General features: G+C 60.4%; 53 protein-coding genes and 1 pseudogene (1 of these 54 cut by a window edge). 27 read left to right on the top strand and 27 right to left on the bottom strand.

Annotated elements, in window-relative coordinates:
• Positions 1–108 precede the first annotated feature (108 nt).
• A pseudogene (locus tag V7773_RS21795) lies at positions 109–316 on the top strand (tetratricopeptide repeat protein); the annotation flags it as partial.
• A gap of 17 nt (positions 317–333) precedes the next feature.
• Here V7773_RS21795 and V7773_RS21800 read toward each other — a convergent pair.
• Complete coding sequence (locus V7773_RS21800) at positions 334–600, bottom strand: DUF2790 domain-containing protein (protein ID WP_336075085.1); 267 nt, start codon at positions 598–600, stop codon at positions 334–336.
• A gap of 286 nt (positions 601–886) precedes the next feature.
• On the opposite strand from V7773_RS21800, the gene V7773_RS21805 reads away from it, so the two are divergent.
• The 6 genes from V7773_RS21805 to V7773_RS21830 all read left to right on the top strand — a co-directional run bounded on the left by V7773_RS21805 (position 887) and on the right by V7773_RS21830 (position 6,974).
• Positions 887–1,627, top strand: coding sequence for a response regulator (locus V7773_RS21805; RefSeq protein WP_336075087.1), 741 nt, complete (start codon positions 887–889; stop codon positions 1,625–1,627).
• Positions 1,624–2,937 carry an ATP-binding protein gene (locus tag V7773_RS21810; protein WP_336075089.1) on the top strand — a complete coding sequence of 438 codons (1,314 nt, stop codon included), beginning with the start codon at positions 1,624–1,626 and terminating at the stop codon, positions 2,935–2,937. Before V7773_RS21805 ends, V7773_RS21810 begins: the two co-directional genes overlap by 4 nt.
• A gap of 212 nt (positions 2,938–3,149) precedes the next feature.
• Complete coding sequence (locus V7773_RS21815; RefSeq protein WP_336075090.1) at positions 3,150–3,797, top strand: ferric reductase-like transmembrane domain-containing protein; 648 nt, start codon at positions 3,150–3,152, stop codon at positions 3,795–3,797.
• Positions 3,798–3,905: 108 nt separating this feature from the next.
• Entirely contained in the window at positions 3,906–4,763 is an 858-nt protein-coding gene (locus V7773_RS21820; RefSeq protein WP_336075091.1) for an alpha/beta fold hydrolase, read from the top strand.
• A 68-nt stretch (positions 4,764–4,831) separates the two neighbouring features.
• Positions 4,832–5,644: an alpha/beta fold hydrolase gene (locus V7773_RS21825; RefSeq protein ID WP_336075093.1), complete on the top strand. Its 813-nt coding sequence runs from the start codon at positions 4,832–4,834 to the stop codon at positions 5,642–5,644.
• Positions 5,645–6,032: 388 nt separating this feature from the next.
• Positions 6,033–6,974 carry a lipid II-degrading bacteriocin gene (locus V7773_RS21830; protein ID WP_336075095.1) on the top strand — a complete coding sequence of 314 codons (942 nt, stop codon included), beginning with the start codon at positions 6,033–6,035 and terminating at the stop codon, positions 6,972–6,974.
• A 972-nt stretch (positions 6,975–7,946) separates the two neighbouring features.
• Here the strand turns inward: V7773_RS21830 and V7773_RS21835 are convergent.
• Both V7773_RS21835 and V7773_RS21840 read right to left on the bottom strand, forming a co-directional pair.
• Positions 7,947–9,137: a helix-turn-helix domain-containing protein gene (locus tag V7773_RS21835; protein WP_336075097.1), complete on the bottom strand. Its 1,191-nt coding sequence runs from the start codon at positions 9,135–9,137 to the stop codon at positions 7,947–7,949.
• A gap of 358 nt (positions 9,138–9,495) precedes the next feature.
• Complete coding sequence (locus tag V7773_RS21840) at positions 9,496–9,906, bottom strand: winged helix-turn-helix transcriptional regulator (protein WP_336075098.1); 411 nt, start codon at positions 9,904–9,906, stop codon at positions 9,496–9,498.
• A gap of 86 nt (positions 9,907–9,992) precedes the next feature.
• Between V7773_RS21840 and V7773_RS21845 the strand changes: the two genes are divergently transcribed.
• The 3 genes from V7773_RS21845 to V7773_RS21855 all read left to right on the top strand — a co-directional run bounded on the left by V7773_RS21845 (position 9,993) and on the right by V7773_RS21855 (position 12,650).
• Positions 9,993–10,832, top strand: coding sequence for an SDR family oxidoreductase (locus V7773_RS21845; RefSeq protein ID WP_336075099.1), 840 nt, complete (start codon positions 9,993–9,995; stop codon positions 10,830–10,832).
• 442 nt (positions 10,833–11,274) lie between these two features.
• Positions 11,275–11,847, top strand: a complete 573-nt coding sequence (locus tag V7773_RS21850; protein ID WP_336075100.1) for a hypothetical protein — start codon at positions 11,275–11,277, stop codon at positions 11,845–11,847.
• A 152-nt stretch (positions 11,848–11,999) separates the two neighbouring features.
• A complete protein-coding gene (locus tag V7773_RS21855; RefSeq protein ID WP_336075101.1) occupies positions 12,000–12,650 on the top strand; it encodes a DUF2459 domain-containing protein in 651 nt (216 codons plus the stop codon).
• Positions 12,651–12,791: 141 nt separating this feature from the next.
• On the opposite strand, the gene V7773_RS21860 is transcribed toward V7773_RS21855, so the two are convergent.
• The 8 genes from V7773_RS21860 to V7773_RS21895 form a co-directional block, all read right to left on the bottom strand.
• A complete protein-coding gene (locus V7773_RS21860) occupies positions 12,792–13,307 on the bottom strand; it encodes a GNAT family N-acetyltransferase (RefSeq protein ID WP_336075103.1) in 516 nt (171 codons plus the stop codon).
• A 212-nt stretch (positions 13,308–13,519) separates the two neighbouring features.
• A complete protein-coding gene (locus V7773_RS21865; protein ID WP_336075104.1) occupies positions 13,520–13,882 on the bottom strand; it encodes a DUF6124 family protein in 363 nt (120 codons plus the stop codon).
• A gap of 942 nt (positions 13,883–14,824) precedes the next feature.
• Positions 14,825–15,211, bottom strand: a complete 387-nt coding sequence (locus V7773_RS21870) for a hypothetical protein (RefSeq protein WP_336075107.1) — start codon at positions 15,209–15,211, stop codon at positions 14,825–14,827.
• A 369-nt stretch (positions 15,212–15,580) separates the two neighbouring features.
• A complete protein-coding gene (locus tag V7773_RS21875) occupies positions 15,581–16,216 on the bottom strand; it encodes an SCO family protein (protein WP_063323573.1) in 636 nt (211 codons plus the stop codon).
• Positions 16,213–17,112, bottom strand: a complete 900-nt coding sequence (gene cyoE, locus V7773_RS21880) for a heme o synthase (RefSeq protein ID WP_336075108.1) — start codon at positions 17,110–17,112, stop codon at positions 16,213–16,215. The genes V7773_RS21875 and cyoE overlap by 4 nt, the downstream gene beginning before the upstream one ends.
• On the bottom strand, positions 17,100–18,179 hold the full coding sequence (locus V7773_RS21885) for a COX15/CtaA family protein (RefSeq protein WP_092148780.1): 1,080 nt from the start codon (positions 18,177–18,179) through the stop codon (positions 17,100–17,102). Before V7773_RS21885 ends, cyoE begins: the two co-directional genes overlap by 13 nt.
• A 10-nt stretch (positions 18,180–18,189) precedes the next feature.
• On the bottom strand, positions 18,190–18,783 hold the full coding sequence (locus tag V7773_RS21890; protein WP_336075109.1) for a hypothetical protein: 594 nt from the start codon (positions 18,781–18,783) through the stop codon (positions 18,190–18,192).
• The gene (locus tag V7773_RS21895; protein WP_063323570.1) at positions 18,749–19,486 is read right to left on the bottom strand and encodes an SURF1 family protein; all 738 of its coding nucleotides are present in this window, start codon (positions 19,484–19,486) and stop codon (positions 18,749–18,751) included. Before V7773_RS21895 ends, V7773_RS21890 begins: the two co-directional genes overlap by 35 nt.
• A gap of 70 nt (positions 19,487–19,556) precedes the next feature.
• On the opposite strand from V7773_RS21895, the gene V7773_RS21900 reads away from it, so the two are divergent.
• Positions 19,557–19,760, top strand: a complete 204-nt coding sequence (locus tag V7773_RS21900; protein ID WP_014335867.1) for a twin transmembrane helix small protein — start codon at positions 19,557–19,559, stop codon at positions 19,758–19,760.
• 8 nt (positions 19,761–19,768) lie between these two features.
• On the opposite strand, the gene V7773_RS21905 is transcribed toward V7773_RS21900, so the two are convergent.
• The 4 genes from V7773_RS21905 to coxB form a co-directional block, all read right to left on the bottom strand.
• On the bottom strand, positions 19,769–20,656 hold the full coding sequence (locus V7773_RS21905; RefSeq protein ID WP_063323569.1) for a cytochrome c oxidase subunit 3: 888 nt from the start codon (positions 20,654–20,656) through the stop codon (positions 19,769–19,771).
• Positions 20,657–20,680: 24 nt separating this feature from the next.
• Positions 20,681–21,232, bottom strand: coding sequence for a cytochrome c oxidase assembly protein (locus V7773_RS21910; protein WP_063323568.1), 552 nt, complete (start codon positions 21,230–21,232; stop codon positions 20,681–20,683).
• A 122-nt stretch (positions 21,233–21,354) separates the two neighbouring features.
• On the bottom strand, positions 21,355–22,947 hold the full coding sequence (ctaD, locus tag V7773_RS21915) for a cytochrome c oxidase subunit I (RefSeq protein WP_092220961.1): 1,593 nt from the start codon (positions 22,945–22,947) through the stop codon (positions 21,355–21,357).
• Positions 22,948–23,029: 82 nt separating this feature from the next.
• Positions 23,030–24,157, bottom strand: a complete 1,128-nt coding sequence (coxB, locus tag V7773_RS21920; protein WP_336075114.1) for a cytochrome c oxidase subunit II — start codon at positions 24,155–24,157, stop codon at positions 23,030–23,032.
• Between the two features lie 373 nt (positions 24,158–24,530).
• On the opposite strand from coxB, the gene V7773_RS21925 reads away from it, so the two are divergent.
• A complete protein-coding gene (locus V7773_RS21925) occupies positions 24,531–25,181 on the top strand; it encodes a hypothetical protein (RefSeq protein WP_063323566.1) in 651 nt (216 codons plus the stop codon).
• 162 nt (positions 25,182–25,343) lie between these two features.
• Here V7773_RS21925 and V7773_RS21930 read toward each other — a convergent pair whose 3' ends face one another.
• From V7773_RS21930 to V7773_RS21940, 3 genes are all read right to left on the bottom strand, one after another.
• Positions 25,344–26,870, bottom strand: coding sequence for a SulP family inorganic anion transporter (locus tag V7773_RS21930; protein WP_063323565.1), 1,527 nt, complete (start codon positions 26,868–26,870; stop codon positions 25,344–25,346).
• An 88-nt stretch (positions 26,871–26,958) separates the two neighbouring features.
• The gene (locus tag V7773_RS21935; protein WP_063323564.1) at positions 26,959–27,690 is read right to left on the bottom strand and encodes a carbonic anhydrase; all 732 of its coding nucleotides are present in this window, start codon (positions 27,688–27,690) and stop codon (positions 26,959–26,961) included.
• 193 nt (positions 27,691–27,883) lie between these two features.
• Positions 27,884–28,942 carry a PA0069 family radical SAM protein gene (locus V7773_RS21940; protein ID WP_063323563.1) on the bottom strand — a complete coding sequence of 353 codons (1,059 nt, stop codon included), beginning with the start codon at positions 28,940–28,942 and terminating at the stop codon, positions 27,884–27,886.
• A gap of 186 nt (positions 28,943–29,128) precedes the next feature.
• Here V7773_RS21940 and V7773_RS21945 point away from each other — a divergent pair, with 186 nt between their 5' ends.
• Positions 29,129–29,809 carry a phosphatase domain-containing protein gene (locus V7773_RS21945; protein ID WP_336075117.1) on the top strand — a complete coding sequence of 227 codons (681 nt, stop codon included), beginning with the start codon at positions 29,129–29,131 and terminating at the stop codon, positions 29,807–29,809.
• Here the strand turns inward: V7773_RS21945 and V7773_RS21950 are convergent.
• The 3 genes from V7773_RS21950 to prlC all read right to left on the bottom strand — a co-directional run bounded on the left by V7773_RS21950 (position 29,751) and on the right by prlC (position 34,244).
• Complete coding sequence (locus tag V7773_RS21950) at positions 29,751–31,802, bottom strand: M3 family metallopeptidase (RefSeq protein ID WP_336075118.1); 2,052 nt, start codon at positions 31,800–31,802, stop codon at positions 29,751–29,753. The two genes, V7773_RS21945 and V7773_RS21950, sit on opposite strands and share 59 nt — an antisense overlap.
• Before the next feature lie 115 nt (positions 31,803–31,917).
• Positions 31,918–32,196: a YheV family putative zinc ribbon protein gene (locus V7773_RS21955; protein ID WP_018600854.1), complete on the bottom strand. Its 279-nt coding sequence runs from the start codon at positions 32,194–32,196 to the stop codon at positions 31,918–31,920.
• The gene (gene prlC, locus V7773_RS21960) at positions 32,193–34,244 is read right to left on the bottom strand and encodes an oligopeptidase A (RefSeq protein ID WP_063325191.1); all 2,052 of its coding nucleotides are present in this window, start codon (positions 34,242–34,244) and stop codon (positions 32,193–32,195) included. The genes V7773_RS21955 and prlC overlap by 4 nt, the downstream gene beginning before the upstream one ends.
• A gap of 99 nt (positions 34,245–34,343) precedes the next feature.
• Here prlC and V7773_RS21965 point away from each other — a divergent pair, with 99 nt between their 5' ends.
• Both V7773_RS21965 and V7773_RS21970 read left to right on the top strand, forming a co-directional pair.
• Positions 34,344–34,895, top strand: a complete 552-nt coding sequence (locus V7773_RS21965) for a gamma carbonic anhydrase family protein (RefSeq protein ID WP_063323560.1) — start codon at positions 34,344–34,346, stop codon at positions 34,893–34,895.
• A 177-nt stretch (positions 34,896–35,072) separates the two neighbouring features.
• The gene (locus V7773_RS21970; protein ID WP_336075122.1) at positions 35,073–35,723 is read left to right on the top strand and encodes an HAD family hydrolase; all 651 of its coding nucleotides are present in this window, start codon (positions 35,073–35,075) and stop codon (positions 35,721–35,723) included.
• Between the two features lie 202 nt (positions 35,724–35,925).
• Here the strand turns inward: V7773_RS21970 and V7773_RS21975 are convergent, their stop codons facing one another.
• The 4 genes from V7773_RS21975 to aspA all read right to left on the bottom strand — a co-directional run bounded on the left by V7773_RS21975 (position 35,926) and on the right by aspA (position 41,610).
• The gene (locus V7773_RS21975) at positions 35,926–36,918 is read right to left on the bottom strand and encodes an AraC family transcriptional regulator (RefSeq protein ID WP_336075123.1); all 993 of its coding nucleotides are present in this window, start codon (positions 36,916–36,918) and stop codon (positions 35,926–35,928) included.
• Positions 36,919–37,105: 187 nt separating this feature from the next.
• Positions 37,106–38,110 (bottom strand): asparaginase, encoded by a 1,005-nt coding sequence (locus V7773_RS21980; RefSeq protein WP_092148750.1) that lies wholly within the window; start codon positions 38,108–38,110, stop codon positions 37,106–37,108.
• 135 nt (positions 38,111–38,245) lie between these two features.
• Positions 38,246–39,697, bottom strand: a complete 1,452-nt coding sequence (locus tag V7773_RS21985) for an alanine/glycine:cation symporter family protein (protein WP_063323556.1) — start codon at positions 39,695–39,697, stop codon at positions 38,246–38,248.
• A 488-nt stretch (positions 39,698–40,185) separates the two neighbouring features.
• On the bottom strand, positions 40,186–41,610 hold the full coding sequence (gene aspA / locus V7773_RS21990) for an aspartate ammonia-lyase (protein ID WP_003196363.1): 1,425 nt from the start codon (positions 41,608–41,610) through the stop codon (positions 40,186–40,188).
• 179 nt (positions 41,611–41,789) lie between these two features.
• On the opposite strand from aspA, the gene V7773_RS21995 reads away from it, so the two are divergent.
• The 5 genes from V7773_RS21995 to V7773_RS22015 all read left to right on the top strand — a co-directional run bounded on the left by V7773_RS21995 (position 41,790) and on the right by V7773_RS22015 (position 45,668).
• The gene (locus V7773_RS21995) at positions 41,790–42,707 is read left to right on the top strand and encodes a LysR substrate-binding domain-containing protein (protein ID WP_072347566.1); all 918 of its coding nucleotides are present in this window, start codon (positions 41,790–41,792) and stop codon (positions 42,705–42,707) included.
• Between the two features lie 397 nt (positions 42,708–43,104).
• Positions 43,105–43,596: a 5-(carboxyamino)imidazole ribonucleotide mutase gene (purE, locus tag V7773_RS22000; protein ID WP_003196369.1), complete on the top strand. Its 492-nt coding sequence runs from the start codon at positions 43,105–43,107 to the stop codon at positions 43,594–43,596.
• Between the two features lie 12 nt (positions 43,597–43,608).
• A complete protein-coding gene (locus V7773_RS22005; RefSeq protein ID WP_063323554.1) occupies positions 43,609–44,694 on the top strand; it encodes a 5-(carboxyamino)imidazole ribonucleotide synthase in 1,086 nt (361 codons plus the stop codon).
• Positions 44,695–44,796: 102 nt separating this feature from the next.
• Positions 44,797–45,042: a GlsB/YeaQ/YmgE family stress response membrane protein gene (locus V7773_RS22010; protein ID WP_003196372.1), complete on the top strand. Its 246-nt coding sequence runs from the start codon at positions 44,797–44,799 to the stop codon at positions 45,040–45,042.
• A gap of 89 nt (positions 45,043–45,131) precedes the next feature.
• Positions 45,132–45,668, top strand: coding sequence for a DUF3299 domain-containing protein (locus V7773_RS22015; protein ID WP_063323553.1), 537 nt, complete (start codon positions 45,132–45,134; stop codon positions 45,666–45,668).
• 72 nt (positions 45,669–45,740) lie between these two features.
• On the opposite strand, the gene V7773_RS22020 is transcribed toward V7773_RS22015, so the two are convergent.
• On the bottom strand, positions 45,741–46,640 hold the full coding sequence (locus V7773_RS22020) for a D-hexose-6-phosphate mutarotase (RefSeq protein WP_092150649.1): 900 nt from the start codon (positions 46,638–46,640) through the stop codon (positions 45,741–45,743).
• Positions 46,641–46,698: 58 nt separating this feature from the next.
• On the bottom strand, positions 46,699–47,103 hold the full coding sequence (locus V7773_RS22025) for an acyl-CoA thioesterase (RefSeq protein ID WP_003177184.1): 405 nt from the start codon (positions 47,101–47,103) through the stop codon (positions 46,699–46,701).
• Between the two features lie 378 nt (positions 47,104–47,481).
• On the opposite strand from V7773_RS22025, the gene V7773_RS22030 reads away from it, so the two are divergent.
• The 7 genes from V7773_RS22030 to V7773_RS22060 form a co-directional block, all read left to right on the top strand.
• Positions 47,482–48,780, top strand: coding sequence for an MFS transporter (locus V7773_RS22030; RefSeq protein WP_092150652.1), 1,299 nt, complete (start codon positions 47,482–47,484; stop codon positions 48,778–48,780).
• 284 nt (positions 48,781–49,064) lie between these two features.
• Positions 49,065–50,063 (top strand): phosphate ABC transporter substrate-binding protein PstS family protein, encoded by a 999-nt coding sequence (locus V7773_RS22035; RefSeq protein WP_063323550.1) that lies wholly within the window; start codon positions 49,065–49,067, stop codon positions 50,061–50,063.
• Positions 50,064–50,216: 153 nt separating this feature from the next.
• A complete protein-coding gene (locus V7773_RS22040; RefSeq protein WP_336075125.1) occupies positions 50,217–52,502 on the top strand; it encodes an ABC transporter permease subunit in 2,286 nt (761 codons plus the stop codon).
• A 15-nt stretch (positions 52,503–52,517) separates the two neighbouring features.
• The gene (gene pstA, locus V7773_RS22045; protein ID WP_063323548.1) at positions 52,518–54,188 is read left to right on the top strand and encodes a phosphate ABC transporter permease PstA; all 1,671 of its coding nucleotides are present in this window, start codon (positions 52,518–52,520) and stop codon (positions 54,186–54,188) included.
• Between the two features lie 93 nt (positions 54,189–54,281).
• On the top strand, positions 54,282–55,115 hold the full coding sequence (gene pstB / locus V7773_RS22050; RefSeq protein ID WP_063323547.1) for a phosphate ABC transporter ATP-binding protein PstB: 834 nt from the start codon (positions 54,282–54,284) through the stop codon (positions 55,113–55,115).
• A 112-nt stretch (positions 55,116–55,227) separates the two neighbouring features.
• On the top strand, positions 55,228–55,989 hold the full coding sequence (gene phoU, locus V7773_RS22055; protein ID WP_063323546.1) for a phosphate signaling complex protein PhoU: 762 nt from the start codon (positions 55,228–55,230) through the stop codon (positions 55,987–55,989).
• A 167-nt stretch (positions 55,990–56,156) separates the two neighbouring features.
• Positions 56,157–56,962, top strand: the 5' portion of a protein-coding gene (locus tag V7773_RS22060; protein ID WP_092150661.1) for a response regulator. The gene runs 121 nt beyond the window's last position; the window shows 806 of its 927 coding nt (coding positions 1–806); its start codon is at positions 56,157–56,159; its stop codon lies off the right edge, out of view.

The following is a 56,962-nucleotide window of genomic DNA, read 5'->3' on the forward strand; positions in this document are numbered from 1 at the left end:
TAACGGCTCTACGGACGCTCCGCGTTCGGCTCTTGGGGACGCGGAGCGTCCCGGGCTGCATTCCCACGCAGAGAGTGGGAATGATCTTAGTCATGAGGAGTTTTTAAAATGCTCGATTCCCTGGGAAAATGCTCGCCAAGGCATGGATAACACCCTGCTATGCTTCGGCCTGGGCAAGGGCTACCTGGACCCCGGCGAATTCCCCCGCGCTGTCGAACACTTCCAACGCTGCGTCGACTTCGACCCCAAGTATTCAGCCGCCTGGAAACTGCTGGGCAAGGCCTACCAAGGCCAAGGCGACCTACCGGCAACCCGCCACCCCTGAGCCCCACCTCAACCCCCTTCATTGTTGCAACTAGCCGCATGCTTGAGATACGTCAGGGCCCGCTGTTCACCCATCGAATCGAGGTAAGTGATCTGCGCATTCACCAAGCCGCAGGCCTGGCCACTGTCTTCAGTCAGCGAAATCACTTTATCGATGTCCAGGTGGGTGCCGTAGGCGTAGGTTTCGCTGGCGGCTTTGTCCTGAGCCATGGCAGGTAATGCGCCGGCGCCTAGAGCAGTGATCAGGCAAGCAGTAGCGATGCTTTTCAGGTTCATGGTCGTTTCCCTTCAATGAGTTCGATGGCGTCATCGAGGCGATTCGCGTTGTCTCGATGGCGCTCATTAAAGGCCCGTGAGGTATCTCGGCTGTGTCGCGAAACGCCTCGGTTGGATGGGTTACGTATCTGAGGTGAATTGCGATACAGAGCGATACAATCGCCACTATTTTTTGCTTGGCTCTGGCTTGGTCCCAGGCTGGATAAGCGGAACGGCGGTGCCCTGCCAAGCGGCCACAGAGCATCGCCACACTGCGCAGAGATGCGCGCATTTCGGAGAGCAGGGCATGGAACATGTCGATCACGTATTGATCGTGGATGATGATCGGGAGATCAGGGAGCTGGTTGGCAACTACCTGAAGAAGAATGGCTTGCGCACCACCGTGGTCGCGGATGGCCGCCAGATGCGGGCCTTTCTCGAAACCAGCCAGGTGGACCTGATCGTGCTCGACATCATGATGCCGGGGGATGACGGCCTGCTGCTGTGTCGCGAACTGCGTGCCGGGAAGCATAAGGCGACACCCGTGCTGATGTTGACGGCTCGCACCGACGAAACCGATCGCATCATTGGCCTGGAAATGGGCGCCGACGACTACCTGGCCAAACCCTTCGCCGCCCGGGAGCTGCTCGCGCGCATCAACGCCGTGCTGCGGCGTACCCGCATGCTGCCGCCCAACTTTGTTGTCAGCGAAAGTGGCCGCATGCTCAAGTTTGGTCGGTGGCGCCTCGACACTACCGCCCGCCATCTGCTCGATGAAGACGACACGCTCGTCTCGCTGAGCGGCGCCGAGTACCGGCTGCTGCGGGTATTTCTCGATCATCCTCAGCGGGTATTGAGTCGCGACCAGTTGCTCAACCTGACCCAGGGCCGTGACGCGGACATCTTCGACCGTTCCATTGACCTGCTGGTCAGCCGCGTGCGTCAGCGCTTGCTGGATGACGCGCGCGAACCGGTCTACTTGAAGACGGTACGCAATGAAGGCTACGTCTTTACCTTCGCGGTCGAAATGCTCGGGGAGCAAGCATGAAACTCGCCCTGCAATGGCCTCGCACGTTGGCCTCGCGGCTGTGGCTGGTGTTCCTTGTCGGTCTGATCCTCGCCCAGTCTCTGACGTTCGCAGCCCAATACTACGAACGCTACCAAAGTACCAAGATCGCCATGTTGGGCAACTTCGAGCACGACACGGCGACCTCCATCGCCATTCTCGACCGTCTGCCGGCCGCTGAGCGCCCGGCGTGGACCAAACGCCTGCAGCGTCGCAACTATGACTATTTGCTGCGCGAACACGATCCTGGCATTCCACTCGCCTCGAACGATCTCGCGGCGACGGCGGCGCAATCACTTCAAGTCGCGCTGGGGCGCAACTATGACCTGACCTTTGTCGAGATCCCGGGTCCTCACCAGCATTTCCAGGCCCAGGTACGACTGGCAGACGGCAGTCCGGTCACCATCGATGTGCGCCCCTCGGTCAGGCCGTTGTCGCCCTGGCTGCCCTTTGCCTTGCTCGGTCAGTTGGTGTTGATGATCGGCTGCACCTGGCTGGCCGTGCGCATCGCCATACGCCCCCTTAGCCGCCTGGCTGAGGCGGTCGAGAACCTCGACCCGAACGCACACCCCGTGCAGTTGGATGAAAGCGGCCCGCGTGAAGTGGCGTACGCCGCCCGGGCCTTCAACAGCATGCAGGCGCGCATCGCCGCGTACCTGAAAGAACGCATGCAATTGCTGGCGGCCATTTCCCATGACTTGCAGACGCCCATCACACGCATGAAGCTGCGTGCCGAGTTCATGGACGACTCGCTGGAGAAAGACAAACTGGGCAACGACCTGAACGAAATCGAGCACCTGGTGCGCGAAGGCGTGGCTTATGCGCGCAGCGTCCATGGGGCGACCGAGGCCAGTTGTCGCATCAGCCTGGACTCCTTTCTCGACAGCCTGGTGTGCGACTACCAGGACACCGGCCGGGAGGTCAGCCTGCGCGGCACGAACGGCGCGGTCATCGAGACACGGCCCCATGCCCTGCGCCGAATCCTGGTGAATCTGGTGGATAACGCCCTGAAGTACGCCGGCACCGCCGAAGTGGAGATCAGCGGCGACGCGAGCACGGGCGTTTCGATCAGTGTGCTCGACCGAGGCCCGGGCATTCCCGAGGAGGTCCTGGCCGAGGTGGTCAAGCCGTTCTATCGGGTGGAAAGCTCACGCAACCGCAGCACCGGCGGCACCGGCCTGGGCCTTGCCATCGCTCAGCAGCTGGCCGTTGCGATCGGTGGGTCACTGGGCCTGCGCAACCGCGACGGCGGCGGTCTTAGCGTGACCCTCACCTTCGGCCTCGACCAATAGGCTGTGCTGGCTGCACGTCAAGTGCAGCCGCTACCGTTCGGATTCATGGCCTGCATTTGTAAGCCACTGTATCCAGCGCCTTCGCAGACTCAAAAAAACGCATAAACGCCGGTTCTCGAACATAGCCGGTATACATCCCCTTGCAAGAATTCTCCCCATCGAATCGCCATCGGATCCCCGAATGGCGAGCGCTGACTACAGGAGATCTTGCCATGCATACCCCATCCTACCGCCCCCAGGGCTGGCAGCTGTTCGGCCTGATCGCCGTCCTGGTGTTGGCGATGAGCGTCGCAGCTGTCGCGGCACAACCCGAGCTTGTCGAGGGCCTGCGCAGCGCCATCCGAGCCACCGCCCGATCCTCCTTCGCCCTGTTTCTGATCGCGTTCACCGCGTCGGCCTTCGCCGTACTGGTGCCTTCACTGCTCGCCAAGGCACTGGTCCGCGAGAGGCGCTTCATCGGCCTCGCCTTTGCCTTTTCCCACCTGGTGCATGCCGTGCTGATCTACGCCTATGGGCAGCTCAACACCGAGTTCTGGCCGGCCCGCACCGTGGCCAACAACATCCCAGGCGGGACCGCCTACGCCTTCATCCTGCTGATGGCCCTGACCTCATTCAAAGGGACCGCCCGACTGCTGGGCCCCAAGGCCTGGAAGGCATTGCATGTCACCGGCATGTGGGTCATCGCCGCTGTATTCGCCTTCTCCAACTTCAAACGCATCCCGATGAGTGACTGGTACGTGCTGCCTTTCGGCCTCACCTGCGCCGCCGTGGCGATCCGACTGGTGGGCAAGCTGGCCATGGCCAACAAACGCAGCCAAGCCAGGCAAGCGTCGATGCGCCGGGCGGCCGTCGCCTCCTGACAGAGCGCGATCCGCAGCGAACGAAGCAGCCTTCTCGGCACGACTTATCTCGTCAATACATCTCTCAGAAGCGGTCATCCTGACTGCCTAAAACAAGGAAGCAAAAGAATGAGCACCAGCATCCCCACCCAAACTGGCAGCTATATCACCACCCAGGACGGCGTACAGCTCTACTACAAGGACTGGGGCCCGAAAGACGGGCAAGTCGTCACCTTCAGCCATGGCTGGCCGCTGAATTCGGATAGCTGGGAATCTCAGATGTTGTTCCTGGCCGACAAGGGCTATCGGGTCATCGCCCACGACCGCCGCGGCCACGGTCGCTCCAGCCAGCCGTGGGAGGGTAACGACATGGACCACTATGCCGATGACCTGGCCGCGGTGATCAACACCCTGGACTTGAACGACGTCACCCTGGTGGGTTTCTCAACCGGTGGTGGAGAAATCACCCGCTACATCGGCCGCCATGGCACCGGTCGGGTGAAGAAGGCCGCCCTGATCAGCGCCGTGCCACCGATGATGCTCAAGACCGAAGACTACCCAGGCGGCCTGCCGATCGAGGTGTTCGACGGCCTGCGCCAAGCCTCACTGGACAACCGCTCGCAGCTGTATCGCGACATCGCCTCTGGCCCGTTCTTCGGCTTCAACCGCGACGGGGCGAAAGTCTCCCAAGGGCTGGTCGATTCGTTCTGGGTGCAGGGCATGCAAGCGGGCCACAAAAACACCTATGACTGCATTGCAGCGTTCTCGGCGACGGACTTGCGCGCCGACCTGGCCACGTTCGACGTGCCGACACTGATCGTGCACGGCGACGACGACCAGATCGTCCCGATTGATGCCTCCGCCCATGCTGCCGCCAAGCTAGTGCAGAACGCCAAGTTGATCGTCTATCCAGGCGCGCCGCACGGCCTGACCGACACCCACAAGGATCGCCTCAACCAGGATCTGTTGGACTTCCTGGGCCAGTAAACACATCGCTCCGCTCATGTGCCGCCCAGGGCCGCACATGAGCGCCCCCTACCTCTAAATGAAAAGGAATGATCATGCTCAATATCAAATCGCTCTTGGCCGCCACCATCACTGCTGCATTGGCGCTGACCGCCCTTCCTGGCACCGCCGCCGCGCAACCCGACGCCGCCAAGCCCACCGTCGTGCTGGTGCATGGCGCCTTCGCCGAATCGTCCAGTTGGAATGGCGTTGCCACCCGGTTGCTGAACCAGGGCTACCCGGTGGTGGCAGCGGCTAACCCGCTGCGCGGCGTGAAGCAGGACGCGGACTATGTCGCCGACATCGTCGAACACACCGCCGGCCCGGTGATCCTGGTGGGGCACTCCTACGGCGGAGCCGTGATCACCAACGCGGTGCACGACAACCCCCGGGTCAAGGCGCTGGTCTACGTGGCGGCGTTCGCGCCGGACAAAGGCGAAACCGCCATCGAACTGTCCGGGCGCTACCCTGGCGGCACCCTTGGGCCGACCCTGGCCGCGCCGGTGCAGTTGGACGACGGCAATAAGGACCTTTACATCCAGCAGGACAAGTTCGGCCAACAGTTTGCCGCCGACGTGCCGGCGACCGAGTCCGCATTGATGGCTGCCACACAACGGCCCATCAGCGAGGCGGCCTTGAAGGAAGCGTCTGGCGAACCGGCCTGGAAAAAAACGCCGTCCTGGTTCATCTACGGTTCGGCGGACAAAAACATCCCCGAGGCCGCCCTGAAGTTCATGGCCGAACGCGCGGGCTCGAAAAAGACCGTCACTGTCCAAGGCGCCTCCCATGTGGTGATGACGTCCAACCCGGATAAAGTGGCAGAGCTGATCGTTGAAGCGGCGAAGGCCAGTTCCAAAGGCTGATCGTGCTAACCGGGTGAAAAGCACATTCGCGCCGTCGAGAAGCTGTTGCATGTGGGGTTGAGCTTCTTCTGACGACAACCTGTCTGGACCGGGGGACATGATTAACCCCGTGGCGAGGGAGCTTGCTCCCGCTTGAGTGCGAAGCACTCATAAAAAGCCCACCATGTTCCCAATGCCAGCCAACATACAACCCCCCTGTGGCGAGGGGATTTAGCGAAACGTCGCTCTCGACACATAATTTGTCCCTCTATTCCGAAAGCCCTGTAGTCCATCTCCCAAGCTGTCATTGAGGTATTGAGCCTCCTACATCTGCGTGCTTAATTAGAAATCCAGACAAGCAGTTCTGGCCACAGCACATTTAGCGTTACGATCAAAAGGACTTGAATTTATGAAGCAGAACGGAATTGATTTACCCCCGACGCTGGTGAATGGCACGTGGCGTGGCTCTATAGGAGGATATTGGTCCTCGGACGGTATCATCATTGATGGTACTTATATATTCCCACCGCCTCAGCCGGACGTACTCACAGAAGATGATGATTTTTACATAGCTGATCTTATACGAACTCAAACCGGGCTGGATGACTTCACTTTCAATCTTAAAATTCTCGACAAAGCTATAAATCATAGAAATGCTTATGGCGCAATAAAAGATATATGGCAAATTGTCGAGCGGGAACGCGGTTGGGTAGCTCCCTACTGGCGTATAAATGATGTATTTTTCAAAAATAAAGCTATTTGCTTTAGTTTGGCTGATGCGCTTGAGAGAAGTGGCTTTACGTCGAGGGAAGCTATTATCGCCATCGCCCACTCAAAATACGCCCGCAGTACAACATTCAAATTGGAAACACCCAAATTATCTGGAGGTACATTCAGCCCGGTTAAAGCACTTGCGCACTATTTATGGGGGAAGGGAGAGAAGCTTGAGGTCGATATAAATACTATTGGTTTACAAATAAGAGAGCACAAACTCTCATTGTTGAAGCAGACTATCGAGAGCACTAAATCACCGGGTACGTATCATTTGGTGGACCCAAAGGTGGCTTACGACACCGGCAGGGACAGTCTTATCAGCGGTGCTTACCTTGGGCGAATCACGCTCCATGTTGAGGGTGATTTCACTCGCCACCAAGATACATCTTGGCAGTTTCTGGGAACAGTCAAAGCCTACCATGACTTTTATGACTTCGATAAAAGCGATAGACCGCTCGCGCTTGAGCAACTAACTACGGCTGGCAGAGCCCTACCAGGGACCGGGTACGAAATAAATATTTCTGGCGAGCATAAAATTCACTTGATAGGAAAAGGTTTTCAGACGCCTAACTTCTAAACTGAGTTGCCCCGGCATTGATAACAATGCTGCCATGACGCAAGGACAAAAATATGAAGATACGGCATTCGTTGTTATTGTATTTGGCAAGTCTCTCAGCTATCCCAATAATCGGTGGCTACAATCTATATTCAAACTTTGAGAGTAGTTTTTATGCAGTCGAGCATGACATTATTGCCATCCCATTCGCAGCAATAATTGGCACGCTATTCATATCACTGGTAGCTCTAGGGCTGCAGCGACGCTATCGATCAAGAAAATTAAATAATATGCCCTGTACACTTCTTGCGAAATCTATAAGTGTTCTAGCTACTATCGTAACGGCAGTCCTATTAGTTAAAAATTTAATTTACTGGATGCACCCAAACCATTTGCCAACTTTCTTTACATTTTTAACGGTTTCCTGTTTTTATACTTATTATCAGCTGCAGCTTTATGGCATCAAAAGTGCTGACCCTAATTACTAGAGGGAGTCTGGAAGCGAGCAATACGAAAAGCATGAGAAAGGCGACGGATTTTTTTTTGAAGAAAATATCCGTCCCCTCTTCCACAGTTTTCAAGGCTTATAGAGATCAGTCTCAAGCTCAACCCGGTAGGTATCGTCAAGTTTTAGCTCATAAGTCTTCTGAGTGACGATGTAGGTGAACTCGGGGAAAACTTCAAATTTCAGCAGATCGCCTCGGTTGATGGAGCTATCCAAAGGCCTTCGCTGCCGCCACCACAGCCGTGGCCTCCTCTTACGTGGGTGTACCTGTAGGGGCCGGTGCGCGCATGTATGCCAATGAAATCCTGCCCACCTACCATGCGGGCGACGTACTGGTTAGCATCGTCCCAGGTCAACGGCGGTATCGGCTCGCAACGTACCCCCTCGACATTGATCATCAAGACCTGACCGGAGGCGCACATGTCCGTAATTACTCAGTTGGTCATTGCCTTGGTGCTGTTCTTTCTGCTCGACCGGTTTCTCAAGCCTTACCTGCTGCGCAAGTGGCTAGGGCTGGCGCTGGTGGGTGCGGTCGGTTGCGTCGCGGCCAGTTCCAGCTTGTGCAGGTCCGAGATCTTAAGGTTGTCGAGATAACTGCTTGCCTTGGCGAGAGTGATACGACGAGCGTTCATGGCATCCAGCACTGTGCGCACGTAACCATCGCCAAAAATGTGCCGGGGTTCGCGATTGCGGTGCTCTCGGCTGCCACCCTCTTTTTCAGGCATAACTCGTTGCTTGTTCCACCGTCGGTATGCGACATAGGCTTCGCTTGGCAAACGTCCGGCATCCATCAGACGCCGTAGGATCATCTCGCCGCTCACACCCCACGCCCTGCGTTGTGGTTCCAGCCAGCCATCAAATTCGGCCGCCTCAACAGGGCGCTCATTGTCATGAATGCTTAATAGAAACTGATCGGGGACCAACAGATGGCCGGCAAAGGCATTCGCCTCTTGCTCTTCATCGTCCGCCGAATACAAATCCTCTTCATCGTCAATTGAGCTTGCCCGATGAATAAGTAGGTGCCCTAACTCATGCATCAACGTGAAGCTTTGGCGGGTATCTGCATCCTGCTTCTTGATGACGATTACCGGGCATTCGGGGTCGTAGAGTGAAAAACCGAGGATCGGGCTTTCCTTCGCAATCTGCCATTTACCGTTGTAGCCATTGCTGCGGAAGACCAACAGGCCGCGCGCTTCGATGGCCTTACGATAACTGTCGAAATTGTTACGGTTCGCCAGCCCCAGCCATTCACGCACACGGCTGGCCGCATCGGGGATGCTCAGGCCTGCAAGGTCGGGCGGCGAGAAGCGCACGACCTCCGTCGGTTCAAGCTCCTCACGCAGTGCAAGGAACACTGCGCGCTGACGCTCCACTCGCTCAACCAGCAGCTTCAGGCGGTGCGAAAGTTCCGGTTTCTGATTGCTCAAGGTGCGGAACTGCGGCGAGTGCACCTTTGCCTCGTTGACCGGCCCTGGCTCCATGAAAAACAAGGTACCTCGCCCGAAAACGGCCGCCAGCTTACGCAGCTGGTTGAAGGTAAGCCCCGTCTCGCCGGCCATCACTTTTTCAAAGCTGGCAGGTGCTATACCGATCTCACGGGCGAGCTCGTCCCGCGTCATACCGTGATCGGTACAACACCAGTCTATCCGCGCGAGATTGATTGATTGGATACGTTCCATGATTTGAGTATATAGACGGTGTGTACCGGTGAACATGAGCCACCAAAGCTAGCTGCCGAAAGTTTGATGCGGCCGGGCCTATGACTTTCCCGAGGGGAGCTAGCATGCCTGAGTGTCATCGATGCCGGCTCGGCCAGTGTTAAGGAAACGATAGAGCCCGAGGGCAAGGCTGAAAAGCCGGCGGATTCTGGTGCGGTTGTAGGCAAAGGCGCAAGGATATGTGGCTTGGAGGTGCGGTGGTCAGGCCCTGGCTTGACTCTCAGAAGGTGGAGAAGCAGGAGCAAGCATCCACGCGAATGTTATTGAAGGGGGACACCCCTTGAATATAGACCTGTCTCTTGTCGCGGAGCAGCCCCAATCACTCCTGCGCCTCACCCCCCAACCGACCCCGCCGCACCGCCATAATCTGCGGAATCTTCTCCTCGATCCAATTCACCATCACCTCAAGATGCTCCGCCGCCTCCCGACCCAACGGCGTCAAGCGGTACTCCACATGCGGTGGCACCACCGGCAGCGACTTGCGGTCGACCAACCCATCCGCCTCAAGCTCCTGCAACGTCTGCGAAAGCATCTTCTCGCTGACCCCGCCTATCTTGCGGCGCAGCTCGCTGAAGCGGTGCATCCCGCCCAGCAGCATGACCAGCACCAGCACGCCCCAACGGCTGGTCATGTGCTTGAGGACTTCACGAGAAGGGCAGTCGGCGCTCTGCACATCGCCACGTCGGACAGCGGCGCTAAACGGTTCGGAAATTTCGGTGGTGGTGTCCACGGTACTTACCTTTATGTACGTACTTACAAAAAGTTACTTAGGTCTCTAGGATGGCTTTTCGTCCTTTTCCCATCAAGGTATTTGTCATGATCGCCATCACCGGAGCCTCCGGCCAACTGGGCCGTCTCGTTATCCAGTCCCTGCTTGAACGCGTGCCCGCCGAGCAAATCGTCGCCCTGGTCAGAGACCCCGGCAAAGTCCAGGACCTGGCCGCACAGGGTGTGGTGGTACGCACCGCCGACTACAACCAACCGGCCACATTGACTGCCGCGCTGCAAGGCGTCGATAAACTGCTGTTGATCTCCTCCAATGAACTGGGCAGCCGCGCCGCCCAACACCGCGCCGTGATCGATGCCGCCAAGGCCGCGGGTATCACGCTCCTGGCCTACACCAGCGTCCTGCACGCCGACACCTCCACCTTGGGCTTGGCCGCTGAACATCGCGATACCGAAGCCGCCTTGAAAGCCTCGGGCGTGCCCCACGTCTTGCTGCGCAACGGCTGGTACAGCGAAAACTACCTGGCGAACGTACCAAGCGCCGTGGAACATGGCGTCCTGCTCGGCAGCGCCGGCGAGGGCCGAATCAGCTCCGCGCCCCGTGCCGACTACGCCCAAGCTGCGGCGGTGGTGCTAACTACTGAAGGGCAGGCGGGCAAAGTCTATGAACTGGCGGGGGATAGCAGCTACACCTTGACTGAGCTGGCTGCGTTGATCAGCCAGAAAACCGGTAAGCCGGTGGTTTATCAGAACCTGCCGCAGGCTGAGTTCGAGGCGGTGCTGATCAGTGTGGGGCTGCCGGCGGGATTGGCGGCGTTGCTGGCGGATTCTGATGTGGCGGCGGCGAAAGGGGCGTTGTTTGATGAGAGTGGGGTGTTGGGGCGGTTGATTGGGCGGGGGACTACGTCGGTTGGGGAGTCTTTGGGTTAAGTAGCCAAACCAAGGCTGGGACAATGGACTCGCGTGCCGGTCGAGATAAGCCGGCACGCAGCGGGTGATGAGACCCAAGGACAAAAGCTACCTGAGCCCCCGACAGCGGCTCGAAACTCCCGTGGCGAGGGAGCTTGCTCCCGCTTGAGTGCGAAGCACTCATAAAAAGCCCGCAGCCCCAAATGCCAAGCAGCCAACACACAAAACTCTGTGGCGAGGGGATTTATCCCCGCTGGGGTGCGAAGCCGCCCTAAAACAGTCAATACGATCATCCTGGAGCATCGAGATAATCAGGATTCAGGGATGTCCTTAGGCCAGCGATGCGATGCCTCATGGCCCCTAATCTCCCAACCAGGACGGCGGCGCTCGAAGCAGGTGTTCTGTCCCGAGGTGAAACCTGAGGCATACTCTGATCGCAAACGGGTCAGAAAACAGCAATCCGATGGACATCCAAACCCCATATGGGCTCATCACGATCATTGACGAGCCGACGTACTCGTTTAAATCCACGGACAACACGCACGCCTATGTGCACCAGTTGCTCCTTACGGACGGGTCGATTACGTCAGTCCATGGGGTGAAACAGAATGGTGAAAATATCCTAGTGATAGGTGCCGGAGGCGGCTGCACCGCAATCCATGAGCATTCGGCGACAGCGGTCGATGACAAGCTCTATATAGCAGTCGGCGACCGAGTAGCCTGCTTGTCGCTAGAGCATCCCGATCAGATTCTGTGGACCGCTAAGGTCGATACTGCGACTTGCTTTGGTATCTACTGGGAAAATCAGCATCGAGTTCTCCTCTCACACGGTGAGCTGGAGATTACTCGCCTCTCCATTGATGGTGACATAATCTGGCAAGTGTCTGGCGCGGAGATATTTCCCGAGGGTTTTAGATTATTGTCCGACTATATCGAAGCAGTCGATTTCGATAGATCCGTCTATTGGTTTGATTACATGACGGGGGAGTTGCTCTACTGCCTGCCATCCTCTGACTGTCGTCCGGTTGGTGGATAAGGGAGCAGACTGTGTGATTTTAAAATAAATCCGTCCCCTTATCTGTCTGCTGCTTTGAATGTCTAAGCGCCATAGTTGCTTCTGGCCGAGATACAGCGCCAACCCCGCTGGGTTTTCCTACGTTTCGTTAGCGAGCCTCCAAGCCCTTGTGTATGCGCATTGTAGTGCTGACCCTGGTCCTCACGCTGTTCGGCTGCGCTGCCGCGTCGGACCCGCCGAGGGGCGAGGGTGGCCATTGGCGGTCCTTCTATGTAGTGAATCATGGCCTGCATACCGGGTTAGTCATTGCGCGCCCCGATCTACTTCAGGTGCTTCCCGCACTGGCCGAAGCGTTCAGCGACGGCGACTTCGTTGAGTTCGGTTGGGGGGACGAGGATTTTTACCGAGCCCCACAGGCCACCTCGAGCCTCGCCCTGCGAGCCTTGTTCGGGTCGACGGCAACCGTGCTGCATGCGGTCAAAATTGACGGGGACCCCAGGCGGCGTTTCGCCGCAAGCGAGGTCATCGAAGTGCGGGTGATGGAGGACGGCTACCAACGACTGCTCGCGTTCGTGGCCGGGACCTTCACCCACTCAGCGACGGGCACCTTGGTGGTGCTCGGGCCTGGGCTGTATGGAGAGAGCCGGTTTTACCAGGCCGAGGGTAGCTATTCGCTGTTTTATACCTGCAATACCTGGGTCGCAGAGGCGCTGGCCGCGAGCAGTTGCCCAATGTTGCCTACGGCGGTGATTACGGCGGGGAACGTCATGTCGCAGTTACGCCGAGCGACAGTGGTCGGTGCATCCTGCCTGGCTATCCGCTAACCTGTGCCTGACGGCGGGTGTGTATTCCAGTGATGCTGACATCCAGTTTCCAGTGAATGTGACTCACCCAAAGTGCTGTTTGCGAAATTGCATCCCACGTGTATCAGAAATAAAGCGGCCACTTGCCCCTCTACCGAATATTCATATGCCGCATTTCAGGCTTTTCTGCATCAACGCATTCTGAAGCGTTACGCCCCGACGGATCGGAAATCCTCGTTCTACGACATAAAAACCGTGCAATACAAAGAATGGTTCAGCCGTTTTGCTGACATGAGAAGTAAGCTCGCTGATTCCAAGCAACTTGGCTTCTTCATGAATGCGATTCATTAATAAAGAACCTATTCCCCGCCGGGGATGATTACCCGACACAAAAAAATGGTCGATGTAACCGTTCGGTTGAATGTCGGCGTAGCCTACTATTTCGCCGGCGATCTCAGCCACGAACGGACGGAGATCTCGAAGATGATTCGCCCAGAGCTTCGGATCAAGATCAGCAGGAGCCCAGGCTTCGATTTGATCGTGGGTGTAATCTCTTGACGCAATATCGTGAATGGCAGAGTAAAAGACGTGGAACAACGCAATCTCATCTCCGATTCTGAACCGTCGAATCGCCACATTGTTTCTCGAAAGGTGTCCAAAAAAATCGGTGTCTGTCATACCCGCTGCAAAATCAGAAATAAACTGCCCCAAGTTCCATAGACACGAATCCTTCTGGCCGTTTTCAGCCTTTCGCTAAAAGGGCTGTGTGGGAGGTGAGGCGCGGTTGTTGTTGGAAGAGTTCTTGTTTACAGATAACTCGTCCACGTCTATGGATGAACGCACCAAAACCCGACGCAGAACGCCGGGTTTTTCCGTTGGGAACAGCCTACCTACCGCCCCGGCTCCACATTATCCAATACCTGATTCGCCAACAACGAGCTCAGCTCAATCAACTGCTGAATCCCCAGCGCCAAATGACGCCGCGAGCCTTTCAGGTCGAACGCCAGATCAGCAGCCATGGCATCGGCTGAAGCCAGCGTTTCGCTGAGGTTGGCGAGTAGGCATTCGTTATCGAGGCCTTTCACGACGGTGAATAGCTGGCCCGGTTTGGGGTCGTCTTGAGATTTTTTCGATTTCGGTAGCAGGTAGTGATCGAGCACGCGTTTGGTGGTTTCGTCTTGCTGCTTGGCTTTGGATTTTGCGGATTGCGGGGTGGGGTCTGCATCTGGGGGATTTGGAGTTGCTTTGAACATTTTCACGTTTCCTTTGTTAGTAGGCCGCTACCGTCTCGCTACTAAACGAAAGGGAGGCAGCTGTGCGCAAGTTAGTAGACCGGTAGGACAACGGAAAACCCGGCGCGCCCGAAGGCGCCATGCGCACAGCCACCATCGAGTTCGGGCAATGCCCGACTGATGAGACTCATGCGACCGTATCCTTAACCGGGCTACTAAACCCGACCACTGATGGGCAGTGGCAAGGAAACGATAGAGCCCCGGAACAAGGCGCACAAGCGGGCGGATTCTGGCGTAGTTGTAGGCAAAGGCGCAAGGATGCGTGGCTTGGAGGAAGCGCGTAGCAAGGTCTGTAGGACTAGTGCTTGCCAGCGATACAGGCGGCTCGTTTTCTCTGAAACCGCGTCATTTTCATCACGAGCAGGTTCACTCCCACAGAGAGTGGCAGCAGGATCAAACTCCCCTGCCAGACCACACATCCCTGCGACTTTACCTACAACTAAACCGGAACCAGCCTGATTGTGCGCCTCGCCCCTCGAGCCCTATCTTTTTGTCGTCACCCCCCATCGTATTCGCCACATGAAACGACCGCGTATTAGCGACTTTAAACATCAGATATTTCGTTCGACCGCGATGCAACTCGCCAAAGAGTATTTGTTGGATGATCCGTGGGTACTGGCGGAGAGGGGAATTGATGCTGGACGGATAAGGTACGAGCCGATAACGCAAGTGGCGTTGGATCAATGCTATTTGTGGGGCTCAGAGGCCCAACTTTATCCATGGGAGGATATACCTGGCTGGAAGAATCGCGACGGGAAAGCGTTTGACCTTTCTCTGTGGTATGACCATGAGCTATGTGGACTTTGCTTTGCGACTCCAAAATCAAGCACCTTGTCCATCAAGGTAGTCCTTCTAGAGGGCAAGCCTGACGTTACTCACCCTTTGAGGGGTGAGGTTGCCGGTTTAGTCTTGATCGCGATCAGCCGATACGCACGGATGCTGAAGCTTCGCGAGATTGAGATTTTTAAGCCTGACCTTGGGGCCGTCCAGTGGTACCGGCATCTGGGCTTCGATTTCGACGATCAGCGGCGCCTTGTCATAGCGGTAGACGAGGCATAACATCAACCCCAATTCTATTGCCGAGTTTTCCATGAAAACTTCAACGCGTACTCCAAAGCCGTTGCTTGCTGCCCGGTACCAGGCAGAGGCCCGCCGTCTGGCTGGTTGCCCGTCCAGCATCGAGCGCCAGTTCTTGTCGGTCAGCCTCGCCAAAGGTAAGGAGCTTGAACCCGTTGGCCTAATGGCTGGTGTCAGAACCTGAGTTCTGTCGATATAAAAAAACCGCCACATGGGCGGTTTTTTGTTTTCACTCTAGGCAAAGCTGCATCCAATGATCGGCAGTCTCCTGAGTACGGCCCAACGCCTTTGCCCGATGAAGCGCTCTCTGCGCATAGACCAATGAAAGCCCAACCTTACGCATGGTGGATGGTCGGGCCGTTCAAAAATTTGGGGGAGGGAAGATCTTCGCCTTGACCCCCGGCCATCGCGTTGTGCCATGTTGATCGAGTTTGGCCTTTTGGGGCTGCTGCGCAGCCCAGCGGGAGCAAGCTCCCTCGCCACAATGGATCTCCTTGGCACAATGGATTTCATTGCCACAAGGAATTTCCCTCACCACAAGGAATAGGCACGGCTTAGTTGAGCGGCATGCTCCTGGAGGCGCTATTTGCGCTTGAGCATCTCCGGCAACTGCGCCACCAGTTTCTGGTTGTTTAACGGCGCGCGGATGAAGCCGCGTTGGGTGCCGTCCGGCCCGATCACCGCCAGGTTGCCGCTGTGATCAACCGTATAGTTAGGCTTACTGGTATCCGCCGGAATGAACGGAATGCTCACCGCATTCGCCAGTTTCTGCAGGTCTTCAACCGACGAAGCCGTCAACCCTATGAACTGCGGATCAAAGTACCCCAGATACTGCTTCAACTGCTTGGGCGTGTCGCGGTTCGGGTCGACGCTGACCAGTACGATCTGCAACTTATCCACAGCCTCTTTCGGCAACTCGCTTTTGATCTGGCGCAGTTGGGCGAGGGTGGTCGGGCAGATGTCCGGGCAGAAGGTGTAGCCGAAGAACAGCAGGCTCCATTTGTCTTTCAACCCGTCCATCGCCACGGGCTGGCCGTCCTGGTCGGTCATTTTCACGTCCGGCAGGTTGCGGCTCTGGGGCAGCAGGATGATGCCAGCGTCGATCAGCGCGGTCGGGTCGCCCTGGCCTTTGCCCGACAGCACCTTGTTGATGGTCAGGCCGAGGATCAGTGCGATCACGGCCACGAGGATGAAGACGGTTTTCTGGGTTCGAGTCATAGGCTCAACAGTAAGTAATGATCTACAAGCAGGGCGATGAACAGCAGGAACAAGTAATAAATAGAGTACTTGAACGTATTGATCGCCGCCTGCGGCCGACTGCCACGGTACAACACCACGGCCCATTGCAGGAACCTGGCGCCCAGTACGAGAGCGCAAACAAGATAGAGCATGCCGCTCATCTGGATCACGAACGGCATCAGGCTCACCGCCAACAGTATCAGGGTGTACAGCAGGATATGGACCTTGGTGTAGTGCTCGCCGTGGGTCACTGGCAGCATGGGGATGTCGGCCTTGGCGTATTCCTCTTTGCGGTGGATCGCCAGGGCCCAGAAGTGCGGTGGGGTCCAGGCGAAGATGATCAGCACCAGCAGCAGCGGTTCGGCGCTGACATGCCCGGTGGCCGCCACCCAACCCAGCAGCGGTGGCGCTGCGCCGGCGAGGCCGCCGATGACGATGTTCTGTGGCGTGGCGCGCTTGAGGAAGCCGGTGTAGACCACCGCATAACCGAGCAGTGAGGCGAGGGTCAGCCAGGCTGTCAGCGGGTTGGTGAAGGCCAGCAGCAAGGCCTGGCCGATCACGGCCAGGGCCAGGGCGAAGGTCAGGGCGGCGGCGGGGGAAATCCGCCCTTCGGCCAAGGGGCGTTTATGGGTGCGGGCCATCACCGCGTCGATGCGCCGGTCCACTACATGGTTGACCGCCGCCGCGCCGCCGGCACACAGGGCGATGCCCAGGTTGCCGAATACCAGCACCGTCCACGGTACGCCGGCGCGGGTGGCGAGGAACATGCCCACCAGTGAGGTGATCAGCATCAGCACCACCACTTTGGGCTTGGTCAGCTCCAGGTAATCGCGCCAGATCGCTTGGCTGTGGCGTTCACCGGTCAAGGTTGCCATGGCATCTCTCCTTTTATAGTTATGGGGCTGGCGCTGTGTTTATGCGGGTTGAACCGCCAGCGCAGCGGGACTTGATGCTTGACCCGGACCAGGCTGGTGCGGGCGTGATAATTGACCAGCACCAGGGTCAGCAGCAGCGCGGCGCCCCCGGCGTTGTGGGCGACGGCCACCGGCAGCGGCAGATGAAACAGTACGTTGCTGATGCCCAGGGTGATTTGTGCGGCCAGGGCAGTTAACACCAGGCCGGCCAGGCGGGTCATGCCGACGGTTTTCAATTGCCAGGCCAGCCCCAGCAGCACCACGGTCACCAGCAAGGCGCCGATGCGGTGGGTCAGGTGGATGGCGGTGCGGGCGTCGCTGTCCAGTTGCCCGCCCAGGTAGTTCGGGCCGATGTGCTGGGTCAGGTGAAAGCCGTTGGCAAAATCGGCCGGTGGCAGCCATTGGCCGTGGCAGGTGGGGAAATCGATGCAGGCCACGGCGGCGTAGTTGGAACTGACCCAGCCGCCGAGGGCGATCTGGCCGATCACCAGCAGCAGCCCGGCGGTGGCCCAGTGTTGCAGGCGTTTGGGCACGGTCAGCGCCGGCAGTACGCCGGACAATCGCAAGGTCAGCAGAAACAGCAGGCTCAACGTCGCGAAGCCGCCCAGCAAATGCCCGGTCACCACTTGGGGCCAGAGCTTGAGGGTCACGGTCCACATGCCGAACGCCGCTTGGGCGAAAACCACCGCCAGTAGAAACAGCGGCAATTTCAATGGCTGGCCCGGACGGTGGCGGTTCATCCAGGACCGTGCCGCCAACGCTACGATCATCAAGCCCAGGCCCCCGGCGAAGTAGCGATGGACCATCTCGTTCCAGCCCTTGTGGGCTTCCACCGGGGTGTCGGGAAAGTGTAACTCGGCATGGGCCAGTTGGGCTTCGCTCTTGGGCACGCTGATGAACCCGTAGCAACCGGGCCAGTCGGGGCAACCGAGGCCGGCGTGGGTCAGCCGGGTGTAGGCGCCCAGCAGGACGACGATCAATGCCAGCAGCGTGGCAAACAGCGCGAGGCGAAATCCTGGTTTGGCCATGTCGATGCCCTCATCCGATGTTCGACAGTTTCAGCAAGTGGCGCAGGTCGTTGAGCAGGTCCTTGCCCTTGACCCGAGCGTCGTAGCGCAGCACCAGGTTGCTGTGGGGGTCGATGATCCATAGTTGGGCGCCGCCGGAGCCCTGGGCGCCTTTCTGATAGGCCGGCAGGTCCAGTGGGTAGCGTTGCAATTGCGGGTATTCGCGCTGCAGTTGGGCGTCGTACTCGGCGTCCAACGGTTGCGCCACCGCCAGGGCATGGCTGGCGCGAGAGGCTTCGCGACCCAGGCCGATCTGGACTTGTCGGGCCAGGTACACCAGTTGCCGGCAATCCACCGAGCATTCCTGTGGCGCCGTGACCAAAATCTGCCAGCGTTGCTCATCGGCCTGTACCCCGATCTCGGCGCGGGTCTGGCCGGTGCCGATCAGTTCGCCGTGGTAGCTGCGGCTGTCGGGCACCCAGAACTGGAACTTGTACATGCCGGTGGCCAGGATCATCGGGCCGATCACCCCGAGCACGATCAGCAGCAATTGCACGCGGCCCTTGCGACGGTTGTGTGCCGCGGGCGACTCAGACGTGTTGGTTGGATTCATGGTGCTTCCCATGGTGTCTCCCTGCGTTGTGCCATCCGAGATAAAGAAAAAGGCCGAACAGCGCCGCCGCCATGGCGAACCACTGCACGGCATAACCGAGGTGTTTTTCCGGGCCCATGGCCACCACCGGCCAATCGGTCCGGTAGGCGCCGGGGCCGTTTTGTTGGCGCATTTCATAGGCGAAGCCGTTGCGGCCCAGGTCGGCCCAGAGCTTGTCCGGCTCGATGGCGGTGACCAGGCGCGGCCAGGGGGCGCCCGTCGGGTCGGGGTGAAGCTGGAACGTCGCGCCCGGTGCGACATAGACCCAGGCCTGGAGGCTGACGGATTGTTCTGGCGTGTCGAAGACCGGCGGGGTACGCCGGTCCGGCCAGGGCAGCCAACCGCGATTGACCAGCAGCCAGAGCCCGGTCCGGTGGTCGAGGAACGGTTGCAGCAACTCCACGCCGACCTTGCCGTCGTGTTGGCGGTTATCCAGCAGGATGCTGTGCTCGGCGTCGAACTGGCCCTGCAGTATGACCGCTCGAAAGGCCGGATCGCTGGTGTGTGCCAGCTCGGTGCTGTCCATCGGTGGCGCCACGCGGCGCTCGGCGTAAGTGTCCATGAGCACACGCTTCTGTTCGCCCCGGCTCAATTGCCAGAACCCCAGGCACACCATCACCGGCACCAGCACGGCCACCACCAAAGACGGCACGATGCCCGGCCGGAAGCCTTTCATGGTGCCGTCCGAAAGCCGTCGAACGGGATAGCTATACTCACGTACATCGCGTCCCCCCGGAGTGTCCCTAATGCTAAAAGCAGCCATCGTCCTGATGCTGATTGCCACGATTGCCAGCCTGTTCAGTGGTCTGTTTTTTCTGGTCAAGGACGACAGCAGTTCCAATCGCCTGGTCATCGCCCTGGCGATTCGGGTCAGCCTGGCCGCCGCCACCGTCGGCTTGATCGCCTGGGGCTTTTTCAGCGGCCAGTTGGTCTCCCACGCACCCTGGTAACGTTGGTTTCAGAGCACGTAGACGAAGACGAACAAGCCGATCCACACCACATCGACGAAGTGCCAATACCAGCTCGCCGCCTCGAAGCCGAACTGGTGCTCGTTGTCGAAGTGCCCGCGCATGATGCGCATCAGCATGACGAACAGGATGATCGTGCCGATGGTGACGTGGGCGCCGTGGAAACCGGTGAGCATGAAGAAGGTCGCGCCGTAGACGCCGGAACCCAGGGTCAGGCCCAGCTCTTTATAAGCGTGGATGTATTCCTCGGCCTGGAAGCCCAGGAAGGCGCAACCCAGCAGCACGGTGATCGCCAGCCAGAGTTTCAACGCGCCACGATGGCCTTTTTTCAAGGCATGGTGGGCGATGGTGACGGTGACGCTGGAGCTGACCAGCAGCACCGTGTTGAGCAGCGGCAAGCCCCAGGGGCTGATGACGTCCTTGGGCGCCGGGAAGAGTTTCGGATCGGGGTTGTTGAGCAGCGGCCAGGCGAACTCGAAGCTCGGCCAGAGCATGTGTGACAGGCCCTTGGTGCCTTCCCCCGCCAGGCCGGGCGCGGAGATCATGCGCACATAGAACAGCGCACCGAAGAACGCGATGAAGAACATCACTTCGGAAAAGATGAACCAACTCATGCCCCAGCGGAACGAGCGGTCGAGCTGCGCGCTGTACAGCCCGGCGCGGCTTTCCTTGATCACCGCGCCGAACCAGCCGAACAGCATGTAGGCCAGCAGCAGGCCACCGACGAAAAAGATCAGCGGCCCGTGGGAATCCGGCCGGGCGGCCTTCAGGTCGTTGAACCAGGTGGCCAGGCCATACACCGTGACGAACATCCCGACCGTGGCGATGATCGGCCATTTGCTCTGGGCCGGAACGTAATAGTGTTCGTGAGTTGCCATTTATTGTTCTCCTTATCGGGCACGCTATCGGTCAGTGTTTAGAGCCACCGGTGGATGACGAGCGGTGATATCGAACAGCGTGTAGGACAGCGTCAGGTGCTTCACTTCCTTGGGCATGTCCCGGTCAACGATGAAGCGCATGGGCATTTCGATGCGTTCGCCGGGTTGCAGCACTTGCTGGGTAAAACAAAAACATTCGGTCTTGTGGAAATACGCCGCCGCGTTGCTCGGCGCGATGCTCGGCACCGCCTGGGCGCTCATCGGCCGGTCGGTGGGGTTGTGGGCGACGAACACCATTTCGTTCACCGCCCCCGGCTGGACCACCAACTGATCGCCCTTGGGGTAGAAGTCCCAGGGCATGTCCACCGAATTGGTCGACAGGAACTGCACGCGAACCTGGCGTGATTCATCGACGGTCTGCTCGCCTTCGTATTGCCCGGCGGTCTTGCCGTTGATGCCGAACGCCTTGCACATCACGTCGTAGATCGGCACCAGGGCAAACCCGAAGACGAACATGGCCACCACCACCAGCAACAGGCGGGTGACCAGTTTCTTCATCGAAATCGAATCAGCCATGATCCTCAACCCTCACCCGTATTCCTGTGGGAGCGAGCTTGCTCGCGATGCAGGCGACGCGGTGTGCCAGGCAGACCGCCATCGCGAGCAAGCTCGCTCCCACAGGGCTTCCATGAGTCATCTCATTTCACTTCCGGCGGCGTGGTAAAGGTGTGATACGGCGCCGGCGACGGCACGCTCCACTCCAGCCCTTCGGCCCCATCCCACGGCTTGGCCGGTGCCGGCTCGCCGCCACGGATGGTCTTGATCACAATGAACAGGAAGAAGATCTGCGTGGTGCCGAACATGAAGGCGCCGATGGACGAGACCATGTTGAAGTCGGCGAACTGCAGGTTGTAGTCGGGAATCCGCCGGGGCATGCCCGCCAGGCCGACGAAGTGCATCGGGAAGAACGCGAGGTTCATGCCCACGAAGGACAGCCAGAAGTGCAGCTTGCCGAGGGTTTCGTCGTACATATGGCCGGTCCATTTCGGCAGCCAATAGTAGGCCGAGGCGAAAATCCCGAAGATGGCGCCGGGCACCAGCACGTAGTGGAAGTGCGCGACCACGAAGTAGGTGTCCTGGTACTGGAAGTCTGCCGGGGCGATGGCCAGCATCAGCCCGGAGAAACCACCGATGGAGAACAGGATCACGAACGCGACGGCAAACAGCATCGGCGTCTCGAAGGTCAGAGAGCCTTGCCACATGGTGCTGGCCCAATTGAACACCTTCACCCCGGTGGGCACGGCGATCAGCAGGGTCGCGTACATGAAGAACAGCTCGCCCACCAGCGGAATGCCGACCACGAACATGTGGTGCGCCCAGACGATGAACGACAGGAACGCGATGGCGGCCGTGGCATAGACCATCGAGGTGTAGCCGAACAACGGTTTGCGCGAGAAGGCCGGAATGATCGAGCTGACGGCGCCGAAGGCCGGCAGGATCATGATGTATACCTCGGGGTGGCCGAAGAACCAGAACACATGCTGGAACAGCACCGGGTCACCGCCACCGGCGGCACTGAAGAAGCTGGTGCCGAAGTGGATGTCCATCAGCATCATCGTCACGCAGCCGGCCAGCACCGGCATCACCGCGATCAGCAGGAACGCGGTGATCAGCCAGGTCCAGACGAACAGCGGCATCTTCATCAGGGTCATGCCGGGGGCACGCAGGTTGAGGATGGTGGCGATCACGTTGATCGCGCCCATGATCGAGCTGATGCCCATCAGGTGGATGGCAAAGATGAAGAACGTTACGCTTTCCGGCGCATAGGTAGTGGACAGCGGTGCATAGAAGGTCCAGCCGAAGTTCGGCCCGCCCCCCGGGGTGAACAGCGTCGACACCAGCATCAGGAACGCCGCCGGCAACAGCCAGAAGCTGAAGTTGTTCATCCGTGGCAGCGCCATGTCCGGCGCGCCGATCATCAGCGGGATCATCCAGTTGGCAAGGCCGACGAACGCCGGCATCACCGCACCGAAGACCATCACCAGGCCGTGCATGGTGGTCATCTGGTTGAAGAATTCCGGCTGCACGATCTGCAGGCCGGGCTGGAACAACTCGGCGCGGATCACCATGGCGAACGAGCCGCCCAGCAGGAACATCGAGAAGGCGAACCACAGGTACAGCGTGCCGATATCCTTGTGGTTGGTGGTCAGCACCCAGCGCATCAGGCCCTTGGCGGGGCCGTGGGCGTGGTCGGCGCCGGCATGACCGTGGTCATCGATCACAGCACTCATGTCCTGTCTCCTTCGAACGAGTGGGCTGGACGGCGCGGGGCAATGAGCCCCGACCGGTTACGGGAACACACGTCAGGCCGGCTCATTTGCTTTCCGCCTGTTTGAGTTCCAGCACTTCTTTGGGCGTCACCATGTCGCCCTTGTTGTTGCCCCAGGCGTTGCGTTCATAGGTCACGACCGCGGCGATATCGACTTCCGACAACTGTTTGCCGAACGCGGCCATGGAGGTGCCGGGTTTGCCGTGGAAGACAATGTTCAGGTGATCCTTGATCGGCCCGGTGGCGATTTTCGAGCCCTTGAGTGCTGGGAACATTGGCGGCAGGCCCTGGCCTTCGGCCTGGTGACAAGCCACGCAGGTGGTGTGGTAGACCTTGTCGCCACGCTCAACGAGTTCTTCGCGCGTCCATTCCTTGCTGGTCAGCTCTTTAAGCTGCGCGGCTTCGGCCTTGCGTTCGCCCAACCATTTCTCGTAGTCGGGCTTGCTCTTGACCTCCACCACGATCGGCATGAAACCGTGGTCCTTGCCGCACAGCTCGGCGCATTGGCCACGGTACAGGCCGGGCTTGTCGACGCGGGTCCAGGCTTCGTTGACGAACCCGGGGATCGCATCGCGCTTGACCGCGAAGGCCGGCACCCACCAGGAGTGGATCACGTCGGCGGAGGTCACCAGAAAGCGCACCTTGGCATCGACCGGCAGCACCAGCGGCTTGTCGACCTCCAACAGGTAGTGCTCGCCCTTGGCGCTCTGGTTATGGATCTGTTCGGCGGGGGTGGCCAGGTTGCTGAAGAACTCGACGTCCTGGCCCAGGTACTTGTAGTGCCATTTCCATTGATAGCCGGTGACCTGGATATCGATGTCCGACTCGCTGGAGTCGTACATCTTGATCAGGGTGGCGGTGGCAGGAATCGCCATCAGCACCAGGATCACGAAGGGTACGATGGTCCAGAGGATTTCGACGCGGGTGTTTTCGTGGAAATGCGCGGCATTTTGGCCGGTTGAGCGGCGGTGCATCATCATCGACCAGAACATGGCGCCGAAGACGATGATGCCGATGACCACACAGATCCAGAAAATGGTCATGTGCAGGTCGAACACTGCGTTGCTGATCTGTGTCGCTCCAGGCGCCATATTCACAGTCCAGGCCGCTTGCGCCTGGCTGAAAATCGACCACAACAGGAGGCCCATCCATACGTGTGGATGTCGCGTCATTGCGGGTTCCCCTTATCGTTCTTGTTATCCCGTAGGCGTAAAGCCTGCGGCAAGGGATCGGCTATTCAGACTGCTTAATTGACTCGCCGCGCCTTGCTGCACATGCAATCGGGTGTCATCAGCTAACTCCATTCCAAACCGAGTATAGACAGCACCTGCAACCTCGCAACGCGATGGCGTAAATCGTTTGAAACAGCCGGGGCTTGCGCTAGAGCCCACGAATGGAGAAGGATGCGAACCTGAGTGATGGCAAATCGATATAACTGCGACGTAGCAAGGAAGCGACAGTTATGAAAAATAGGTCTTAGGAGTGTTTTTGCGCCAGCTAAGTTATGTCTTCCCTATTTCATTGCCTTTGTTTCCTGGAGTTGTCATGAACACCGCCGCATTGCGCGAGCAGATCCAAAAAGCCCAACAACACGAGGCCGAAACCGGCCAGTTGACTCGTCAGTTGACGGCCCAACTGCCGAACCTGCACCGAGCCATTCAATTGCCGGACGCGGACGCCAACGACGTCCTGGCGCGTTTTGTCGCCGCTTACATTGAGGAAGTACCCGACCTGCTGGATGCAGCCAATGACGTCGCCAGGGAGGCGGGTATCGAGTCGCAGATCAAACCGGTATTGAAGATTGCCGAACAGTACTTCCTCCAGCCGCCGACCATCATGGCCGGGCATGTCGGGCTCGACAGCCTTCTGGACGAAGCCTACCTGGCACATCGGTTCGTCGAAGAGGTCAACGACCTGTACATCAAGCATTTCGGCCAGCCATTGATCCCCTTGGACATGACGGTCGCCAATCTGATCGCTCACCAGTTGATCGGTGAGGCATTTGCCAACCAACTCGATGAAGTGGTCCATCACACGTTCGATGAGATGCTCAACGACGAGACGTTTGCATTGGAGTCGGTAGAAACCTACCGCGAGAAGCTCAGCAGCCCGCAAACCGGCGCGGCCTGGAAGCGCTGGCCGTGTATGTCCCGTCGTCTGGGTGTTGGGCTGGAGCTGGATCAGCCGGCGGCTTGATGGGCCACTCAAGAAAATAGCGGCCCCCGTGGCGAGGGAGCTTGCTCCCGCTTGAGTGCGAAGCACTCACAAAAATGGGCCTGCTGCGCAGTCCAGCGGGAGCAAGCTCCCTCGCCACAATGAATCAAGCAAACCTTGAGTGAGCGGTTGCCTGTGGGAGCGTCAGGCAGAAGCCGCGCCAACCCCCACGGTCGTGCGCAACCGCCCCTCCAACCTGCGCTTGAGCCCGCGGGATTCGATCAGCAGCTTCGAACCCTTGCTGGCATTCGCCCGGCCCCATTCTTCCAGTAGCTCCAGGCACGAGTGATCGATGTAGCTCAGGTTATTGAGCGGCACATGCACGGTCGCGCCTGTCGGTATGCTGCCCAGCACTTGGGTCAGCGCCGGCACCTTGAGGAAGGTCGCCGCTCCGACCAGTCGCAGTTCCATTTCGCCTTCCTGGGGCAGGTCGATCAGGCTGATTTTCAGCCGTGAGGCTTTCCAGGCCAGTTTCGCCAGGGTCAGGCCGAAGCCGATCAGCACACCGGTCAGCAGGTCGGTGAAGATGATCGCCAACGCCGTCGCGGCGTAAACGAACATCGGCATCCGGCCATAACGGCCCAGGCCGCGAAACGCCTTGAGGTCCACCAGTTTGAAACCGGTGTACACCAGCACGCCCGCCAGGCTCGCCACCGGAATGCTTTGCAGCACGCTGGATAGCAACAACACGAACAGCAGCAACCACAGGCCGTGGAAAATCGTCGACATCCTCGTGGTGGCCCCAGCTTGGACGTTGGCCGAGCTGCGCACGATCACCCCGGTCATCGGCAGGGCGCCGAGCAGGCCGCAGAGCATGTTGCCGATACCTTGGGCCGACAGTTCGCGGTCGAAGTCCGCACGGTCACCGCTGTGCATACGGTCCACGGCGGCTGCCGACAGCAGGGTTTCGGCGCTGGCAATGAAGGCGACAGCGAAGGCGGCGATCAGCAGCGTCGGGTCGGCCAGGTTCAGCAGGTCCGCCGGGCGCAGCCAATCAATGGCTTCGGCGAGGTTCTCCGGGACTTCCACCCGTTTGACCTGCAAGGCTAGCAGCAGGCTGGCGATGGTCGCCAGGCCCACCCCAAGCAAGGCGCCGGGAATGAAGCGCAGGCTGTGAGGGCGAAACTTCTCCCACAACCACATCACCGCAATCGTCGACAAACCAAGCAAGCCGGCCTGCCAGCCGAAGGACGGCAAGGCCTGGGCCACCGCCGCCGGGAACGCCGCGAGGTTATCCAGCCCTGACGGCTTGGGCGCGGCGTCGAGCATCACATGGACCTGGGACAATACGATCAGCACGCCGATACCCGCCAGCATCCCGTACACCACCGCAGGCGCGGTGACCCGGAACCAGCAGCCGAGGCGAAAGCGCCCGGCCAACAATTGCAACAGACCGGCCAGCAACAGGATCGGCCCGAGCATTGCCACGCCATGCTGGCGCACCAATTCGAAGACCAACACCGCCAACCCGGCGGCCGGGCCACTGACTTGCAGCTTGGAACCTGCCAGGAAACCCACCACCAGGCCACCGATGATGCCGGTGATCAGGCCTTTGGCCGGTGGCAGGCCGGACGCGATGGCAATGCCCATGCACAAGGGCAGCGCCACCAGAAACACCACCACCGAAGCCAATAGCTCCCGTGGCAGAACAGCTTTTAATTGAGCACGCATGGCGACTCTCCCGAAGTTTTCTTCAGGCATGGCAAGGCCCTACCGCGCAAATGGCGGCAAGGCTTGAACCACACAAGTTTAGGAGTGGTTAGAAGCGCGCTTTGGGCGTCGCCACCGGTATCGGATGGCTGCCATCGAGCGGCAGGAAACGTCCCTGGTCCGCGTCATAGGCTTTGATCTCGCTGGTCTCGATGTTGTACACCCAGCCATGGATGAACAGCTGACCATTGGCCATGCGCGATGCGACCGAGGGATGCGTTCGCAAATGCTGCAACTGTGCGATCACGTTCTCTTCGGTGAGGATCGGCATGGTCTGTTTTTCGTCGCCACACGGACAGTTGTCGTGGACCATGGTCTTGGCCACTTCGGCGTGGCGCAGCCAGGCCTTGACCGTGGGCATTTTTTCCAGGGTGTCCGGGTTGAGCACGGCACGCATGGCGCCGCAATCGGAATGGCCGCAGACAATGATGTGCTGCACGCCGAGGGCCAGTACGGCGTATTCGATGGCGGTGGAGACGCCGCCGTTCATTTGCCCATAAGGTGGAACGACGTTGCCGACGTTACGGGTCACGAACAGGTCGCCGGGGGAGCTATGGGTGATCAACTCGGGCACGATGCGCGAGTCGGCGCAGGTGATGAACATCGCCCGGGGTTTCTGGGCGGTGGCGAGTTTCTTGAAGAGCTCTTCCTGTTGCGGAAAGATCTCGTGATGGAAATGCAAAAAGCCGTCAACAATATGCTGCAGCGCTGCATCGGCGGTTTCCGCCTCGGGTTGGGCTGAAGCCGACGCAGCCAACGGCTGTTTATCCTTGTCACTCATGATTCATCCTCTTTGACGGAACCAGTGGCTAAAACATCCAGGTCGACATGTTCGACCCGTCAGTCACTCGAAGAACAAGGTAGCGGCCGAAACTTAACTCAAACTGAAATCGAAGGCTCTAGGACAACGATTACAGGGGTGGCGAAACACTGGCGCAGTTCATGTCCAGCAGCCGTTCCAAGGTCAACTTTAATCAAATCAAAGACATCTGTCGGCCCGGCGGACAGAAGGCATCGCAATCCAGATTGTATCCGTCACGGCGCTCCAGCCCCAAGCGCTTGAGTGCCTTGACGAAACGCTGGGCCAGCAGGTCGGCGAACGGGCCTTCACCGCGCATCCGCGCACCGAAGCGGCTGTCATACAACTCGCCGCCGCGGCTCTGGCGGACCAGGCTCAACACATGGGCGGCGCGCTGCGGGTAGTGCGCCTGCAACCAATCCTCGAACAGCGGCGCGACTTCCAGCGGCAGGCGCAGCATGACGTAGGCGGCATTCTGCGCGCCGGCGGCGTGGGCTTCGGTCAGCAGGCTCTCGATCTCGCTGTCATTGATCATCGGGATCATCGGTGCACACAGCACCCCCACGGCAATGCCCGCCTCGCGCATGACCTTGATCGCACGCAACCGCGCCTTGGGCGCTGCCGCGCGGGGTTCGAGAATACGCTTGAGCTCATCGTCCAGGGTGGTGAGGCTGATCATCACGTGCACCAGGCGTTGTTGCGCCAGCTCGGTCAGCAGGTCCAGGTCGCGCAGGATCAGCGAACCCTTGGTGACGATGGTCACCGGATGCCGATAGCGCAGCAGCACCTCGAGAATCCGGCGGGTGATCCGTTGTTCACGCTCGATAGGCTGATAGGGATCGGTGTTGGACCCCAGCGCGATCGGTGCGCATTGATAGCCGCGCCGGGACAATTGCTCTTCGAGCACATCGGCGGCATTGCTCTTGGCGATCAGCTTCGTTTCGAAATCCAGCCCCGGCGACATGTCCCAATAGGCATGGCTGGGCCGAGCATAGCAGTAGATGCAGCCGTGTTCGCAGCCTCGGTACGGGTTGATCGAGCGGTCGAAGGGGATATCGGACGAGGTATTGCGGGTAATGATGGTCTTGGCCATTTCGATGCGCACTTCGGTGCCCTGGGTCGGCGGGACTTCCTGATACCAGCCGTCGTCCTCGGTCACCGAGCGGCTCGGGGCAAAGCGATTGTGCGGGTTGGCAGCGGTGCCGCGACCGCGCGGCGGCAGAGAGGCTGACATGGCGATACTCCAATAGCTGTATGTGCATACAGTATTCGCTGCCTTCCATTTAGGCCAGTGCCATTCAGCAGCCCGATGGGCACCCGGTGCGCAATTCACAACACTTTGACATCCTCCTTACGGGGTTTTAACCGGAGCGAGCCGAAACTGGCCGTCTCGTACCTTTTCGCTCCTGGTCGCTCCTGCATGTTCAAGTTATGTACCCGTTCACTGCTCTGCCTGGCCTTGCTCGTCGGACTCGTCGAATCCCCGGTCCAGGCGGATGATGCCGCCGGGACGAGGCCTGCTGAATGGGCCCGGCCAGTGGAAAAGGACTACAACCTTTACCAGATGTCCCCTACGCTGTACCGCAGTTCCTTGCCGGACGGCGGGGCTTTGCCCCTGCTGGGCAAACTCAGGATCGGCACGGTCATTACCTTCCTGCCGGAGTCGGATAAGCGCTGGCTGTCCACCCCCGGCATCGAGCAAGTGCAGTTGCCCTATCGCACCAACCATGTCGACGACAGTGACATTCTCCGGGCCCTGCGCGCCGTCCAGGCTGCCGAGGCCAAGGGGCCGGTGCTGATGCACTGCAAGCACGGCTCGGATCGCACCGGGCTGGTGGCCGCCATGTACCGGGTGGTCGTTCAGGGCTGGAGCAAAGAAGATGCCCTGAACGAAATGATGGAGGGCGGCTTCGGTGACAGCCATCACTTCAAGGATGGCGTTCGCTACATGATGCAGGCCGATGTGGAAAAACTTCGCACGGCATTGGCGAACGGCGACTGCAGCACCAGCGTGTTTGCCCTGTGCTCCCTGGAAAGCTGGGTCAATTCAACGACGACGGCGCGACACCTCGATCCTCAGGTTTTGCAGCCGGAGCATTGATCGACGATGGGCCGATAAAGGCGGCGATGGATTCGGACAGTGGCCGCGAGTCGCCCGGACCAAACACGGTTTCGCGCAGCGCCCGGCCTGTCGCCGGGTTGAACAGGCCTTCGCGCTTGAACCGCTCGAACACGCTGAGGGCCCATTCCTTCGACCAGGCATAGGCGTAAATCCTCGCCGCATAACCGGTCACCATATAGTCCAGGCCATTGGGCCAGCGTTCGTTCGCGAACGAGGGCAAATGCCCCGTGTGCGCGTTGACCTGGTCGAACACCTGCTGGACGCTACGCCCGTCGCCGTGGGTCCGATGCAGCTCCATATCGAATAACGCATTGCGCAACAGCAAGGCAGTTTCCCAACTGGCCTGAGTATTGGCGAAGGTCAGCAGTTGATCGGCGACCTTCTCCGGCATCGCCGCACCGGTTTGGTAGTGCTTCGACACGCGGACCAGGCATGGCTTGGAGAAGCACCATTGTTCCAACAGCATGCCGGCAAACTCGGACGTATCGCGGGATAGATCGCTGATGCCCGAAATCTCGCGGTACTCGGCCCGGGTCAGCAGATGATGCAGGCAATGGCCGAACTCATGAAACAGAATGCGCAACTGCAGGTGGTCGAGCACGGCTGGCTGGGCACCCGAGCCGCGCGGCAGCCAGCCATGCAGGATTGCGACAGGGTGCCGAGGCCGGCCTTCGGCGGTGATGGAGCGGTTTCGCAGGGTGGTGGTATTGGGGTAGCCGTTGCGGTTCGCGTCGTCGAACGGATCGAAATACAGGTAGCCGATGAGCTGATCCCACTCGCGAACTTCGAAAAGCCGCACCTCCGGATGCCAGGTGGCAACGTCCTGACGCTCGATGAAATCCACCCCGAACAGCTCCGTTGCGATCAGCAGCAGTTGTGCAAATGTCGACGCCAAGGGAAACCAGGCACTGAGCGCATGTCGGGAGGTTCCCGCCGCCTGCTGGCGAAGCTTTTCCGTCAGGAACGGATAATCCCAAGGTTGCAGCTCGCTGAAACCATGCAGGCGGGCAAAGGCCTTGAGCTGTTCGGTGTCTTTGGCAAAAGCGCTTTGGTGCAGGGCGAGTTGCCCGCGCAAGAATGTCGTGACCTGCTCGGCCGATTCGGCTTGTTCTGGCTCGAGCGCCATTTGGGCGAAATTCGCGTAGCCGAGTGCTGTCGCGTACTGGTGTCGATCATCGAGCAATTGTTGGAGAACCTTGCCGTTATCGAACTGGCCGGCGTGGGGCCCCTGGTCCGATGCGCGGGTGCTGTAGGCCACGTACAGTGCTTGGCGCAAAAGGCGGTTGTCGGCGTAGCCCGTGACGATGCCAAATGACTCGTCGCTGAGGACCAGCCGCCATCCGGTGTGCCCAGCCTCGCGCGCCTGGCGGGCCATCTGCTGCTTGAAAGCCGACGGCAGGCCGCTCAACTCGCTTTCATCGTCGAAGGTTTTGCTCCAGGCGTTATTGGCCTTGTGCAGGTTCTCCAGAAACTGTTGTTGAGCCTCTTTGATGCGGCGCTTCAAGGCGTCCAGGTCGGGCCGCGACGTGTGCGCCAGACCGTTCTGGCGAAATTGTCGGAGGATTTTTTCCAGGACGCGTGTGCGCGCCGGTTCGAAATGCTGGGCGATCTGGCTGTCTGCCAGGCGCTGATAAAGTTGGAACAGTTCTGGATGCTGCCTCAGCCAGCGCTGGAAATCATGCAGCCGCTCCGTGCAGTCCAGTGAAGCCTGCGCCCACGCGTCCCCGCTCCGGGCCGAGGCCAGCAGGTCCAGCAAGGCGTCGAAACCTTCCAATCGCGTGTGGATTTCATCCATGGCCAGCACCAGGTCATCCCAGGTGGGAAACGCTGCCTGGGTCTTGATGATATGGGCGACCTGGGCACGGCTCTCGGCCAGGATCCGGTCAAGGGCCAGTGAGAAATGCCTGGCTTTGATTCGGTCGAAAGGGGGCAGGTCGTAGGCCTGCAACAGCGGGTTGTCAGCGTGGGGCATGGAAGCCTTCCTGTCAGTGGACTTGATGAACAAGTCTGGGCAGGAAGGCCGTAAGCCCTGCGGTATATATGTACCGCTTCCGGGCCGGGCGGCCCGGAAGGTGATGCCGCAGATGTCAGTCGGTTTTTTTCTTCAACTTGGGGTTGGGGAAAAACTGCACCGCCTGGACCTTGGCGTCCGGCGCTTTAAGCGCCGACGTGTTCACGCGGGTGCCCAACTCCTTGGGCACCGACAGGCCTTGCTCGTTGAGTGTGTCGGAATAACCGCAGGCCACACATTCACGGTGCGGTACGCCGTCTTCGTTCCACATCATCAATTTGTCCGGCTCGCTGCAGGCCGGGCAGACCGCCCCGGCGATAAAGCGTCGCTTGGTAATCACAGGTCCCTCACTCATGCTGCCGCGTCCTCGGTCAGGCCGCTGTGGCGCAAGAGTGCGTCAATCGACGGTTCACGGCCACGGAAGTCGACGAACAGCACCATCGGCTCCTGGGAACCGCCACGGGCCAGGATCGCCTCGCGGAAGGCGCGACCGGTGTCGGCGTTGAGCACGCCGTCCTCTTCGAACTTGGAGAACGCGTCGGCTGATAGCACTTCCGCCCACTTGTAGCTGTAATAGCCCGCCGCGTAACCGCCAGCGAAGATGTGGGCGAAGCTGTTGGGGAAACGGTTGTAGGCCGGCGGACGCATGACCGACACCTCGTCGCGCACGCCTTCGAGCACTTGCGCCACGCTGCGGCCGTCACCGTGAGTGGCGTGCAGCTCGAAGTCGAACAGCGAGAACTCCAGTTGGCGAACCATCATCAGGCCGGACTGGAAGTTTTTTGCCGCGAGCATTTTCTCCAGCAGGTCCTGGGGCAACGGTTCGCCGGTTTCGTAGTGGCCGGAAATCAGCGCCAGGCCTTCGGGTTCCCAGCACCAGTTTTCCATGAACTGGCTCGGCAGCTCCACGGCATCCCAGGCCACGCCGTTGATGCCGGACACGCCGGCATGTTCGACGCGGGTCAGCAGGTGGTGCAGGCCATGGCCGAACTCGTGGAACAGCGTGGTGACTTCGTCGTGGGTCAGCAGCGCCGGCTTGCCGCTGTCGGCCGGGGTGAAGTTGCACACCAGGTTGGCGACCGGGCTTTGCAGGACGCCATCGATCGTACGGCGACGGTCGCGGGCGCCATCCATCCAGGCACCGCCACGCTTGTTGGCGCGGGCGTAGAGGTCGAAGAAGAAGCGGCCGACGTGCTGGCCGTTCTCCTTGATTTCGAACAGGCGCACGTCCGGGTGCCAGCTATCGAAACCTTTCAGTTCGGCGATCTCGATGCCATACAGACGCTGGACGATGGCGAACAGGCCGCTCAGGACCTTGTCGATCGGGAAGTAGGCGCGCAGGGCTTCCTGGGCCACGCTGTAACGCTGCTGGCGCAGTTTTTCACCGTAGAAGCCGCTGTCCCAGCTTTGCAGGTCGGGGCAGCCCTGTTCGGCGGCGAAGGCCTTGAGCTGTTCCAGGTCCAGGGCCGCGAACGGCTTGCTGCGCTTGGCCAAGTCACGCAGGAAACTGAGGACCTGGTCGCTGGACTCGGCCATCTTGGTCGCCAGGCTCAACTCGGCGAAGTTGGCGAAACCGAGCAATTGGGCCAGTTCCTGACGCAGGTCGAGGATCTGTTCCATCACCGGGCCGTTGTCGTTCTGGCCGGCGTTCGGGCCCTGGTCGGAGGCGCGGGTGCAGTAGGCGGCGTAGACTTCTTCGCGCAGGGCGCGGTCTTCGGCGTAGGTCATCACTGCGTAGTAGCTGGGGAATTCCAGGTTGATCAGCCAGCCGTCCAGCTCCTTGGCCTGGGCAGCGGCGGCCATTTGCGCCTTGGCCGAGTCGGTCAGGCCGGCGAGGGCGGCTTCGTCAGTGACGTGCTTGGTCCAGGCCTGGGTCGCGTCCAGCAGTTGATTGGAGAAGCGGCTGCCCAGCTCGGACAGTTTGCTCTGCACCTCGGCGTAACGCTTCTGCTGCTCCGGTGGCAGGTCGATACCCGACAGGCGGAAGTCACGCAGGGAATGTTCCAGGATGGTTTTCTGCGCTACGTCGAAACCGGCGGCTTCAGGGCTGCTCGCCAGGGCTTCGAAGGCCTGGAACAGCTCGCGGTTCTGGCCCAGCTCGGTGGAGTAGGCACTCAGTGCCGGCAGGCAGGCCTCATAGGCTTCGCGCAGTTCCGGGCTGTTGCGCACGGCGTTCAAATGACTGACCGGGCTCCAGGCGGCGCCCAGGCGATCATTGAGTTCGTCCATCGCCAATACCAGGCCGGCCCAGGTAGGCTGGCTGCCCTGGGTCTTGAGAATTTCAGCGATGGCGGCACGGTTGTCAGCCAGGATCTGCTCGATGGCCGGTTGCACGTGCTCGGCACGGATCGCCGAGAATGGCGGCAGGTCATAGGATTGCAAAAGAGGGTTGTTCACGCTCACGGTTGACACCTTGGCTGGAAGAAACATGGGCCCATCTTAATTACAATCGACGTTCACCGCAGCTAGCAGCACCTATCAGTAACAAAGAGAGAGCCTATCGTGACCCTTCGCACGTACCAGAATCACAGCCCGCAGTTAGCCCGTGGCGCTTTTGTCGACAGCACCGCGGTGGTGATCGGCGACGTCGAAATCGGCGAAGACAGCTCCGTCTGGCCGCTGACGGTCATTCGCGGCGACATGCACCGCATCCGCATCGGCGCCCGCACCAGTGTCCAGGACGGCTGCGTGCTGCACATCACCCATGCCGGGCCGTTCAATCCCGAGGGCTTCCCATTGCTGATCGGCGACGACGTGACCATCGCCCACAAAGTCATGCTCCATGGCTGCTCCGTGGGCAGCCGGATCCTGATCGGCATGGGCAGCATCGTCATGGACGGCGCGGTGGTCGAAGATGATGTGATCATCGGTGCTGGCAGCCTGGTGCCGCCGGGCAAACGTCTGGAAAGCGGCTTTTTATATGTGGGCAGCCCGGTGAAGCAGGCCAGGCCGCTGACGGACAAGGAGCGCGCGTTCTTCACCTACAGTGCGGCGAACTACGTGAAGCTCAAGGACCTGCATCTGGCTGAAGGCTACGACCAGCCACAATCCTGACCGACCTGCCCGGGACCCTGTGGCGAGGGGATTTATCCCCGCTGGGCTGCGCAGCAGCCCTCTGAGGTGTGTCAGGTTGGATAGTTTTCAGCCTGATCGGGGCTGCTTCTCACCCCAGCGGGGATAAATCCTCTCGCCACAAAAGCATTCGAGCCCGTCCATTACTCTGGAACTGACATGCATTACCAAACCGTACTCTTCGACCTTGACGGCACCCTCACCGACCCCCGCGAAGGCATCACCCGTTCGATCCAGTTCGCCTTGAGCAAGCTGGGCATCGACGAGCCCGACCTGACCCGCCTCGAGCATTTCATCGGCCCGCCGCTGTTGCAGGCCTTCATGCAGTTTTACGACTTCGACGAAGCGAAGGCCTGGGAGGCGGTGAATTTCTATCGCGAGCGCTTCAAGGTCACTGGCCTATACGAAAATCGCGTCTTCGACGGCGTGATGCCACTGCTGGAAACCTTGGGCGGCCAAGGGCGCCAGTTGTACATCGCCACTTCCAAACCCTGGGTCTTCGCCCGGGAAATCGCCCGCCACTTCGACTTCGCCCGGCACTTCAAGGTGATCTACGGCAGTGAACTGGACGGCACCCGCACCGACAAAATCGAGCTGATCGCCCACCTGCTGGCCGAAGAAGGCCTCGACCCGGCCAGCACCCTGATGATCGGCGACCGCAAACACGACCTGATCGGCGCCCGCAGCAATGGCCTGGATGCAGCGGCGGTGGGGTATGGGTTTGGCAGCCATGAAGAACTTAGCGCCGAGGGCCCGGCGTATCACTTCGATACGGTGGATGCGTTGCATCAGGCGTTTTTGCGGCGCTGACTGGGCCTCAAGGCGCACACCATCTGTGGCGAGGGAGCTTGCTCCCGCTCGGCGGCGCAGCCGTCGTAATTCGGCTGATGCGGTTTGTCCGTGGGACTGCGCTGACCATCTTTGGGACGGCTTCGCCGTCCAGCGGGAGCAAGCTCCCTCGCCACAGGTACTAGCCATATCCCGGTCCCCCCAAGTATTGGAAAGCAACGGTTCAAGGCCTGAACTGGCTGGGCGCCACGCCGCTCCAGCGCACGAAGGCGTGGCGGAAGCTGGCGGTTTCGCTGAAGCCCAGTCGTTCGGCGATTCGATAGATCGGCAATTGATCCTCGCAGAGCATCTGCTTGGCCCGTTCGAAGCGCAGTTCGTCCAGCAGCTCCTGGTAGCTGCAGCCCAGGTCCTTGAGGTGGCGTCGCAAGGTGCGTGCCGAGCAGTTCATTTGTTCGGCCAGGCCTTCCAGCCCGGGGGCGGCGTTCAGTTGGGCGTCGAGCAACTGGCGGATCCGTCCCAGCCAGGCCTGGCGTCCGGTGAATTCGGTGTTCTGCCGGCGGCAACGTTCGGCCATGGCGTGATGGGTGACGGGGTCGGCCAGGGGCAAGGGTTGGTCGAGCCAGTGACGCTCGAAGGCGAACGCGTTATCGACGCTGTCAAAGCGCACCGGGCAATCGAAGAGCGCGGCGTAGCGCGCCTGGTAATCGGGCGCCGGATGTTCGAAGCGTGCCGCACGCAAGGGCAGTGCATGACCAAGAAGGTCGTTACAGATGACCCTCAGCGAAACCATGCAGAACTCGGCATTGAACACCGCCAGGGCCGGATTCTCCCGATAATCGCTGGCGCTGAACCAGACGTACTGGCCGTCATCGTCCAGGTTCAGTTCGAAGAGTGTTCCCAATAGCGCCGGATAGCGCAGCGCCAGGCGCAAGGCGTCACCTAAGGTGGCACTGGTCAGCAGCGCATAGCCGAGCATGCCGTACGACGAAACGTGCATGCGCAGGCCCAGCTCCAGGCCGATGTCGCGCTTGAGGGCCACGGCGTTGGCGCAGACCTGCATCTCCTGGTTGGTGGTGATGCGCGTATCGGCGCGGCTCAGGTCCGCCGCGCTGATGCCGCTGCCGGCCAACAAGGCATCACTGGGCAAGCCTTCGCTTTTAAAGGTGCTCAGTACCAGTGAGACGGCGTTGAGGGTGGTGAGGTGGGAATGAAGCATGTCCGTTTCCAGCCTGGGGAAGCTGGAAACGGAGCAAGTTATATGCCGGACGCTTTGTGCTATGACACTGCAGTTGTGGCGAGGGAGCTTGCTCCCGCTCGGGCGCGCAGCGACCGCTGATCATTGGGAGCGCTTCGCGCTCCAGCGGGAGCAAGCTCCCTCGCCACAGGTTAGTGCGCAGCCTGGGTCAGGCGAGTTCGCCACACAGGTCCAGCTCAACCAACCGTCGCACCTCTTCCACGGGCAGACCGGCGCCAATCAATGCCTGCAACTTGCCGAACGCGGCTTCACGGGTCATGCCGCCGCCGGACAGTACGCCAACGCCACGCAAGCGACTGCCAGCCTCGTAAACGTCCAGCTCGACGCCCCCTTCATGGCATTGGGTCACCGCCACGATGACCACACCGCTGTCCCGCGCCCGCTCGAGGCTGGCGAGGAAGGCCGGGTTGTCGCTCGGCCCGGTGCCGCTGCCGTAGCATTCCAGCACCAGACCCTGGATGCCGCTGCCCAGCAGGCCGTCCAGGATCTCGGCGCTGATGCCGGGAAACAGCGGTAGCGCCGCGATGTTCGCCAGTTGCTTGGGCTGGTTGTAATTCAGCTGCGCCGGCAGCGAGGAGGCTTTGAGGCCGCCGCCCTGGCGTTCGAGGCGCTTGAACGGGTGACGACCAAAGCTGCGCACTTTCGCGCAACGGGTTGGCGCCAGCAGTTCACCATGGAAGTACAGATGCACACCCGGCGCCAGGCCTTGGCCGAGAGCGACCAGCGCACCGCTGAGGTTTTCCCAGGCGTCACTGTCGGTCACGCCGGCAGGCAGCATGGAGCCGGTGAAGCAGACCCGTGCATGCAGGCCCAGTAGTTGGAAACTCATCGCCGCGGCGCTGTAGGCCAGGGTGTCGGTGCCATGCAGGATCAGTACGCTGTCGCAGCCCTGCACATCCACGGCATCGACCACCGCTTCGCGCAGTTGCTGCCAGTAGGCCGGTGTCATGTTGGCGCTATCGATCAGCGGCGACATTTCCCGGAAGCGCCATTGCGGGACGACGAGTTCAGGTTGGCTGTGCAGGTAATCGCGCATCCGCGCTTCGAAACCGGATGCCGGGGCCAGGCCGTGGGCGCTGGCTTGCATGCCGATGGTGCCGCCGGTGTAGAGCACCATGACGTGCTGGGCGGCAGGGTAGGTCGAGCCATTCATGGGGGGGGTCTCCGAGGACGAAAACGGCAGCGTGGGTTAGCTGCCACAACATAAGGTCGAGCATGACGCCGACCTTAGGCTGTGTCACGCCGGACGCAGGGGATGCGTCCGGTTTTTACAAACAGCTTTTACCGATCAGCGTTGCGCTGCGGTCGCGCCAGCAACAGCGGCGTCAGGTTTGGCAACCGGCGCCGAGGGGCTGGCAGGCCAAGCCTTGCGGTCCAGATCCAGGTCCGGGAACTTGCTGGAATCGAACACAGGAGTCTTGATGCCGGCCGAACGCTGGTCATCGTAGTCACGCAGGATGCGCATGCCGACCTTGAACAGCAGGAACAGCGCGATCAGGTTCACGAACGCCAGCAGGGTCATGGTGATGTCGGCGAAGGCGAACACGGTGCTGAGGTTTTCGATGGCGCCCCAGAAAATCAGGACCAGGACCAGTGCGCGGTAGGCGATCAGGGCCTTGCGGTTTTCACCCAGCATGAAGCGCAGGTTGTTCTCGCCCAGATAGTAGTTGTAGAGGATCGAGGTGAAGACGAACAGCGCCAGGGCTACAGAGATGAACATCCGGCCCCAGTCACCCACGACGGCCGCCAGGGAGTTCTGGGTCAGGGCAATGCCATCGCCTTCGAAACCTGGGGTGTAGAAGCCCGACAGCAGGATCAGCAGCGCGGTGCAGGTGCAGATCACGAAGGTGTCCAGGAACACGCTGAACGCCTGTACCACACCCTGGGCAACCGGGTGTTCGACCGACGCGACAGCAGCGACGTTAGGCGCACTGCCCAGGCCGGCTTCGTTGGCGAACACGCCACGCTTGACGCCCATGACGATGGCACTGCCGATCAGGCCGCCAAAGGCCTGGTCCAGGCCGAAGGCGCTCTTGACGATAGTCGCCAGCATGGCCGGTACGTGGTCGAATTGCAGCACGATCACGTAGATGGTCACGGCGATGTACGCCAGGGTCTTGACCGGTACCAGCAGGTCGGCGACCTTGGCGATACGCTTGATCCCGCCAATGAACACCAGGCCCAGCAGCACCGCCAGGCCCAGGCCGGTGTAGGTGGTGTCGAAACCGAAGGCGTTGTTCAGCGAGTGGGTGACGGCATGGGCTTGCAGGCCGTTGAAGGCGAAGCCGAAGGTAACCAGCAGCAGGAACGCCATGATCATGCCCAACCAGCGCTTCTGCAGGCCGTGCTGGATGTAATAGGACGGGCCGCCGCGGAACTGGCCTTCGGAGTCGCAGCGCTTGTAGAGCTGGCCGAGGGAGCATTCGAAGAAGCTGCTGGACATGCCGACCAGCGCGGTCACCCACATCCAGAACACCGCACCAGGACCGCCGAGGGTCACGGCGATACCGACACCGGCGATGTTGCCCGCGCCGACACGACCGGCCAGGCTGAGCATCAGGGCCTGGAAGGAACTGAGCTGGTCAGTGCTGCTTTTCAGGCTGTCACGGAACACCGTGAACATATGAAAGAAATGACGGAACTGGACGAAACGCGAGCGGATCGTGAAGTAGCTTCCGAGCCCGACAATGAGCACGATCAGCACTTTCCCTGAGAGGAAGTCGTTGATGACTTCAAGCATGAGTATTCCTCGCTGTTTTTTGTTTAAGCAAATGCTGGCCATTTGGAAATATCGCGTTACATCGGTCGGCGCGCGGCACAACAGGTGAGGCGATGTTTCGTCCCGGTCCATTTTCGCGGGTTTGTTATTAGTTCGGTTTTCGCATGTTTAAGGATCTCGCTGCAGACGACCGCTCATGCGAAGAGGGGCGGCACTATACCTATCAGTGCGGTGCCCGTCTGCACAGTTGTGGTGCGTCCGACGAAACGAACCCTTTGAAACACCTGGCCTTTCGGTCAGGTTCTTGTGGGAACGAGCCTGCTCGCGTTGGCTGGCGACGCGGTTTACAACGGGCAGCGCGTCGTCGTTTATCGCGAGTAGGTTCCTTCCCACAGGTTCAGTCATCCTTTGCTGCTATCAATTAAAAAAAGGGCTTGGGGAAGATCCCCAAGCCCTCAAAAGGTGAGAGGTGTCTAGTCCCTCGACCTGGTGAGCGGTGGTCGTGTCGATCACGCTTTGAGCGGGACCAGACGCGGAGCAATCATGTTTTCCGGGCGCAGGATGTCGTCGAGCATGGCGTCGTCGAGCAAGCCTTCTTCGCGCACCAGTTCCAGCACGCCGCGGCCACTTTCCAGGGCAACACGGGCGATGCGGGTGGCGTTTTCATAGCCGATGTACGGGTTCAGGGCGGTGACCAGGCCGATCGAATGCTCGACCAGTTCACGGCAGCGCGCTTCGTTGGCGGTGATGCCGACGATGCAGTGCTCGCGCAGCATGTCCATGGCCCGTTGCAGCAGGCGGATCGAGTCGAAGATCTTGAAGGCGATCAGCGGCTCCATCACGTTCAGTTGCAGTTGGCCGCCTTCGGCCGCGATGGTCAGGGCCAGGTCGTTGCCGATGATCTGGAATGCCACCTGGTTGACCGCTTCCGGGATCACCGGGTTGACCTTGCCGGGCATGATCGAGCTGCCTGGCTGGCGGGCCGGCAGGTTGATTTCGTTGATGCCGGTGCGCGGGCCGCTGGACAGCAGGCGCAGGTCGTTGCAGATCTTCGACAGCTTGACCGCGGTGCGCTTGAGCATGCCGGAGAACAGCACGAAGGCGCCCATGTCGGAAGTTGCTTCGATCAGGTCGGCAGCCGGAACCAGCGGCTGGCCGCTGATGGTTGCCAGGCGCTGCACGGCCAGGGCCTGGTAGCGCGGGTCGGCGTTGATGCCGGTGCCGATGGCGGTGCCGCCCAGGTTCACTTCGGTGAGCAGTTCAGGCGCCAGGGTTTTCAGGCGTGCCAGGTCTTCGCTCAGGGTGGTGGCGAAGGCGCGGAATTCCTGGCCGAGGGTCATCGGCACGGCGTCTTGCAGCTGGGTGCGGCCCATTTTCAGGACGTGGCTGAATTCTTCACCTTTGGCCGCGAACGCCTGGATCAGGCTGTCGAGGCTGGCCAGCAACGCGTCGTGGCCCAGCAGCAGACCCAGGCGGATCGCGGTCGGGTAGGCGTCGTTGGTGGACTGCGCCATGTTCACGTCGTTGTTGGGGTGCAGGTACTGGTACTCGCCTTTCTGGTGGCCCATGGCCTCCAGTGCGATGTTGGCGATGACTTCGTTGGCATTCATGTTGGTCGACGTGCCGGCGCCGCCCTGGATCATGTCCACCACGAATTCTTCGTGGAAGTCGCCGCGGATCAATCGTGCACAGGCTTCACTGATGGCTGCGTGCTTGGCTTCGCTGAGCTGGCCCAGTTCGCGGTTGGCGTCAGCGGCGGCCTGTTTGACCATGGCCAGGCCGACCACCAGCTTAGGGTAATGCGAGATCGGGACGCCAGAGAGACGGAAGTTGTTTACCGCTCGCAGGGTCTGGATGCCGTAATACGCTTGCGCTGGTACTTCGAGTACGCCAAGCAGGTCTTTTTCTGTGCGGAATGATGCAGCGGAGGACATGATGGAAATCATCTCGATAAGGACCCGGTCTGAGCCGGAACGCTGCGAATCCTAGGCTCTCGAAAAAAATAGGGCCAATGCTGTTAAGCACTGGCCTATGCATATTCGGCATAATGTCGGTGTGACGTCGGCGGTGCGACGAACGTGTGACCTGTTTTGGTGCGTTTAAGGGAGGCGTGATGAATCTTGAAAGCAAATGGCTTGAGGACTTCAGTGCCCTGGCCGCTACTCGCAGTTTCTCCCAGGCGGCCGAGCGGCGTTTCGTGACGCAACCGGCCTTCAGCCGGCGAATCCGCAGCCTCGAGGCGGCGCTGGGGCTGACCCTGGTCAACCGTTCGCGCACGCCTGTCGAGCTGACGGCGGCGGGGCAGTTGTTCCTGGTGACGGCGCGTACGGTGGTCGAGCAACTGGGTGAAGTGTTGCGCCATTTGCATCACCTGGAGGGCGGGCAGGGCGAAGTCATACAAGTGGCCGCCGCCCACTCCCTGGCGCTGGGCTTCTTCCCGCGTTGGATCGCCCAACTGCGCAACGAAGGGATGAACATCGCCACGCGGCTGGTGGCGACCAACGTCGGCGATGCCGTCCATGCCTTGCGTGAAGGGGGCTGCGACCTGATGCTGGCCTTCTACGATCCGGATTCGGCCATGCAAATGGACCCGGAAATCTTCCCGTCGCTGCACCTGGGCCAGACCGAGATGCTGCCGGTGTGCGCCGCCGGTGCCGATGGCAAGCCGCTGTTCGACCTTGAAGGCGAGGCCAGCGTGCCGCTGCTGGCCTACAGCGCCGGGGCCTTCCTCGGGCGCTCGGTCAACCAGTTGTTGCGCCAGCGGGCGTTGCGGTTCACCACCATCTACGAGACGGCCATGGCCGACAGCCTCAAAAGCATGGCCCTGGAAGGCCTGGGCATCGCCTGGGTGCCGCACCTGAGCGTACGCGCCGAACTGGCCCGGGGCGAACTGGTGATCTGCGGTGGGACACAATGGCACGTGCCGCTGGAGATCCGCCTGTACCGCTGCGCCCTGGTGCGCAAGGCCAATGTGCGGTTGTTGTGGCGCAAGCTCGAAGGTGGCGTGGCGCAGGGTGTGGCCGGATCCTGAAGACAACGCGGATCCCCTGTGGTGCGGGCTTGAGGCTACCTCAACTCAACAGCACTTGGGCCCACCCTTGCCACCGTAACCAACAGCGCAATCAAGCCAGACAACTACCCTGTGGCGTATGCAAATCTTGAGAACACCCAAAACGAACTGTGGGCTTGCTCGCTCCCACAGGGGATTTGCGTCGTTGCTCTGCTGACCTGAGAGTCAATAAAACCGCCCCTTCACCGCAAATGACAGATGGTCGGCGAAAGTGCGTTTAACGCACCATTTTCGGTATACTGCCCGGCCTTCGGTCGGTTCGCCCGGCCATAATTCGTACAACAAGCCACGCCGGTTTCCTGCGTGGCTTGTTGTTTTTTGACGCGCCTGCGGGCGCCCAGAGAGAAGAGGCACGACGATGAGTGCACTGGTTGGCGTGATCATGGGCTCCAAGTCCGATTGGTCCACCCTTAGCCACACCGCCGATATGCTGGAAAAGCTCGGCATCCCTTACGAGGTGAAAGTGGTCTCCGCCCACCGTACCCCGGACCTGCTGTTCCAGTACGCCGAAGAGGCCGAGGCGCGTGGCATCGAGGTGATCATCGCCGGTGCCGGTGGCGCCGCCCATTTGCCAGGCATGTGTGCGGCCAAGACTCATCTGCCGGTGCTGGGCGTGCCGGTCCAGTCTTCGATGCTTTCGGGCGTCGATTCGTTGCTGTCGATCGTGCAGATGCCAGCCGGCATCCCGGTCGCGACCCTGGCCATCGGCAAGGCTGGTGCGATCAACGCGGCCCTGCTGTCGGCGAGCATTTTGGGCGCCAAGCATCCACAATTTCATACCGTGCTGAAAAAATTCCGCGCTGAGCAGACAGACAGCGTCCTGGACAATCCAGACCCACGCATTGCCTGAGGTTGTTGACGAATGAAGATCGGTGTAATCGGTGGCGGCCAGTTGGGTCGCATGTTGGCCCTGGCAGGTACGCCGCTGGGAATGAACTTCGCTTTCCTGGACCCGGCGCCGGACGCCTGTGCTAGCGCGTTGGGTGAGCACCTGCGGGCCGACTACGGCGACCAGGATCACCTGCGCCAACTGGCCGATGAAGTCGACCTGGTGACCTTCGAGTTCGAAAGCGTCCCGGCCGAGACCGTGGCCTTCCTGTCCCAGTTCGTCCCGGTCTACCCGAGCGCCGAGGCCTTGCGGATCGCCCGTGACCGCTGGTTCGAAAAGAACATGTTCAAGGACCTGGGCATCCCCACGCCGGCTTTTGCCGACATTCAGTCCCAGGCCGACCTGGACGCCGCCGTCGCTGCCATCGGCCTGCCCGCCGTGCTCAAGACCCGTACCCTGGGTTACGACGGCAAGGGCCAGAAAGTCCTGCGCAAGCCTGAAGACGTGGTCGGTACGTTCGCTGAACTTGGCAGCGTGGCCTGTCTGCTGGAAGGCTTCGTGCCGTTCACCGGGGAAGTCTCGCTGATCGCCGTGCGTGCCCGTGACGGTGAGATCCGTTTCTATCCGCTGGTGCACAACACTCACAAGGACGGCATCCTCAAGCTGTCCGTCGCCAGCACCGACCATCCGTTGCAGGCCCTGGCCGAGGACTATTCCAGTCGGGTGCTCAAGCAGCTCGATTATGTCGGCGTGATGGCATTCGAGTTCTTTGAAGTGGACGGTGGCCTCAAGGCCAACGAAATCGCCCCTCGGGTACACAACTCCGGGCACTGGACCACCGAAGGCGCCGAGTGCAGTCAGTTCGAAAACCACCTGCGGGCGGTGGCCGGGCTGCCACTGGGGTCGACCGCCAAGGTCGGTGAGAGCGCGATGCTCAACTTCATCGGCAAAGTGCCGGACAGCGAGAAAGTCCTGTCGATCGCTGACTGCCATTTGCATCACTATGGCAAGGCATTCAAGGCCGGGCGCAAGGTCGGTCACGCCAACCTGCGTTGCGCGGACCGGGCGACGCTGGCCCAGCAGATCATCAAGGTCGAGACGCTGATCGCCGAGCAATAATCCGCGCCATCGGTGGAACCATTCGTCGGCTAGCCTCTCTCATGGCTAAGTGCCAAAGCCTGATCGGGCTTTGGCATAGCTATCCAATCAGAGGGCAATGCCATGGGAATCATCGGAACCATCTTTATCGGCTTGATCGTTGGCCTGCTGGCGCGGTTCCTGAAACCGGGCGATGACAGCATGGGCTGGATCATGACCATTCTGCTCGGTATTGGCGGTTCGTTGGCAGCCACTTACGGCGGCCAGGCCTTGGGCATCTACCAGGCTGGCCAAGGCGCTGGCTTCATCGGTGCCCTGGTGGGCGCGGTGGTGCTGCTGGTGATCTACGGCCTGATCAAAAGAAACTGATTCAAATGCGATAAAGCCCTCTCTGCCTGGCGCGCAGAGGGGGCTAGAATGCTCGGCGTTTCACTTTCCACTCATTGCCGAGCCCTTTCATGCGCCGTCTAGTGTTGACCCTTCTTCTACTGGGCAGTGGCCTGGCCCATGCTGCCGAGCTGCCGGAAACCGACTGGCTCGAACTGATGCCCAAGTCGGACCAGAAAGCCCTCGAGGCCATGCCCGAGATCGACCACGACTCCCCCGAAGCCAGCGGCACCTTCACCGAAAAAGGTGGCCTGAAGCAAAGTAAAGGCTTGCCGGCGGTGATGTATTCGACCAAGACCGTGGCGTCGATGAACGACAAGCACATTCGTATCGGCGGTTACCCCGTGCCATTGGAAACCGACGCCAAGGGCCGTAGCACGCTGTTTTTCCTGGTGCCTTACCCCGGCGCCTGCATTCACGTCCCGCCACCACCGCCGAATCAACTGGTGCTGGTGCGCTACCCCAAGGGCCTGAAGCTGGATGACATCTATACGCCGTTGTGGGTGACCGGCACGCTGAAGATCGAAAAGGTCGACAACGACCTGGCCAGCGCGGCGTATGCGCTGGATGCGGAGAAGGTGAGGGTGGTGCAGGAGGCGGATTTGTAACCGGCTGGTTGGCGCGACCCAAGATCCAATGTGGGAGCGAGCAAGCTCCCACATTGGTTTTTGTGGTGTGGTTTAGAGCGGCTTGCCGCAGATGCTCACGCCAAGGGTATGGCTGGCGTCGGGCAACAGCGTCACCACATCGTCCATCACATTCGCCGTCTCGATGCATAGCATGTGCTGCCAGCCGTCGTCGGCCATGTCGCTGAAGGCCTTGGCGCGTTCGGTCCAGGGGTTCCAGATCACCGCCGAGCGCGAACCGCTGCTGGCCAGCTCGATCCGGCGTTCCCACTGCGGGTCGATGATGCTCAGCTTTGGTGGGGTATCGAGATAGATGCGGTCGGTCTCGCCAGCAAAGTGCAGGTTGCCGGCCTGGGTGACGGTTTTCCAGTCGTCCAGGGTCTCGATGTAGCTCAGGCCATCGACCCCTTCGACCTGCACGTTGCGCACGTCGCTCACGGCGAAGTAGCTGTGCAGCGCCTGACTGAGGCTGACTGTTTCGCTGCCACGGTTATGACTGGTGAGGCGGATGTGCAGTTGCTCGTCCATCACGATGGTCAGCGTCAGGTCCACCTGGTGAGGCCAGCCCGAGAGGCCGTTTTCGGGGTAGGGCAGCACGAATTCCACCTTGAGGCTTTCGCCTTCGGCTTCGATGCCCTTCAATTCCCAATCCATCGCCCGTACCAGGCCGTGGGCCGTGGCCGGGTCGTTGGTCACGCGCATGGCCTGTACGCTGTCGGGGTTGCGCGTCAGGTTGCCGAACCACGGCCAGCACACCGGCACGCCCGCGCGAATGCTCTTGCCGGCCTTGAACGTGGCCTCGTCGTTGAGCCAGATCAGCGGCGGCTGGCCGTCCACTTGATAGCTGAGGATATGCGCGCCTTGTTGGGCCACCAGCAACTCGGCCTGACCGTGGCGGATGCGCCAGGCGTTCAGTTCATCCAGTTTGACGGCTTCGACGTTGGGCGTAGGCATGTTGCAAATCTCGCTCGGGGAACAGGAACTGCAATGGACCGCAAAACGGCCGCCGTGTTTAACGGGCGCGCGGCGGAACCGAACGGGTCCGACCACTGCCGTCGATGGCGACGAAGACAAACACCGCCTCGGTCACCTTGCGCCATTCACTGGACAACGGGTCGTCGCTCCAGACCTCGACCATCATCTGGATCGAGCTGCGGCCGATTTCCAGCGCCTGGGTATAAAAGGAAAGCTGCGCCCCCACTGCCACCGGTACGAGGAACGCCATGCGATCGATCGCCACGGTGGCCACGCGTCCGCCGGCTACCTTGCTGGCCATGGCGGTGCCGGCCAGGTCCATCTGGGACACCAGCCAGCCGCCGAAAATATCGCCGAAGCCGTTGGTCTCGCGAGGGAGCGCGGTGATTTGCAGGGCCAGGTCGCCTTGCGGGATTGGATCTTCTTGTTCGAGCTCTATCATGCAGGGGGTGCCTCTGACCCGTAACGCTGTCTTGTACTTCAGGTGAATAGCCGTCTTTGTAAAAAACGATTCAGCCCGAACATACTGCGTTCGTCACGTTTTTCGTAAAGGCGTGCCAAAGGGAAACTCTGCGAAACCGGCTGGTTCTGGTACTACGCCACCAACGACGTTTTCGCACAGCAACCCCTTACAGAGTACTGCAAGGTTGCGAGTATATCGGGCGATAGACGTCGAGACGACCACTCGGTTCTGATTTTGACTATCAAATACGCACCTCTATGTGCTTTTTCGAACAATTTGCTATCGTGCCGGACCTGCCCAGGCCCCCCAACCCGTATTGCCAGGGTTGCAGAACCGACTATAAGAGAAGCCCTTGCCATGACCACTGCGCCTTCGAGCACGGCGACGCCCGCACAACCCGCGCGTCCATTGACCCGCAACGATTACAAGACCCTGTCGCTTTCTGCCTTGGGTGGTGCGCTGGAGTTCTACGATTTCATCATTTTCGTGTTCTTTGCCACCGTGGTCGGCAAATTGTTCTTCCCTGCCGAAATGCCTGAGTGGCTGCGCTTGATGCAGACGTTCGGCATTTTTGCCGCCGGTTACCTGGCCCGGCCGCTAGGCGGGATCGTCATGGCCCACTTTGGCGATCTGCTGGGGCGCAAGAAGATGTTCACCCTGAGCATTTTCATGATGGCCGTGCCGACCCTGATCATGGGCCTGCTGCCCACTTATGCACAGATCGGCATGTGGGCGCCCATCCTGCTGTTGCTGATGCGGGTGATCCAGGGCGCGGCCATCGGCGGGGAAGTGCCAGGCGCCTGGGTCTTCGTTTCCGAACACGTTCCGGTGCGCCACATCGGCTATGCCTGCGGCACGCTGACCTGCGGCCTGACGGCGGGGATTTTGTTGGGTTCGCTGGTCGCCACGGCGATCAACAGCCTTTATACACCGGTGGAGGTGGCCGATTACGCCTGGCGGATCCCGTTCTTGCTGGGTGGCGTATTCGGGCTGTTTTCGGTGTATCTGCGCCGCTGGTTGCACGAAACCCCGGTGTTCGCCGAGCTGCAACTGCGCAAGGCCCTGGCCGAGGAAGTGCCGCTGCGGGCCGTGCTGCGTGATCACCGCGGCGCCATCGCCATTTCCATGCTGTTGACCTGGCTATTGTCGGCCGGCGTCATTGTGGTGATCCTGATGACACCGACCGTGCTGCAGACGGTTTACCACTTCAGTCCGACCACCGCGTTGCAGGCCAATAGCCTGGCGATTGTGTGCCTGAGTTTCGGTTGCATCGGTGCGGGTGTGCTGGCCGATCGTTTTGGTGCCGGTCGGGTATTTGTCTTCGGTAGCGGTTTGCTGTTGATCACATTCTGGACCTTCTACCACTGCCTGTTCGATCACCCCGAATGGCTGTTCCCGCTGTATGCCTTGAGTGGCTTGCTGGTGGGTACCATCGGCGCGGTGCCTTATGTCATGGTCAATGCTTTCCCGGCCGTGGTGCGTTTCAGCGGCTTGTCGTTCTCCTACAACCTGGCCTATGCAATCTTCGGCGGATTGACGCCGATGATCGTGACCCTGCTGTTGAAAGAGAGCCCGATGGGGCCGGCGTATTACGTGGCGGCCATCTGTGGGATCGGGATCGTGGTAGGCGGCTACCTTTGGAAGAAAGGGCGCTAGATGGCACTGTTCACTTAAGGCGGGTGCGATCCATTGTGGCGAGGGAGCTTGCTCCCGCTCGGTTGCGCAGCGACCGCAAGATCTTGGGGCCGCTCGCTGCCCAGCGGGAGCAAGCTCCCTCGCCACGGATTGAGCGGGTTTTCAACCTGTCTCTATCGGCGCGAATCATCTTGTAAAACTCGATACTGGCCTTTCATCCAATTGTCATATTTCAGCCATAGAGTGTTCACACGGCTTACCGATACTTGGCCGACTTAACACACCCTATCTGCTAGGAGTAAGGCATGAAACTGAAGCGTTTGATGGCGGCAATGACTTTTGTCGCTGCTGGCGTTGCGACTGCCAACGCGGTTGCCGCTGTTGATCCTGCGATCCCGAGCTACACCAAGACCACTGGTGTATCGGGCAACCTGTCCAGCGTCGGCTCCGATACCCTGGCCAACCTGATGACCTTGTGGGCCGAGAACTACAAGAAGGAATACCCGAACGTAAATATCCAGATTCAGGCCGCCGGTTCTTCCACCGCGCCACCCGCGCTCACCGAAGGCACCTCCAACCTGGGCCCGATGAGCCGCAAGATGAAGGACAACGAGCTGCAGGCTTTCGAAACCAAATACGGTTACAAGCCTACCGCCATCCCGGTTGCCGTGGACGCCCTGGCGGTATTCGTACACAAGGACAACCCGATCAAAGGCCTGACCATGGCTCAGGTTGATGCGATTTTCTCCTCTACTCGTCTGTGCGGCGCCAAGGCCGACGTCAAGACCTGGGGCGACCTGGGCGTGACCGGTGACCTGGCCAACAAGCCAGTCCAGTTGTTCGGTCGTAACTCGGTATCCGGCACCTACGGCTACTTCAAAGAAGAAGCCCTGTGCAAAGGTGACTACAAGTCCAACGTCAATGAACAGCCTGGCTCGGCCTCGGTTGTACAGTCGATCAGTAGCTCGCTCAACGGCGTTGGCTACTCGGGTATCGGCTACAAGACCGCCAGCGTGAAAACCGTTGCCCTGGCCAAGAAAGAAGGCGGCGAGTTCATCGAAGACACCGAAGAAAACGCCCTGAACGGCAAGTACCCGCTGTCGCGCTTCCTCTACGTTTACGTCAACAAGGCACCGAACAAGCCTCTGGCCCCGCTGGAAGCCGAGTTCGTGAAGCTGATCCTGTCCAAGCAAGGCCAGGAAGTCGTGGTCAAGGACGGCTACATCCCGTTGCCAGCCAAAGTGGCCGCCAAGGCACTGGCTGACCTGGGTCTGTCGGAAGGCGGCAGCGTCGCCAAGAAGTAATACCTGAGCCCGGGCCAACGCCCGGACTCCTGTGGGAGTGAAGGTTGCTCCCACAACCCAAATTCCTGTCCGCTGCCGCTTTCTGCCGGCGGCGGATTTGTTGCGTCACTGCATTGTCATCTTTCTGTCATACAGGATCGCTAGGGTGTGCGCATGAATGATCTGGCCAACTCCACAATGACTACGACTTCCCCTCCCAAGCGCATTGACTTCAATACGCCTGAGCTGCAACGCAAGCGCCGTATTCGCGCGCTCAAGGATCGCCTGACCCGCTGGTACGTGCTGGTCGGCGGCCTCGCTGTCCTCGCTGCCATTACGTTGATCTTCTTTTTCCTGGCCTACGTGGTGCTGCCCCTGTTCCAGGGCGCGGACCTGACCGCCAAGGACTCGATCACCCCGGCCTGGATGCAAGACGCCGGCAAACCCTTGATGATCTCCATCGAAGAACAGAACCAAGTCGCCATGCGGGTTTCCGACAAGGGCCAGGCGCTGTTCTTCGACATCAGCAGTGGCGCCGAACTGCGCCGCATCGACCTGCCGATTCCGGCCGGCGCCAGCGTGACCGCCATTGGCGAAGACCAGCCCGGCAGCCCGCTGGTGGCAATCGGTCTGTCCAACGGCCAAGCCCTGGTATTTCGTCACACCTATAAGGTCAGCTACCCGGACGGCAAGAAAACCATCTCGCCTGCCGTCGAATACCCTTACGGCGAGACGCCGATTGCATTGAACGAACAGGGCGCGGCCCTGGAACATGTCAGCCTCAACGCCACCGACTCGACCCTGCTGCTGGCCGGTTCCAGCGGTGCCCAACTGCAAGTGATGTCGCTCACCAGCGAAGAAAACATGATGACCGGTGAGGTCACCAGCGAGCAGACCCGCATCGACCTGCCGCAGATGACCGAGCCGGTGAAGAACATCTTCGTCGACCCGCGTCAGCAATGGCTGTATGTGGTTAACGGACGTGCCCAGGCCGACGTGTTCAGCCTGCGGGACAAGAGTCTCAATGGCCGCTACAAGCTGCTCGAGAACGCCGACGCCCAAGTCACCGCCGCCACCCAGCTGGTGGGCGGGATCTCGCTGATCATCGGCGACTCCAAGGGCGGCCTGGCCCAGTGGTTCATGGCCCGCGATCCGGACGGCGAGTTGCGCTTCAAACAGATTCGTACCTTCCAGATGGGCAGTACGCCCATCGTCGAGATCAGCGCCGAAGAACGTCGCAAAGGCTTTGTTGCGCTCGACGCCGCCGGCAAGCTTGGCGTGTTCCACAGCACCGCCCACCGTACTCTGCTGGTGGACCAGGTGGTCGACGGCCAGGGCCTGTTCGGCATGTCGCCACGGGCCAACCGCCTGATCGTTGAACAGGGCGGCAAGCTGCAACCGTTGACGCTGGACAATCCGCACCCGGAAGTGTCGTGGAGCGCGTTGTGGAGCAAGGTCTGGTACGAAAACTACGACGAACCCAAGTACGTCTGGCAATCGACCGCCGCCAACACCGACTTCGAACCCAAGATGAGCCTTTCGCCGCTGACCTTCGGCACCCTGAAAGCGGCGTTCTACGCGATGTTGCTGGCCGCACCGCTGGCCATTGCCGCCGCGATCTACACCGCCTACTTCATGGCCCCGGGCATGCGCCGCAAGGTCAAGCCGGTGATCGAGCTGATGGAAGCGATGCCGACGGTGATCCTCGGGTTCTTCGCCGGCCTGTTCCTGGCGCCGTACGTCGAAGGGCACCTGCCGGGTATTTTCAGCCTGCTGATGTTGCTGCCAATTGGCATCCTGGTCGCCGGTTTCGTCTTCAGCCGGCTGCCGGAATCCATTCGCCTGAGAGTGCCGGACGGCTGGGAAAGCGCCCTGCTGATCCCGGTGATCCTGTTCGTGGGCTGGCTCTCGCTGTACATGAGCCCGTACATGGAAGCGTGGTTCTTCGGCGGCGACATGCGCATGTGGATCTCCCATGACCTGGGCATCACCTACGACCAGCGCAACGCCCTGGTGGTCGGCCTGGCGATGGGCTTCGCGGTGATCCCGAACATCTATTCCATCGCCGAAGACGCCGTGTTCAGCGTGCCGCGTGGCCTGACCCTGGGCTCCCTGGCCCTCGGTGCCACGCCGTGGCAGACCATGACCCGCGTGGTGATCCTCACCGCCAGCCCCGGCATCTTCTCGGCGCTGATGATCGGCATGGGCCGTGCGGTGGGCGAGACCATGATCGTGCTGATGGCCACCGGTAACACGCCGGTCATGGAAATGAACCTGTTCGAAGGCCTGCGCACCCTGGCGGCCAACGTGGCGGTGGAGATGCCTGAGTCGGAAGTCGGCGGCAGCCATTATCGCGTGCTGTTCCTGTCGGCCCTGGTGCTGCTGTTGTTCACCTTCGTCATGAACACCCTCGCCGAGCTGATCCGTCAGCGTCTGCGCAAGAAATATTCGTCGCTTTAAGAAAGGTAGAAGTCTGTGAAACAGAACTCCCTGAAAGGATGGTTCAAGAGCGGCGCCCCCGGCGTCTGGATCAGCGGTGGCGCGGTGTCCATCGCGGTCATCATGACCATTGGCCTGCTGGCGGTGATCGCCGTGCGCGGCCTGGGCCACTTCTGGCCGGCGGACCTGGTCCACGCCAGCTACAACGTGCCGGGCATGCCTGCGCACCTGGTGGTCGGCGAAGTCGTGCAGAAGGAAGAAGTGCCTCGTGAGCGCCTGAAAAGCGCTGGCCTGCCGGTGCCGGACGAAGGCCCCGAGTTCATGACCCGCGAACTGATCAAGGTGGGCAACCGGGACCTGAACGGCACCGACTTCACCTGGATCGTCGGCGACTGGCTGACCAACCAGACTACGCCGCCGGAGCTGATGGCCATCGAGCGTCGTGAGTGGGGCAACTTCTACGGCTACCTGGTCAACGTCAAGGAAAACGGCAAGGTCATCGCCGAAGGCGAGGCCGCCTGGCCGCAACTGCAGGCTCGCGTAGAGCGCGTCAACCAGTTGGCCTCCGAGCTCAAGACCCTGGAAAAAGTCGACATCGGTGCAATCAACGCCGGCCTGGAACGCATCCGTCTGCACGGTCGCAAACTGGAGCTGGACGGCAAGCTCGACGCTTCTGCCCAGGCGGACCTGGAAAGCGAGCGCGCCGAGCTCAATGCCCGCTACAAGGACATCGAAGCGCGCCTGGCCGACCTGCATGCACAGTTCAATCGCGACAGCCTGACCGCCCGCGATGCCAACGGCAAGGAAGTGGAAATCGAAATCGGCAAAGTGGTGCACGCCTACCAGCCAAACGGCATGGGCACGTTCACCAAGATGGGTTTCTACGTCAGCAAGGTCTGGGAATTCCTCAGCGACGACCCGCGTGAAGCCAACACCGAAGGCGGTATCTTCCCGGCGATTTTCGGCACTGTGATGATGACCCTGATCATGGCGATGATCGTGACGCCGTTCGGCGTGCTGGCGGCGGTCTACTTGCGTGAATATGCCCGTCAGGGCCCGATGACCCGCCTGATCCGCATCGCGGTGAACAACCTGGCCGGCGTTCCGGCCATCGTTTACGGAGTGTTTGGCCTGGGCTTCTTCGTCTACGTGCTGGGTGGTTCGGTCGATCGCTTGTTCTTCCCCGAGGCCTTGCCGGCGCCGACCTTCGGCACCCCGGGCCTGCTCTGGGCGTCCCTGACCCTGGCGCTGCTGGCGGTGCCGGTGGTGATCGTGGCCACCGAGGAAGGCCTGGCGCGGATCCCGCGTACCGTGCGCGAAGGCTCCCTGGCCCTTGGTGCGACCAAGGCCGAGACCCTGTGGAAAATTGTCCTGCCCATGGCGAGCCCGGCGATGATGACCGGGATGATCCTCGCCGTGGCCCGTGCTGCCGGTGAAGTGGCGCCGTTGATGCTGGTAGGCGTGGTGAAACTGGCCCCGTCGCTGCCGCTGGACGGCAACTACCCGTACCTGCACCTAGACCAGAAGATCATGCACCTGGGCTTCCATATCTATGACGTGGGCTTCCAGAGCCCGAACGTCGAAGCGGCGCGACCGCTGGTGTACGCCACGGCGCTGCTGCTGGTGCTGGTGATCGCCACGCTCAACCTGTCGGCAGTGTGGATCCGTAACCACCTGCGCGAGAAATACAAAGCGTTGGATAGCTAAAAGTCATTAGCCACAAGCGGCAAGCTACAGGCCGCTTTTGCTCAAACTTGCAGCTTGCAGCTAGAAGCTTGCAGCTACGAACGGAGTGAGACCATGCAACACGAAGCACATACACACGGCATCAACATGTCGGCCCTGGGCCGCGACAAGCAGAGCCTGAACCTGGCCGAAGAAACCGTCGCCATCGAAGTGCCCGGCCTGAACCTGTTCTACGGCCAGAAGCAGGCACTGTACGACGTCAGCCTGAACATCCCGAAACAGCGCGTCACCGCGTTCATCGGTCCATCGGGCTGCGGCAAGTCAACCTTGCTGCGGACCTTCAACCGCATGAACGACCTGGTGGACGGCTGCCGCGTCGAAGGGGAAATCAACCTCTACGGCAACAACATCTACCGCAAGGGCGAAGATGTGGCCGAGCTGCGTCGTCGCGTGGGCATGGTGTTCCAGAAGCCCAACCCGTTCCCGAAAACCATCTACGAGAACGTGGTCTACGGCTTGCGCATCCAGGGCATCAACAAGAAGCGCATCCTCGACGAAGCCGTGGAATGGGCCCTCAAGGGCGCGGCGTTGTGGGATGAGGTCAAGGACCGCCTGCATGAGTCGGCCCTGGGCCTGTCCGGCGGTCAACAGCAGCGCCTGGTGATCGCCCGCACCATCGCCGTGGAGCCGGAAGTGCTGCTGCTCGACGAACCCTGCTCGGCCCTGGACCCGATCTCGACGCTGAAAGTCGAAGAACTGATCTACGAGCTCAAGTCCAAGTTCACCATCGTCATCGTGACCCACAACATGCAACAGGCGGCGCGGGTTTCCGATTACACCGCGTTCATGTACATGGGCAAACTGGTGGAGTTCGGCGACACCGATACGCTGTTCACCAATCCGGCCAAGAAGCAGACCGAGGACTACATTACGGGCCGCTATGGCTAGCGGCCGCTGCGAGCCGCAAGCTTCAAGCGGCAAGTAAAAGCAGTTTAGCGTAACGACACACATCAGCTTGCAGCTTGTAGCTTGCAGCTCACAGCTTTTGCGGAGCAAAACCATGATTTCGAAGGAAGGCCTCACCCATCACATTTCCGCACAGTTCAACGCCGAGCTGGAGGAGGTGCGCAGCCACCTGCTGGCCATGGGCGGGCTGGTGGAAAAGCAGGTCAACGACGCGGTGACCGCGCTGATCGAGGCCGATTCGGGCCTGGCCCAGCAAGTGCGCGAGATCGACGACCAGATCAACCAGATGGAGCGCAACATCGACGAGGAGTGCCTGCGCATCCTCGCCCGTCGTCAGCCGGCGGCTTCCGACCTGCGCTTGATCATCAGCATTTCCAAGTCGGTGATCGACCTGGAGCGGATCGGCGACGAAGCCACCAAGATTGCCCGTCGAGCCATCCAGTTGTGCGAAGAAGGCGAAGCGCCGCGCGGTTACGTCGAGGTGCGCCATATTGGCGACCAGGTGCGCAACATGGTCCGCGATGCACTGGACGCCTTTGCCCGCTTCGACGCCGACCTGGCGTTGTCGGTGGCCCAGTACGACAAGATCATCGACCGCGAGTACAAGACCGCCCTGCGGGAGCTGGCGACTTACATGATGGAAGACCCGCGCTCCATCTCCCGGGTATTGAGCATCATCTGGGTGCTACGTTCTCTGGAGCGCATCGGCGATCATGCGCGCAACATCTCGGAACTTGTCATCTACCTGGTGCGCGGCACCGATGTCCGGCATCTGGGGCTCAAGCGCATGAAGGAAGAAGTTGAGGGCACCCCGTCCGAAACTGCTAATGTTCCGGACGGAGCTGACGATAAGTAAGATTGCCAGGAAAAGTGCCCGGCCTTCTGGTCGGGCTTTTTTTTGGGTTTTTTTTTATCGAAAGCAGCACCCCGCGAACGAAAGGTCCCGGCGTGACTGAAGGTTTTTGGCGATGTGCCATCAGTAAAAGCGGTATGCTTGCCGGGATTTTTTAGAGGTGTATCTGGATGAGTAAGGTCAGTGTGTTGGTCGTGGACGATGCTTCGTTCATTCGTGACCTGGTGAAGAAGTGCCTGCGCAACTACTTCCCGGGCGTGCGCATCGAAGACGCGGTGAACGGCAAGAAAGCCCAAGCCCTGCTGGCTCGCGAAGCGTTCGACCTGGTGTTGTGCGATTGGGAAATGCCGGAAATGTCCGGCCTGGAACTGCTGACCTGGTGTCGCCAGCAGGACAACCTCAAGGGCATGCCGTTCGTGATGGTCACCAGCCGCGGCGACAAGGAAAACGTGGTCCAAGCCATCCAGGCCGGCGTTTCCGGCTACGTCAGCAAGCCGTTCACCAACGAGCAGCTACTGACCAAGGTCAAGCAGGCCCTGCATAAGGTCGGCAAGCTCGACACGCTGATGAACAGTGCCCCGACCAAGATGAACTCGGCGTTCGGCAATGACTCCTTAAGCGCCCTGACGGGCGGCAAGGCTCCGGTTGCCGCTGTGGCTTCGGCCCCCGCCCCCGCCGCCCCTGCTGCAGCCGCTCCGGCGCGTGGCTTGCTAAACAGCCCACCGGTCAAGGCGCCGGTAGCCGCCACCGCTTCGTCGGCCAACCGCGGCCAAGGCCAGTTGCGCCTGTCCAGCGGTACCCAGCAATGCGTGATCAAGGCCCTGAGCCTCAAGGAAGCGCTGCTGGTGGTCAAGCGCTCCGACTCCCTGCCGCAAGTCCTCGAAGGTGCGGTGCTGGACATGGAGCAGGGCGACAACGCTGAAACCGCTCGTCTCAACGGCTACCTGCACGCCATTGTCGCCCATGAACAGACGCC

The sequence above is a fragment of the Pseudomonas sp. 3JA genome, assembly GCF_036961705.1.
Classification (GTDB): domain Bacteria; phylum Pseudomonadota; class Gammaproteobacteria; order Pseudomonadales; family Pseudomonadaceae; genus Aquipseudomonas; species Aquipseudomonas fluorescens_Q.

Coding starts and splice junctions, on each gene's coding strand:
- V7773_RS21800 (WP_336075085.1), bottom strand. CDS start 600: ATGAACCTGAAAAGCATCGCTACTGCTTGCCTGATCACTGCTCTAGGC.
- V7773_RS21805 (WP_336075087.1), top strand. CDS start 887: ATGGAACATGTCGATCACGTATTGATCGTGGATGATGATCGGGAGATC.
- V7773_RS21810 (WP_336075089.1), top strand. CDS start 1,624: ATGAAACTCGCCCTGCAATGGCCTCGCACGTTGGCCTCGCGGCTGTGG.
- V7773_RS21815 (WP_336075090.1), top strand. CDS start 3,150: ATGCATACCCCATCCTACCGCCCCCAGGGCTGGCAGCTGTTCGGCCTG.
- V7773_RS21820 (WP_336075091.1), top strand. CDS start 3,906: ATGAGCACCAGCATCCCCACCCAAACTGGCAGCTATATCACCACCCAG.
- V7773_RS21825 (WP_336075093.1), top strand. CDS start 4,832: ATGATCATGCTCAATATCAAATCGCTCTTGGCCGCCACCATCACTGCT.
- V7773_RS21830 (WP_336075095.1), top strand. CDS start 6,033: ATGAAGCAGAACGGAATTGATTTACCCCCGACGCTGGTGAATGGCACG.
- V7773_RS21835 (WP_336075097.1), bottom strand. CDS start 9,137: ATGGAACGTATCCAATCAATCAATCTCGCGCGGATAGACTGGTGTTGT.
- V7773_RS21845 (WP_336075099.1), top strand. CDS start 9,993: ATGATCGCCATCACCGGAGCCTCCGGCCAACTGGGCCGTCTCGTTATC.
- V7773_RS21850 (WP_336075100.1), top strand. CDS start 11,275: ATGGACATCCAAACCCCATATGGGCTCATCACGATCATTGACGAGCCG.
- V7773_RS21855 (WP_336075101.1), top strand. CDS start 12,000: ATGCGCATTGTAGTGCTGACCCTGGTCCTCACGCTGTTCGGCTGCGCT.
- V7773_RS21860 (WP_336075103.1), bottom strand. CDS start 13,307: ATGACAGACACCGATTTTTTTGGACACCTTTCGAGAAACAATGTGGCG.
- V7773_RS21865 (WP_336075104.1), bottom strand. CDS start 13,882: ATGTTCAAAGCAACTCCAAATCCCCCAGATGCAGACCCCACCCCGCAA.
- V7773_RS21870 (WP_336075107.1), bottom strand. CDS start 15,211: ATGTGGCGGTTTTTTTATATCGACAGAACTCAGGTTCTGACACCAGCC.
- V7773_RS21875 (WP_063323573.1), bottom strand. CDS start 16,216: ATGACTCGAACCCAGAAAACCGTCTTCATCCTCGTGGCCGTGATCGCA.
- cyoE (WP_336075108.1), bottom strand. CDS start 17,112: ATGGCAACCTTGACCGGTGAACGCCACAGCCAAGCGATCTGGCGCGAT.
- V7773_RS21885 (WP_092148780.1), bottom strand. CDS start 18,179: ATGGCCAAACCAGGATTTCGCCTCGCGCTGTTTGCCACGCTGCTGGCA.
- V7773_RS21890 (WP_336075109.1), bottom strand. CDS start 18,783: ATGGGAAGCACCATGAATCCAACCAACACGTCTGAGTCGCCCGCGGCA.
- V7773_RS21895 (WP_063323570.1), bottom strand. CDS start 19,486: ATGAAAGGCTTCCGGCCGGGCATCGTGCCGTCTTTGGTGGTGGCCGTG.
- V7773_RS21900 (WP_014335867.1), top strand. CDS start 19,557: ATGCTAAAAGCAGCCATCGTCCTGATGCTGATTGCCACGATTGCCAGC.
- V7773_RS21905 (WP_063323569.1), bottom strand. CDS start 20,656: ATGGCAACTCACGAACACTATTACGTTCCGGCCCAGAGCAAATGGCCG.
- V7773_RS21910 (WP_063323568.1), bottom strand. CDS start 21,232: ATGGCTGATTCGATTTCGATGAAGAAACTGGTCACCCGCCTGTTGCTG.
- ctaD (WP_092220961.1), bottom strand. CDS start 22,947: ATGAGTGCTGTGATCGATGACCACGGTCATGCCGGCGCCGACCACGCC.
- coxB (WP_336075114.1), bottom strand. CDS start 24,157: ATGACGCGACATCCACACGTATGGATGGGCCTCCTGTTGTGGTCGATT.
- V7773_RS21925 (WP_063323566.1), top strand. CDS start 24,531: ATGAACACCGCCGCATTGCGCGAGCAGATCCAAAAAGCCCAACAACAC.
- V7773_RS21930 (WP_063323565.1), bottom strand. CDS start 26,870: ATGCGTGCTCAATTAAAAGCTGTTCTGCCACGGGAGCTATTGGCTTCG.
- V7773_RS21935 (WP_063323564.1), bottom strand. CDS start 27,690: ATGAGTGACAAGGATAAACAGCCGTTGGCTGCGTCGGCTTCAGCCCAA.
- V7773_RS21940 (WP_063323563.1), bottom strand. CDS start 28,942: ATGTCAGCCTCTCTGCCGCCGCGCGGTCGCGGCACCGCTGCCAACCCG.
- V7773_RS21945 (WP_336075117.1), top strand. CDS start 29,129: ATGTTCAAGTTATGTACCCGTTCACTGCTCTGCCTGGCCTTGCTCGTC.
- V7773_RS21950 (WP_336075118.1), bottom strand. CDS start 31,802: ATGCCCCACGCTGACAACCCGCTGTTGCAGGCCTACGACCTGCCCCCT.
- V7773_RS21955 (WP_018600854.1), bottom strand. CDS start 32,196: ATGAGTGAGGGACCTGTGATTACCAAGCGACGCTTTATCGCCGGGGCG.
- V7773_RS21970 (WP_336075122.1), top strand. CDS start 35,073: ATGCATTACCAAACCGTACTCTTCGACCTTGACGGCACCCTCACCGAC.
- V7773_RS21975 (WP_336075123.1), bottom strand. CDS start 36,918: ATGCTTCATTCCCACCTCACCACCCTCAACGCCGTCTCACTGGTACTG.
- V7773_RS21980 (WP_092148750.1), bottom strand. CDS start 38,110: ATGAATGGCTCGACCTACCCTGCCGCCCAGCACGTCATGGTGCTCTAC.
- V7773_RS21985 (WP_063323556.1), bottom strand. CDS start 39,697: ATGCTTGAAGTCATCAACGACTTCCTCTCAGGGAAAGTGCTGATCGTG.
- aspA (WP_003196363.1), bottom strand. CDS start 41,610: ATGTCCTCCGCTGCATCATTCCGCACAGAAAAAGACCTGCTTGGCGTA.
- V7773_RS21995 (WP_072347566.1), top strand. CDS start 41,790: ATGAATCTTGAAAGCAAATGGCTTGAGGACTTCAGTGCCCTGGCCGCT.
- purE (WP_003196369.1), top strand. CDS start 43,105: ATGAGTGCACTGGTTGGCGTGATCATGGGCTCCAAGTCCGATTGGTCC.
- V7773_RS22005 (WP_063323554.1), top strand. CDS start 43,609: ATGAAGATCGGTGTAATCGGTGGCGGCCAGTTGGGTCGCATGTTGGCC.
- V7773_RS22010 (WP_003196372.1), top strand. CDS start 44,797: ATGGGAATCATCGGAACCATCTTTATCGGCTTGATCGTTGGCCTGCTG.
- V7773_RS22015 (WP_063323553.1), top strand. CDS start 45,132: ATGCGCCGTCTAGTGTTGACCCTTCTTCTACTGGGCAGTGGCCTGGCC.
- V7773_RS22020 (WP_092150649.1), bottom strand. CDS start 46,640: ATGCCTACGCCCAACGTCGAAGCCGTCAAACTGGATGAACTGAACGCC.
- V7773_RS22025 (WP_003177184.1), bottom strand. CDS start 47,103: ATGATAGAGCTCGAACAAGAAGATCCAATCCCGCAAGGCGACCTGGCC.
- V7773_RS22030 (WP_092150652.1), top strand. CDS start 47,482: ATGACCACTGCGCCTTCGAGCACGGCGACGCCCGCACAACCCGCGCGT.
- V7773_RS22035 (WP_063323550.1), top strand. CDS start 49,065: ATGAAACTGAAGCGTTTGATGGCGGCAATGACTTTTGTCGCTGCTGGC.
- V7773_RS22040 (WP_336075125.1), top strand. CDS start 50,217: ATGAATGATCTGGCCAACTCCACAATGACTACGACTTCCCCTCCCAAG.
- pstB (WP_063323547.1), top strand. CDS start 54,282: ATGCAACACGAAGCACATACACACGGCATCAACATGTCGGCCCTGGGC.
- phoU (WP_063323546.1), top strand. CDS start 55,228: ATGATTTCGAAGGAAGGCCTCACCCATCACATTTCCGCACAGTTCAAC.